Below are 57671 nucleotides of genomic sequence, written 5' to 3'. Positions count from 1 at the left end.
TTTTTCTTTGTTTACAAAAGAATATAACATAATCCAAGAAGAAAAATTATGGGGCAAAGGATGCCCTATCTCCACCAAACAAGGGAGAGCACCCCCCATGGCAACCCACCCGCGCTGGTCTGCCCTACTCTATGAGTTCAGTGGTGGTTTAACCGCTGCGGTTATTGCACTGTCGTTGGCCCTGGCCTTTGGCGTGGTCGCCTTTGCCCCTTTGGGGCCAGCCTATGCTGCTCATGGGGCCTTAACCCATGTTTAACAGGCTATTGTAGAAGATCTTAAAATACAGAACCTTACGATGTGTATTTTTTTCGAGTGGCACGACAAACTGTGCATTCTTTGGAAAATGTGCTCAGATGACCATCTTTTTCACCCCACCTGGGTTTGCATGGATTCCAAGCGCATGGAAGATTTTCTGATGTTCAGGCTCGGGTCTGGTGGCTTTGCGCACCGGCATGGAATGCCCATCGGGTCGTCGCAATGAAGCGTCAATCCGGCACTGGCTGGAGAGGATGTCTCGCAGCGTGCTCCAGCGACCGTGGAGTCTACCGCCCTACACTCAGTGGATTGGTACGGGTCTCCAAGGCTGGACCCGGCGTGCTGGTGGGCCTGCGCGCCATGTTCGACGAAACCCATCACTTGGGTTCTGCCCTAATCGCCGAACAGGCGGCCCAAGTCAGGCTGCTACCTATGGCGCTTCTGCAACGCTGGCAACATCAAGATCCGCAAAGCGATATTGCCTTCCAAGAGGGCATGTTGCGGGGCCGCCATCAACCACTATGATATGTCCGCCAACGCCCTTATTGGCTGGAGCATCACCACCATAAAAGCCGCTAATTCAACGCTTGCCCGTTGCATTACGCAGGGCAACCGCGACCGCCTCGATCACCTTGGGCCAGGGATTCTCAAAAGAGCGCCCCCTAAAAAGCCGCATGCTTGGATACCAGGGCGAATCCTCACGCTGCTGCATCCAACGAAAATCGGTTTTGCAAGGGAGCATCATCCAAACCGGTACCCCTAACCCGCCAGCCAAGTGGGCCACCGCTGTGTCCACGGTAATCACTAAATCCAGATTCTTGATCAAGGCTGCTGTGGCATGAAAATCCGTGAGTTGCGCTTCAAAGTGATGCATCTTTTGCCATAGGGGATGCTGCTCATCCCCAGCCATAGGATCTTTTTGCAGGGAGATAAAATGAATCCCTTCTATTTCACCCCATGCAGTCAGCGCCTCAAAGGGTACCCGCCTATGCATTGCCTTCATATGCAGCGGATTACCGGTCCACACCAGACCGACTTTAAGGCCCTTCATTTTTTTTAACTGGCCCTGCCAACCCTTAACCGCTGAACGTGTCGCGTTAAGATAGGGCAGACGCCCCGGAATGTTCGGCAATGTGATGCCCAAACGGTGTGGCAGACTCATGATCGGCAACCAGTAGTCATAGCCAGACTGTGGCGGCTCACCAAGCTGCCACACCCGTTCCAGAGTGGGTATCTGTTCAAACAGAGTCATCAAGCTCGGGTGAGTTACCATCTGCACACGGCAACCATAGCGCTTTTTCAGCGGCTCGATCAAACGGGCCATCTGCAACTGGTCACCAAAGCCCTGCTCACCGACCAGCAATAAGGTTTTACCCTGTAGGGGCTCACCCTGCCACAGCGGTTGCGTGGGGGGAGAGGCTTCCATGTAGTGATGGGTATGCGTGGCAGCAGCAGCCGCAAAACGGGACTCATACAATGCCCACCCCTCGGTAAACGCCCCTTGTAGTAGCAGCGCACAGCCCAAGCTGTAACGCACCAGGGCATCATCAGGCCATTGCTCCTGAGCCTGCCGCAGTAGCGTCACCGATTCATCCAGAAAATCTTCATCCATATTGCTCAGTAAGTGCGTCGCCAGATTGAGCAGGGCCCGGCTCTCGCCATGCGTCAACGCTACGGCTTGGCGCAGATGGTGAGCGGCCTGTTGGGCATGGGCTTTATCCTGAGCCAAAATGGTGCCCAACGTGTGATGCACTTCAGGCAGATTGGGGTTTAGCTCCAACAATCGCCCATAGCCGGTGGCGGCCTTGGCCAAATCGCCACTTTTCAACCAAGCTCTTGCCTGAAGCAGAAGGGTTTTCATATGGTTTGGCCGGTAACATTGCGCCTCGGTCAACAGAACCGCCGCCTCAACAAAGTGTTCCTGGGCAAATTCATGCTGGGCCTGCTGCAACAAACTTTCAGCCAAAGCCCCCCCCATGGCAGGATCACGCTCGACCACCCGGCGATAGTCCGCCGCAGCCAACCCATAGGTCTTGAGCTGCCCATAACAGAAGGCCCGATTACCCCAATGGGTGGGGGTGCGCCCCCCATCAAGCCGAATGGCCTGCGTAAAATGTTCGATCGCTTTAGACCACTCACCACGCGCCACATAGAGCCGACCCAAGGCATCGTGCACAGCCAACCGCTCAGGCTCAATCTGTAGAGCGCGATCCAAAAAAAACAGCGCTCCCCACCAAAGCTGCTGCTGGAGATAACCTTGCCCTAAACGCAGGCAGACCTGCCCATCATTGGGATTATGGGCCAGCTGAGCATACAACATGCGCTCTTGCTGTAACCATGAAGTGGGGTTTTCAACATGTGGTTCCATGGAGATCTCTCAGTTTATCCTACCTGTTCAAAAAGGGTATTTGCCCCCAACGACGACCCAACCACACTGCCCCCTACCCCCCCTTATTAACCTAGCCCGGATATTTCATGAAATATCCGGGCTAGGCGCAACGCACCAACAACATGGCGTGGTTATCGGTTAAGTTGAGCGCGGCGGGTATGGGTATCAGCACCTCGTGGCCAGAGCCCGGCGCAACCTCCATGGCGGTACCATCACGTTTTTGCATGCCGCCCAAGATAAAGCGATGGTTGCCCGCCGGGGTCATCAACTCAATCTCTTCCCCCACCCGAAAGCGGTTTTTGACATCGACCCGCAAGCGGCCTGCATCTTGCCCCACGATTTCACCTATAAACTGCTGGCTGTTCTGGGTGCTGCCGGTCTCATAGTTTTGCAGTTCGGCTGGAGCGTGGCGGTCATAAAATCCCTCGGTATAGCCTCGGTTGGCCAGATCATCCAGAGCCAACAACCAATTGGGATCAAAGGCTTCCCCCCGCGCGGCGGCGTCCAGCGCCATACGATAGACCTGCACCGTGCGCGCAACATAAAAAAACGATTTGGTGCGACCCTCAATTTTGAGAGAGTCCATGCCCATATGGGCCAGCGCCTCCACATGGCGGATAGCACGCAAATCTTTGGAGTTGAACACATAGGTACCATGCTCATCCTCTTCCATCACCATCCACTCATCTGGGCGGTACTGCTCCTCTATTAAGTAGAGTGGAGCCGGTGCTTGGATGGGAATAATATGCCCCTCCACGGTCTGTTGGGCGGGCTTAGCCGTATAGGACCAGCGACAGGCATTGGTACAGGCACCTTGGTTGGGATCTCGGTGGCTCATATAGCCAGACAGCAAACAGCGCCCGGAGTAGGCCACACAGAGCGCCCCATGAATAAAAGCCTCCAACTCCACATCCGGGCAGCGTTGGCGAATAACCGCCATTTCCTCAATGGAGAGTTCGCGGGAGAGGATAATGCGGGCAATACCCACCGCTGACCAAAATTTTACCGCTTCAGAATTCACCACATTGGCCTGCACCGACAGGTGCAGCACCTGATTGGGCCACCGCTGCCTAACCATATGGATAATGCCGGGATCAGAGACAATTAAAGCATCCGGTTGCATCGCCAGCACAGGTTCCATATCTTTAAAAAAGGTATCTATTTTGCTGTCGCGGGCGACAATATTACACGCGACATAGAGTTTTTTTTGCGCCGCGCGGGTAATATGTAGCGCCTCCTGCAAACCAGCCACATCAAATTCATTCTCCCGCACCCGCAGGCTATAACGCGGCAACCCCACATAAACCGCATCAGCCCCATAGGCCAGCGCATAATGTAAACTCTTCATGGTGCCCGCAGGGGCTAACAGCTCAGGTATGGACATGGAGAAACTCAATGGCATGCAGAGGGAAAAAAAGGCGATGATCGGGGCAAGATAAAACGTGTACCGAACAGCACAAGCAAGCATTCGCTTATGACCAAAAAACTAAGCCCTTGTATAACCGTTCAAATCAACGGTAGACCAATGGCTGCCTCTCTCAGAGTAGGGTTTGTGGCTGTGCCTTTTTGGCAAAGGCGTCCAGCATAAACATCTCAAATTTATCCCCACTCAAAGGACGGCCATAAAAATAGCCCTGGATCTCATCACAAGACTCCTGGGCCAGAAATTCCAACTGTTCCAGGTGCTCCACCCCTTCGGCAATGACCTCTAGGTTAAGACTGTGGGCCAAATTAATAAAGGCGCGAATAATGGCTGCATCCTCAGGATCCCTGGTGCAATTGCGAACGAACGATTGATCAATTTTCAAGGTATCAATCGGAAATTTTTTCAAATAACTCAACGAGGAAAAACCTGTACCAAAATCATCAATGGCCAGCAGTACCCCAAAACGAGAGAGGATGGTTAATTTTTCCAGAGTCTCTTCGACATCGCCCATGGCGATGGATTCGGTAAGTTCCAACTCCAAGCAGTGAGGCGGCAGTCCAGATTCCCCCACGGTACGCATGACCATTTCGGTAAAATCTGGCAATCTAAATTGAATACCCGACAGGTTAACCGAAATACGCAAAGGCACCCCCGTCTGATCCATCCATACTTTACTTTGGCGACACGCCTCTTTAAGCGCCCACTGCCCCATGGGGATAACCAAGCCAGTCTCTTCCGCAAGGGGAATAAATTCACCGGGAGAGACCATGCCTTGCTCGGGATGCTGCCAGCGGATCAAGGCTTCCATTCCAATCAATTTACCAGTAGCAAGCTCCATTTGAGGCTGATAAAAAAGCAAAAACTCTTGTCGGTCCACCGCATTGCGTAGACCGCTTTCCAAGAGGATACGCGCCAAAGAAGCCGTGTTGAGTTCAGAACGGTAGAATTGAAAATTATTCCGCCCACTCTGTTTGGCGTGGTACATGGCTGACTCAGCATTACGCATGAGCACGCTGGGCTTTTCGCCATCCAAGGGATAGACCGTCATGCCAATACTGGCACCAACCGCAAACTCCACTTCGCTTATGGTAATGGGCTGTGCGACACGGGTTAGCACCTCTTGAGCTAACAGGGCGGCATCCCGGTTTTGGGTCATGTTAGGCAGCACAATGCCGAATTCATCCCCCCCCAAACGGGCCAACGTCGCCTTAGCCGGACATATCGCGCGCAGACGAGTTGCCACCTCACACAGCAAGCTATCCCCAACCTCATGTCCCATAGAGTCGTTAATAACCTTAAAACGGTCCAAATCCACAATGAGCACAGCGACAATACTGCCACTATCTGCCGACTCTACCAGGGTTTGGTTAAGTCGGTCATGAAAGAGCAGTCGATTGGGCAGTTCGGTGAGTGCGTCGTGACCTGACAGGTAGAGCAGATTTTCTTCTGACTCCTTAATGCGGGTTAAATCGGTGAACACCCCCACATAGCTTTCGGTTTGGCCATCCCCGGTACGAATGGCACTGATATTGACCCACTGCGGATATATTTCCCCATTTTTTCGGCGGTTCCACACTTCCCCCTGCCACTTACCGGCGGTAAGCAGGGTTTGCCACATTTTACCGTAAAAGCGCCGGTCATGCCGGCCTGACTGCAAAATGCTTATATTTTGTCCCAGCACACTGCCGCGATCATATCCCGTAATGGCTTCAAAGGAGGGGTTTACATTGGTAATGCACGCTGTGCTATCGGTGACCACAATGCCTTCTGTGGTATTTTCAAACACCTTGGCCGTCAACATTAACTGGCGCTCAGCCACCATCATTTTATAGAGAAACTGCACACGGTTTTGCAGGCTCACCCAATGTATTGGCTTGGGCACATAGTCCGATGCGCCCACCTCGTAAGCATGGTTAATGGATTCATCATCTTCAAGGCTGGTGATGATCAGTACCTGGATGTGGGCTGTAACTGGGTTTTCTTTAATGCGTTTGCAAGCCTCAAAACCATCTAAGACGGGCATTTTAGCATCCATCAAAATGACATCAGGCTGACACTTGGGGATAAGATCAATCGCCTCTTGGCCATGCATCGCGGTCACATAGGACCAGCCAATTTTTTTCATAAAGTGGCAGAGCAACGTTTGAATCGCCGTATCGTCGTCCACCACCATCACCAGGGGTGTTCGCCCATTCTGCTCTAGCGTATGTTTATCCACCACAGGTGTCACCATAGTATGTTCCAAGCCCGATATAAAACCACACACGCCACACACGTAAACCCTCGCTGTAGTCGCCGTACCACACAAAGGCACGCACGCAATGCAAGGCTTTGTTGAGCGCAGACGATCGCGTTTTTATTGCATAAACCGTTTGCCCCAGCGCTATTTTAGCCGCATCTGCCGCTTAATTTTTAATAGTATCATTGTTACAAAAAAATAGGGCTTTCGCTATGAAAAAGCGAAAAAAAAGCTCTCCTTTAGGGAGAGCTTTTTTCAATGCTGCGGTTATGGTTTTATGGGCTCCAGGGCAACCAGCTTTCTGGAGCCTCAGCTTTTTTAGGTAACAGCCGGAAAAATTTAATCCCCAGCAGATAGATCATACCGGCCACCCCAACCCCCCCCAATCCCAGCAACAGTTCTGGCATGGCAGGAACATAACTACCCACGGCACCATCTTGAAAAGTGCTGCTTACAGAGTAGCCAGGAAAAGGGTTAAACGGATAGGTCTGACCCGCGAGCAGAGTATGCGCCACATAAGAGACTTCACCCACAATGGCAGCCACCGAGGCGACCATGATACCGTTAATATCCTTACCCCATGTTTTGTGAGAAAGAATAAACAGTGGGGTCAATAGACCGATCAGCACAATGCCACCCCAGTACAACCAAGCCCAAGGACCTGTCAGCAACCAAGTCTCGACTTCATAAAACGAGGGACTATAACCCTTGGTGAATTTTTCTACCGCCATGAGATAAAAGACCATGAGGGTGAAAAAAAGCAGCATATTACGCAAACCGTAGATCAACTTATCATCCAGTTGACGTTGGGTTTTGCGGTAGGTATAAACCAGCAACAGTGCACAAATCGCGGTACCAGAGGTCAGCGAAACCGCAATAAAGGTCGGCGCGGTGATGGCGGAATGAAACACCTCGCGAGCATGGATGACGCCAAAGATCGAACCTGTCCCTGTGGTCAAGATCACCCGCCCAGCAAAGGCGGCACTACCAGAGAGCTTAACATACTTTTCATTGCTCATCATCGCCCACAGGTAGAAAAAGCAGAGCAGCACAAAACCGGAGTAAAGAAACACGTTCCAGGTAAACATGGACTTAAAGTTCATGTGCACCATGGTCAGCAACATACGGTCTGGCCGTCCCAGATCCAACACCAGCACCATTAGGCCTCCAACCAACAAGGCGATCGCCAAGAAGGCAGAAAAACGACGGAACTGTTTATAATGGTTATGCGCAAACACGGTGGCCATAGAGGCCAAGTTTAGCGCCCCAGATGCCATAACCAACAGAGAGATGGCAAAGATGTGCGGCAGGCCCCAAACCACCTGATTGTTCATACCGGTCACACCGTGACCGTTAATTTCAATGTAGAAGAAGGTTAAAATCCCAACCCCTGCCAAGCCCATTAAGCTGAGCAACAGGGTGTAATATTCACGGGATTTGCCCTGAATGGAGGTAAACTTACTAATCATCTGAGCTTACTCCCTTAAAGGTTCGTGTAATGAACGTGGGGTTTGAGACCCAGATCATCACGAATGGTTTTGCTGGTTACTTGAGCCAGCTTTTGGGCAATTTCCGATTTAGGGTCATTGATATCACCAAATAACATGGCCCCACTCTTCTTGCCGCACGCCTCAACACAAGCAGGGATCTCACCTTTGTCAATACGGTGTACGCAGAAGCTGCACTTTTCCACCACACCCTTGGCGCGAATGGGCACCTCACGATTAAGCTGATCTTTAGGGGTGGTATTTTCGTGATAAACCAAGGAACGCGCTTTATAAGGACACGCGATCATACAGTAGCGACAACCAATGCAGCGGTGCTTATCCACCAACACCAAGCCATCTTTACGAATAAATGAAGCGTTGGTAGGGCAGACATCCACACAGGGGGGGTTTTCGCAATGGTTACACAAAACCGGCAGACTCTGCTGAGGCTTTTTACCTGTTTTATCCGTGATGGTAATTTTGCGAATGTATTGGATTTGGCGCGACTGATCCTCAATTTGAGGAATGTTATTCTCTGTCGCACAGGCCGTCGTGCAGTCGGTGCAATCCTCGCTGCACTTGCTCAGGTCAATGAGCATAGCCCAACGGGCGCCGGCATTGGCACCCTTTTGCATGGGGGCTGCGATAAGACGCATTCCGGGAGCCACCATAGCCCCGACGGCCATGGCGCCGCCTAGGCCGAGAACCGTTCTTCTATCCATCGTCATGGTTCCGTTCCTATTGGTCCGTCTGGCGATGTGTTTAGAACCACACCGCAGATTATAGACTGAGAGCCCGCTTTAAACTTGTCTGTTGTTGGAAAATGGTACTCAACCCGTTTTTTTGCACATCATCACGCTGCAAATGTACAGTGAAAGTCCAGTTCCATCGTCTTCAAGCTGCCAAACAGGCGCTAACAAGCCCCGACTACATCAGGGAAAGATATGACACGTAAAACAGTCAGGTTTGACCCCAACATAGTTGTGACACTGGTCACAAAACTGTTCATGACTGGTGTGACAGTTGGCACAACTAAGAATACTCTCTGGGGGGTTACGCATCCCTTCACGGACCGTTTCCACCCGCTTATGCTTCATCAACTTCATATGGTTACGCGCCATATCGGCGGTGTCCCGGATACAGGCTTCACCCACTGCTTTTTGCAGCTTGATGGGGCCATGCATGCGGTAGCCCTGTTCGGCGGAAGCAGGGGCGCTGACAGCCACCACTCCCATGGCTAGGGCCAGTGCTATGATGAACGATCGGAACCAAACCACGTTCTGTCTCCTTATGCAGGGGTGGGTCCATGCGCAGACACCAATGAGAGGCCATCCCTTTTGATCCAAACGGCATTAAAAACCGCTCCACCCACAACACCTAAAATCTCAGGTATCTAAGACATGGAACGGTCTTTAAAACGGTTCCCACACGCCGCAGGATAAGTGCGGCGTGTGGGATGATCCCATTACAGCCAAGAGTGAGTCTTGTTCTGGTCCACCAGATCGACAAAACCGGCATAGTCGATCACTTCAATACCCTCAATCACACTCTTGACCGCGCGGGCTTTAATATCCGCGCTTAGAGCATAGACTTTAAACTTTTTACAAGCCGCTTCCACCTCTGCACTTTTCGCCGTGCCAGTGGCCGCCGCAAAAGCGGCATCTTCCATCAACAAGATGCAATCGCCCGCTGACGCAAAGCGCAAACAACTATCCAGACCACCATTTTGAAAGGGTGATTTATTTACCATATGCAGCATGTTCGATCTCCTCGCCGAATTAGTAGGGGAGAATATTGTGTTGCTCAGCCATCATGCGAGCGATCTCTTCAGAATCCACCACTTTGGGGCGAATGGGCTCTTCCGTATCTTCGTCCTCGCCGATAATGAGCAGGTCGTCTTCGGTCATGCCGCGATCTTCCATGGACTTGCGGTCCACAAAGACCTTTTCAATCTCATAGTCGACCATGACGCCATAGGTGGCTTCAAAACCTTTGATGCCCAACTCTTTGGTATCTTGCCCAGCACGCAGTGCAAACACGCCGTCATCCATAAAGACGACTGAGATGTCCGCATCGTATGCAGCCATGATCAATTTGACTTCTAGCCCCTCATAGACATAGATCGTACCGTGTGGGGCATTACGCACGGTAAACATGATTTTCTTGATATCGTCAGACATTGTCGCCTCCCTGATCAGTCACCGAACACAACCATTTTGTCGGCCTCGATAGCCATCATGGTCAGCTGACCAAGACCCGAGATGCGCACGTTATCCACCAACACCGAATCCACGATGCCGCGACGCTTGGCCGCAGCGATGCAAACGACGATGTCGATACCCTTGGAGCCCAGTTGTGACCAACGATTGGCGATGTGTCGGTCATCTTGTGGGGGTTCCATCAACTTGGTGACGTTGTAGACACCATCGTGATAGAAAAAGATACCCCGGCACTCATGACCTTTCTCCAGCGCAGCCGTCACAAAATTGTATGCGCTGTCGGACGCCTCGTGATTGTACGGGCCCTCGTAGACTAATACCGCAAATTTCATATTATTCCGTCCTCCATCTACGTTAACGAGGAATATGGACGCCTACCATTGTTAACAAGCAGCCCACTGTTAAAAATGGCACCCCACATAAAAAATGGCGCATTCGACTGCTTGCGCCACCTCCAAGGGAGGGGATTTTCTCCAGAAAGACCCGTAATAGAACGTCCGAATATTAGCATATCACGGGATGATGATATTCGGTAGGGTAAAAAAGTTCCCCATTCATGTACGAGGTCGTTGCATGGAGTTGCCACGCTTTTTTTCCTCTTAACCCAAGCTACTAAACCCAGCAAAACAGGATTATTTGCCGACAAGCAGCCCAGAACTTGCGCGACATTGTGAACCAATGTTTCGAAAAAGTCCATGCATTCTGCTGATAGGGCGCATCACATCGAACACATACGGGCAACGCCTACCCTTTACCCCGGATATTTCATGAATCCCTTCGATGATCGCGTAGAGATTTGGAATTTAAAAGATTTTTTAGCGCGCACGAGATATTTATTGATATCTTCAAACGTTAAAAATCCATTAAAATTCAAAGACCAAGCGAGAGCGTCTGGGATTCATGAAAAATCCGGGTTAGCGCGTTGTATGGGGCCATTTTTGTTAGGGTTGCGAAAAGCTACCGCGCTCTCTCCAAAAACGGGCCAAAAATGGCGCCCATTCTGGCGCACCTTCTACGTGAATGTGTGCGTAAGAGGCAAAGATATTATGGTAAAGAATGCCATCATGCCAACCATCCACCCCACTTCCCCGCGTAACCTGATAGGCAAAGCGCACACCCTCACCCAATTTAGAGACCTTGGAATAGTGAAATTCGTGGCAGCAGATCTCTTGATCCACCGGTGGCCACGGCAGCGCCCCCGTACCATGAATTTTCATATAGCCGTAACCTTGGGGTTTAGGGTGCATGGTGATCTCAATGGGCAGCGCTCCGGCCAGTTCTACCCGCTTACCGGCCCAGATAAGACGCTGGCTCAGCACCATCAAACCTCCGCACTCCGCATAGATCGGCATACCCAGTTCACTACGGGTTCGAATGGTCTCCAAGGTAGCGCGATTTTGCTGAAGGTGCTCCATAAACATTTCAGGAAACCCACCTCCAATGTAGAGGCCATCCACCTGGGGCAAAGGCTGCTCGTCTAATAAGCTGAAGGGCACTAACTCCACCCCATTTTGCCGCAGCGCCTCCAAATTATCCGGGTAATAGAAGGAGAAAGCTTGATCGGCTGCATAACCCACCCGTACAGGACGCCCCCCCACCAAGGGGGCTTTACTGGCCAGTGCAGGAGGATTGTCCGGCAACGCCAACGGGGTTGCGGTTGCCGCCAACGCAACCAGACGATCCAGATCCAGATGGCTCTCCATCATGCGGCCCATGGTCTCAACGGTATGGGGAGCCCCCTGTTTTTCATTGGCGGGGACCAAACCCAGATGGCGCTCATCAATCATGATCTCCGCCGAACGGGGAATCGCCCCCAGAATAGGAATGGGACAGAACCGTTCAATGGCCTCTCTCAGACGCTTTTCCTGTCGCGGGGTGGCCACATTGTTAAGAATGATACCAACAATGGTCTCCCCACCCGGAAAATGCAGATGCCCACACACCAGCGGGGCCACACTGCGGGCCAGATGTTTACAATCCACCACCAGCAAGACTGGCGCACCCAACGCTTTAGCCAACGCTGCACTGCTGTCAGACCCCTCCAGATCCTGTCCGTCAAACAGGCCGAGGTTGCCCTCGATAATCGCCACATCGGCACCTTGGGCATGGGCCACAAAGCTGGTCAACACCTTTGGCCGACCCATGATAAAATCGTCCAGATTACGACACTCGCGACCTGCGGCCAGGCTATGCCAGCGGGGATCAATATAATCAGGACCTTTTTTGAACGGCTGCACCACCAAACCACGGGCGCTCAATGCTGCGGTTAAACCAACAGCAATAAAAGTCTTGCCAGAGCTTTTACGGGTAGCGGAGATAAACAGACGGGGGATGCGATAGGGCATGGCAGCCTCGGCGTTAGGGAGACGCGGAGGGTAGCCCCACCATAGAGCTACCCTCCACACTTATGGAGCATATTAAGCAGATGCTTCAGCAGACTCCTGAGCAACAACCCGTGCCACCAATTTTTCCGCAATCTCCATGTAGCGCTTGGCATGCTCAGACTCAGGCTGCTCCAGTACGATTGGCAGGCCATTGTCCCCACACTCGCGGATAGCCGGTACCAAAGGCACCTCACCCAACAACGGCACGCCGCTCTTATCGGCCACCGACTGCGCCCCTCCTGTGGAGAAGATATCGGTGCGCTCACCACAATGACCACAGCGGAAATAGCTCATATTTTCCACAACCCCCAAAATGGGCACGTGGGCAATATTGAAGAGAGAGATACCCCGACGCACATCTTGCAAAGCGACATCCTGCGGGGTGGTTACAATCACCGACCCTGTCACCTCGACCTGCTGAGCCATAGAGAGCTGAATATCCCCCGTACCTGGGGGAAGATCAATAATCAGATAGTCCAGCATTTCGTCATAGCCAGTCCAGCGCACTTCGTGAAAAAACTGTTGCAACACCTGAAACAATACCGGGCCACGCCACACCAGCGGTTGCTCATCTTCCACCATAAAACCGATCGACATAATGGGCATTTTATGGGCCATGACCGGCTTAATACGCCCCATGACATCCGGTTCAGGACGCTCATTAACCCCCAGCATGGTCGGTATACTCGGTCCATAGATATCGGCATCCAACAGGCCGACCTTGTAACCCAACCGTTGCAGCGCAAAAGCCAAGTTGACCGACAGTGTAGATTTACCCACGCCGCCCTTGGCACTGTAGACAGCGATGACGTGCTTAACCCGGTCCACCTGCTGCTTTTTGGGCAGGGGATAGGTTTGAGCATCCATATTTTCAGCAGTCTTACTATTCTGTTCCATATCATATCCTCACGTGGGGGCCTCCAGCCTAGTTATCCAGGCTGGGGATTTTACCCAGGGAAAAACCGCAATGCTTGCCATGCTTCGGCAAGCTGCGGAAAAATTGGTTCCACAAACGGCACGATTAAAGGCGATTATCTTTGTCGGTGCAAGCAGATAATCCCTACAGCTTCCTACGGTTGGCTCATTTTAATCAATCTACCCCCCCATTCATAACATCCATGCGACCCGATACCAAGATGGCTTTTCCCTTTGCTCCAACAGGCCGCTAGCGGTATATATGATTGCTAAAATCTCACGGTGGGCCCCACGATCCCACCTTCTTAACCGATGTTAAATTGTGATATTCCATAACGATAATAAAAATCGATCACCCTGTCAGGGTGAATCTATGGCCCCACCGTTAAAGGAGCCGCAAGCCCATGGCCCAAGCTGAGACAGCCATTCTTTTGGTGCAACTTGGCACCCCCGATCAACCGACTGAAGAGGCCGTGCGCCGCTATCTGCGTCAATTTTTAAGTGACCGCCGCGTGGTGGACATGAATCGTCTGCTCTGGTGGCCTTTATTGCACGGTATTATTTTGCGCTCACGCCCCAGTAAAAGCGCCAAGCTTTACAAAAAAATCTGGCGGGATGATAAAACCTCCCCCCTACTCCACTACACTCGCGCATTGCAACAGGAGATGGCCCGCCGCTTTCAGGGACGCCACAGCAGCGGCGTGCGTGTGGATTTTGCCATGCGCTATGGTAATCCAGGGTTGCGTTGTAAAGTCGGCTCACTGGTGCGCGAAGGGGTACGCAGACTGTTAATCGTGCCACTCTTTCCCCAATATGCCGGTGCCACGGTCGCCTCGGTGATGGATGAGGTGATGCGCCCCATGCACATCCACCGCCTTATGCCCACCCTGCGGGTGATGACCCCCTATTATGCTCAGGATGCCTATATTGACGCCTTGGTTGCCAGCCTAGAGGGTGTTGACCTGAGTGAGCCGGATCATCGCCTATTGCTCTCTTACCATGGCCTACCCAAACGCCATGTGGATGAGGGCGACCCCTATGAAAACCACTGTCAGACCACCACCCTGCTGCTTACAGAAGAGTTGGATCTGCGCCACGATCAGTGGATGATGAGCTATCAATCCCGCTTTGGTAGCGAGCCTTGGTTGGAACCCAACACCGATATGCTCTTTAAAACTTTACCCAGTCAGGGTATTAAAAAGCTGACAGTGATGTGCCCAGGATTTGCCGCCGACTGTTTAGAGACCTTGGAAGAGATCTCTGAAACAGGCCGACAAACCTTTCTCAAGGCAGGGGGCAGCCATTTTAACTATATTCCTTGCCTCAATGACGAGCCCTACTGGGTAGACGCATTGGAAAAGATGATTGAAGATGAAATGCACGGCTGGCTGCACGGGCCTATGTCTGCATAACCTGTTCTGCTCAACCGAGCCACAAAAAAAGCCCGGCCTCTTACGGAGGCCGGGCTTTTTTTGTGCAGATCTTAAGCCTTATTAGCCATCATTGGTAATTTGGGCAATAATCTCTTTTAAGGTCTCGTCACAGCTATCATTGGCCACCTGACAGGTGCCTGCATTACGGTGACCACCACCAGCATACTTCAGCGCCAGCTCGCCCACGTGGGTGTTAGAAGTACGGTTGATAATGGATTTACCAATGGCAAACACGGTGTTTTGACGCTGGTATCCCCAGAGTACGTGAATAGAGATGTTGGTCTCTGGGTAGAGCGCGTAGATCATAAAGCGGTTACCCGCAAAGATGGTCTCTTCATCCCGCAGATCCAACACCACCAAGTTATCATAGACGGTCGAGCAACGGCGGATTTGATCTTTAAACTTTTCTTCATGCTCAAAGTAGAGATCAACCCGCTCTTTGACATCCTCAACTTGCAGGATCTCTTCGATGGTATGATCGCGGCAATAATCGATCAGGTGCATCATCAACTGGTAGTTAGAGATGCGGAACGAGCGGAAGCGCCCCAAACCGGTACGGGCATCCATGAGAAAGTTGAGCAGATCCCAACCACGAGGATGCAGCACTTCATCCTCGGTGAACATGGCAGCGTCACCTTTGTCCACCGCGGTCATCAGCTCATGGGAGATGCGCGGCATTCTTTCGGTTCCGCCGAAATATTTATAGACAACCCGTGCAGCCGAGGGCGCATGGGGGTCGATAATATGATTGTCTGGCGCGGCATCACCCCGACGGATCAACTCGGACGCGTGGTGATCAAAGGCTAAATGAACCCCTTCCACATAGGGAAGGTTGGTGGTGATATCCCGGCCAGTGATTTCAATTTTACCATCCTGCATATCTTTGGGGTGGACAAATTTGATCTCGTCGATCATGTCCAACTCTTTCAAGATGACCGCACAAACCAGACCATCAAAATCGCTCCGGGTAACCAGACGGAACATTTGCGTATCAGACACCGGAACCTCCTCCGTAACCAAATCCAGGAAAAACGTGGATCTTGCCTGTTATTTTTCCACAAAACAATGGGAGAATTGAGGAAAAGAAAACGTTTAACTCGAAAGATACCCAATCATAACAGGTTTGGAAACCGTTTTCACACAAATGGGTGAACTTTCGCCCGAGTCGGTCTATTTTAACCTTGTTAAATGACCGCTTTATGACCGTTACATAACTTTATGCACACGTAATACGCCAGCAGCGATGAATCGGCGGCTCCCTGTGGAAATCGGGATCCAAGGTTTGCTGGGTAATTTCCTCCATATGCAGGTTTTGCGCCGACAACAGATCCTGTTCCAACTTAAATTTTTTCCGGTTGGTGGAAAAATAGAGCACGCCATCTGGATTAAGCAAGCGGGCCACGCCACCGATCAACGTAACTTGATCCCGTTGAATATCAAAGCTCTCCAGCATACTTTTAGAGTTTGAAAAGGTTGGTGGGTCTAAAAAAATCAGGTCAAAGGTCTGGTCGGTTGTGGCGATCCACTGCATACAGTTGGCTTTGATAAAACGGTGTTGGTGTTCTCCCTTAAATCCATTGAGCTCCATGTTACGCTGAGCCCACTCCAGATAGGTGTTGGAAAGATCCACACTGGTGGTGGTCAGTGCCCCGCCTGCGGCCGCATGCACAGTGGCTGTACCTGTATAGCAAAACAGGTTTAAAAAGCGCCGATTGGCGGCCTCTTGCTGGATGCGCCGACGCATGGGGGCATGATCGGGGAACAATCCGGTATCCAGATAGTCGGTAAGGTTGACCTCAAAATTGAGCCCCTGTTCGGCCACCAGTACCTTTTGACCACGATTGGCCATTTTATCATACTGGTTATAGCCCTTCTGCCGTTTGCGCTGTTTGACCACCACCCGCTCGGGGGGGACCCCCAACACCTCTGGCAGCACGGAGCAGGCATCCTGGAGACGTCGGTGAGCATCGGCATCGGGGATCGAACTGGGGGCTTGATACTCCTGCACCACCACCCACTCTTCATAGCGATCCACCGCCAGTGCATATTCGGGCATATCGGCATCATAGAGGCGGTAGCAGCGCACGTTTTCACGGGTCACCCATTTTTTCAAGCGCTTCTGATTTTTTTTCAGTCGGTTGGCAAACATTTGGGCATTTTCGGGGGAGACCACCCCCTGCTGTAACCCCGGTTTAGGCGCTGGCGCCCCCTTAGCAGCCTGGGGTTTAGGCTCGGTGCCATGCAGGATGTAGGCGCAGGGGATCGGACCATTGTTCAGGTCCATGCGTTGCCCCTGCTGGGGCAAACCCATCGCACTCTGCCACAGCACATCCCCCATCAACACCCCCGAACGCCATCCCAGCAGCGGACCATTAAGCAGCATACCCAGTTTGGCAAACAGCCCTTTAAGCTCCACCACCTCACCCAATCGCTCCCCATAGGGGGGGTTGGTCACCAGCACACCGGGCCTATCAGGCCAATCAGCCCCCTTTTGCCAAGCCGCGACATCACGCTGGTGCAGGCGTATGTGCCCCTCTAGCTCGGCCTCTTCAATATTTGCTTGGGCGATGTGCACCATATTCGCATCGCTGTCACCCGCCTCGATGATGGGCATTTTGGCTTGGTTTTGGCGCTCAATGGACTCATCCGCTAGGCGTTGCCAGAGCTCTGCAATACCTGACGCCCCCCGCCAGCGGCGAAAACCAAAATAGCGCCGCAGCGAGCCCGGCGCGATATCCCCAGCCATCATAGCGGCTTCAATCGGCAGGGTTCCCGAGCCACACATGGGGTCCACAAAGGGAGCCCCCAGACGCGCCTGCTCTTCCCAGCCGGCAAAATAGAGCAGTGCAGCGGCCAAATTTTCTTTGAGCGGGGCATCGCCGGTTCTCAGTCGATAGCCCCGCCGATGCAACCCCTCGCCCGAGAGATCAATGCCCACTCGCCCCTCATTGCCCCGAATGCCCAGGTTAATACGCAGGTCGGGGCGCTCTCTTGCCACACTGGGGCGGCTACCTTTTTTATCCCGAATACGGTCCACCACGGCATCTTTAAGCTTTTGCCCGCCAAAATTGGTGTGGCGAATGGTATCGTTGGTACCAATACAATCCACCGACAGTGTCCCCTCTGCGTCGAGATGATCCTCCCAGGGGATCTCCAATACCGAGGCATAGAGCGCTTCGGGGGTCGAGACATCAATTTTTTTCAGGGACAAAATGATGCGTGTCGCCACACGGGACCACAGACAGGCGCGCAGTCCGATCTCTAGATCTCCCTCAAACCCCACCCCTGCGGAGGCTGGACGCACACTTTTGGCACCCATCCGTTTTAATTCCGCAGCCAGTGCAGGCTCCAATCCGCGTGCCGTCGTGGCAAAATAGCGATACATGACAACCCCGAAAAAAAACGCGCAGTAGCTCCTGCGCGTTGCATCCATTCATCTAAAAGGGCGGCTCATCGAACCACCATAACCGAGCCTTTGCTGTGTTGCAGCACACTGACCGCCACCCCACCCACAAAAAACCGTTTAAGCGCCCCCGTGGCGGTGGCTGACATCACCACCAACGAGTAACCTTCACTTTGTGCCACAATTTCATAAGCGGGATCCCCCACTCGGGTAATCACCTCTCTGGGCTCAATACCAAGCTCGGTAAGCGCCTCAATCGCCAGATTTAATCCAGCTTGCGCTTCACTCCGTCCTGCTTCATCTGGACAAACCGACAACAGGGAGACGGGGCAGTTACAGCGGCTGGCCAGCACGGCGTCATTGCGCACCATATCCAGGGAGCGCGGTGAGCCATTGGTGCATATCAGGTGACCATGCCCCTCTTCCAGACCACGGGCCAAAATCACCGAGCACTTGGCATGAATGGCCACCTTCATCGCCACAGGGGTTGGCCCCAGTACTTTTTCCATGGTACCACGGGGTCCACTAGCACCCAGGATAATCAGGTTATATTGCCCCTCTTCCTGCTCATCCAAGATGCCCCCTTCAATACTATAAGCCACTTTCAAGCGCAGATGAATGACCTTGCCACTCTCATGGCGAAAGCTGAGGGTGTTTTCACCGGCGGGGTCACCATGGGATTCACGGGTGGTTTGACTGGTTTCCCAGTCGCTGGACATCTCACCCATCTCCATCAAAATTTCATAACCCTTTTTCAGCCAGCGCATACCGGGCAGGTCCAGCCCCCAATCCAACATGTTATCCCGCGCCACACGCACCTGCAATCCACCACTATTCAGCCCTTGGTCGATGGGGCGCACATAGAGCAGGGTAATATCACTATCCACCCCATGTCCCAATTTGGCGGCATAGCGCAATCCACGGTAGGCATCGTCCGACCCATCAATGCAGACCAAAATACGGAAACGATCGGCACCGCTCCGCTCAATCACATTTAAACTGTGCGTCATGCTCTTCTCCTTGCGGCTCAAACGCCAATTAGCGGCCAATAGAGCGAGGCAAACAGCAGCATCAAGAGTGTGGACATAACCGCCATTCGCCAACCAACATTAAGAAAATCGGATGTTTTCAGGTAGCCTGACGCATAGACGATGGTACAAGCGGGGGTACCCACCACCGTCAAATAGGCAAAGGCCGACGAGATGGCGGTAATAAAGCCAATCACCACGGGGCTCTCTTGGGCAGCCGCTGCCATATTCAGCACAATAGGCCCCAGCACCGCCACCGCCGCACCATTGGACATGGTATTGGTCACGCCGGTGGTCAGGGCCGACACCGCCAACCACAGCCCCATGCCTTTGTCCGCCCCGAAGGGGGTTAACATCTCCAAAAAGCTGGTCGCGACCCACTCCGCGGCGCCACTATCTTTCATCTGCACACCCAAGGAGATGGCCGCTGCATAGAGCAGTACCACGCCCCAGTTTACACCATTATTTAGATCTTCCCACTTAACCAAGCCCCCCACCAAAAAGGCCGAGGCACCCAGTACGGCGATGGTGCCCATACCCACCCCTTCAGAGAGCCCCACCCAACCGTAAAGGATAAGAAAAAAGAGCGCAATCGAGACAAAGTGGCGCTGTTTTAAAGGCCCCTCGGCTTCGACCTGAGCTTTCAACTTTTCCACCGCAGGGGTGAGATCGTCAAACTCTGGACGGAAGGTAAAGAGCAGGATCATGGTGACAAAGGGTAGTTGCAACAAAAACATGGGGTAGGCATAGAGCATCCATTTAACATAGTCGATAACGATGCCATAGAAATCACTCCAATAGCCGATCATAATCGCGTTTCGCGCCCCACCCGACGGCGTACCCACACCCGCCACGGAACAGCCGTAGGCGATGGAGAAGAGCAACACAGCGGCCAAGTTGCGCACCTTGGCTGGGTCGTCCGAGGTCAACGTGATCAGGGCAATCCCCACCGGCAGCATCATCGCCGCCACCGTGTGCTCGCCCACAAACGAGGCCAACAAACCCGACATAACCGAGATACCAAAGGCGATTCGCGAGGTTTTTGTGCCTGTAAAGCGTATGATAAACAGGGCGATACGTTTATCCAGCTTCTGTTTTACCACCGCCACGGCCAGCATTAACGAGCCCATGATAAAGAGCACCGAATCGCTCATCAGGGTGCGGGCCACGTCAGAAGAGTTGTGCTTCAACAGCAGCACCTGCCCCACCACAATGAGCAATGCCACCGTAGGCAACGGCACCGGTTCGGTGACAAACAGCGTGGTTGCCACCACGGTCATCGTCAAAACGATGCGCCCCTGTTCCGTCAGACCCTCGGGCAGAGGCATCACCCAGATCATTAACGCGCCAACCAACATGGCAATAAAAAACCATTTTTTTCACGTAGATAGGTCACAGCACCACACCTTATTCGGGTTGAGAGAAACCCATTGGCCCCAATGTTCCCGGCCAGAGTGGAAAAGAGCGATGTTCACCTCGCTCTCGACGCTGCATGTTAACGCATGCCCAGCGCCTGCAAATAGAGGTGCAACAGCGCCTCTTGTTCATCCAGTTCGTGGCTATCCATTTTTCGAATTTTGATCACTTGGCGCATAACTTTGGGATCATATCCCAGACTTTTTGCCTCTTGATAGATATCCCGTACCGCTTCAGCAATGCCCTTTTTTTCTTCTTCCAACCGCTCAATTCGTTCAATAAGCTGTTGAAAGTGCCCCGCTTCGATAGGCAGGTTATCCAAAGATTCCTGTTTCGACGTCTCGTTCAAAACGACCTCCAATAATAGCACCGCCAGAGGCGGTGATGATCTTTTGCGTGGTGATTTTTCTCTATCGACACGCCCTAGACTATATCTGATCCCATTCCGCAAAGCCAGATCGGCAATCACCACCCCCATAAACTAAGCAGCTTACCCCAAAACATTCGGCGAAGCCGTAGCCCTAGTCGATCTGCCCGATTTTGGCCTAGCTTGATGAGACATCCTCTCAAGGGTTGCCAGATTTCCCTATTTGGGTTTGAATGCGCCTACGGCTTTTCGCTCCCGTGAAGCTCTAACAAGGTGATAAAACCCATGCTGCCTGCCCGCCCTTTTATGGTTATTGGTGCACTATTAGCCCTGACAGCGGCGCTGTTTGGGGCCTATGCCCACCACGCCCTGCGCCCAGAGTTGCTTACGATTGACCGCTGGGAGGGGGTGGCCCTTGCGCTACAATACCAGTGGTACCATGCTCTGGCACTTATCGCCCTGGATCTTTGGCATCCAGCAAGCAGCGGGGTGAAGCGGCGGCCATTCATTGGTTGGCTGATGGTGTTGGGGGTTGTGCTGTTTTGCGGAGTCATCTATCTGCGGGCGCTAAATCCCGCCTTTGAGCTGCTCGCTAAGCTAACCCCTTTGGGTGGTTTAAGCCTCATGCTCGCTTGGGCGTGGTGGGCATGGACGGCATGGCGGCGCTAAACCATAGATCCCGCCAACCATGCGCAATAGCCTTAAAAAAGGGGGGCTACCCTTAGAGTGGCCCCCCTTTATCTGCTAAGCTCAAACGCTGCGAAGCTTAACCCATCAACAACTTATTTAGACGTTTGACAAACTGACTGGGATCTTTCAGTTGCCCCCCCTCCGCGAGCAGCGCTTGATCGTGCAACACATGGGTCAACTCGCCAAACTTCTCTTCGTCAGCCTCATCGGCTAGACGCTTGAGCAGGGCATGGCTGGGGTTGATCTCCAAAATACGCTTAGCGGTGGGCACCTCTTGACCGGCCTCCTTGAGCAAGCGCTCCAGGGTGGCGCTCATATCGTGCGCATCCCCCACCAGACAGGCGGGGGATTCAGTCAAACGGTGACTTAATCGCACCTCTTTAACCTGACCTTCCAGTACTTTAGCCATCCGCTCGGTGATCGGCTTAAGCGCCTCTTCCTGCGCTTTTTCAGCCTCTTCATCTTTGGCTTCTTCTTCACCACCTGCAAATTTGGAGAGATCCAACTCACCCTTGGTGATGGCCTGTAAAGGCTTGCCGTCAAACTCGGTCAAATGAGTAACGGTCCACTCATCAACCCGGTCTGAAAGCAGCAGCACCTCAATGCCTTTTTTACGGAAGATCTCCAAGTGGGGGCTAGATGAGCAGGCTTCAAAGCTCTCGCCGGTTACATAATAGATCGCCTCCTGCCCCTCTTTCATGCGCTCCACATAGTCCGCTAGGGCGATTTTTGGCACCCGCTCACCGTCATGGGTGGTGCTAAAGCGGCACAGTTTGGCGATGCGCTCTTTGTTGGCAAAATCTTCGATCATGCCCTCTTTGAGCACCATGCCAAACTCTTTCCAGAAGGTGGCATATTTTTCAGGATCATTTTTGAGCATCTCTTCGAGCATACCCAAAACTTTATGGACCAAGCCCTTTTTAATCGCCTCGACCTGACGGTTCTGCTGCAATATTTCGCGCGAGACATTCAGGGGTAGATCGGCGGAATCAATCACACCCCGCACAAAGCGCAGGTAGCGGGGCAGCAGCTCTTCACTGGTATCCATGATGAAGACACGCCGCACAAACAGCTTCAGCCCACCGCGACGATCCCGATCCCACAGATCAAAGGGAGCACGACCCGGGATGTAGAGCAACAGGGTATACTCCATACGCCCTTCCATACGCGCATGTACCCACTCCATGGGGTCTTCAAAATCGTGACCCACATGTTTGTAGAACTCTTTATACTCATCTTCCGTGATGTCATTTTTCGAGAGCGTCCACAGCGCACTGGCTTTATTGACCGTCTCCCACTCTGGGGTTTTAGGGGGCTCGGGCTCTTCGCCCTCTTTTGCAGGTGGGGCGGGTGGCAGCTCTTCGAGCATTTTCACCGGCCACGTCACATGGTCAGAAAATTTACGCACAATCGAGCGCAGACGCCACGCATCCAGAAACTCTTTTTCATCCTCGCGCATATGCAGGGTAATACGGGTACCACGCTCGGCTTTTTCCATATTTTCCAAGGTGTAGCTGCCATCACCCGCCGAGATCCAACGCACCCCTTGCTCAGCGCCAGCCCCAGCTTTACGGGTCTCCAAAGTTACTTTGTCTGCCACAATAAAGCTGGAGTAAAAACCGACCCCAAATTGACCAATCAGGTGGGCATCACGCTGCTGATCACCGGTGAGTGATTTAAAAAACTCCTTGGTACCCGATTTGGCGATGGTACCAATGTTGGAGATCACCTCATCACGGCTCATACCGATACCATTATCCATGATGGAGAAGGTGCCAGCCTCTTTATCAAATTCCAATTTGATGGTTAGCTCGCTATCTCCTTCAAACAGGCTATCATCAGAGAGCCCGGCGAAACGCAGCTTATCGTTGGCATCGGAGGCATTGGAGATCAATTCCCGTAGAAAGATCTCTTTATTGCTGTACAGGGCGTGGATCATTAGATCCAGCAACTGACTCACTTCGGTTTGAAACTCGCGGACTTCCGTCTCGGTAGCGGCACTCATGGGCTAAAATCTCCCTGTTTATTTCCCACGGCCACGGGGCCTAGGGCTGTTATGCATCACGTTCAAGGCCCTATATGGGGAGCCAAAAGCCACTTTGCAACCATCACAGCCAAAAAAAGTTTATTCTGAGCAACCACTGCGGGGTTCAGACAGAGCAATAGGGACAGTGAGCATGTTTATTGCAGCACCCTGAAACACGATCTTTAATAGCACACCGTACGGGCTAGCCTCGCGCAGCCCCACCGCAGACGTTTAGCAAGGAGAGACAATGGGTATCTTCCGCACCCTCCCCCTACACCTGTTTATGATGGCGATCTATTTTGGCGTGGTCCATTTTGGCTATGGGGGTCATGCCGATGAGGCCATGGTGGCACTGGTCAAATCGTTTCAACTGCTCTCAGGAGCCAGCATCTCTTTGACCAATGGCGACATTTTTATCATGGTCGCTATCGTGATGCTGTTTATTGAGATGGTAAAATCCACCAGCAGCAGCATGAGCTCCGTAATCGACCATATGGTCTCTATGCTCTCCTTTGTGGCCCATCTTGGTCTCTTTTTAATGATCCCTATGGCGGGGCACCCGGTCTTTCTTATCCTGACCCTGATTGCTTTTGTGGATGTGGTTGGGGGATTTACCATCACCATCGTTTCTGCCCGCCGCGATGTTGCCATGGGTTAAGCTGGCTATTGAGACCAGAGGGGCGGGCATGATGCGCCCCTCTGGTCTTAACACCCCCCCTGATCTAAGACCCTACGCCCTATTTATTATCATTTTCTTATAAAGCATGCCAAACAAAGAATAAAATCTGCCATACTCCCTCATAAATGCCGCCAGTCGCTTAAATCAAGGTTTATATATTCTTTTAATTGATTATAATGGTTTGCAATCTGGTTGTCATCAACCCTACCAGACCGACTCTCTCGTTCTCTATGAAAGGGGCATAACCATGGCCATGAAGACCCTCTCCTATGCTCAGGCACGTCCACTTATGAAGGCTGGGGATGTCATCGCCTTTTCCGGTAAAGGCCATTTTTCTGAGGTGATCAAGCTTGCCACCCGTTCAGGGGTTTCCCACGTTGGGGTAGTTTTACAAACCCAGGTGATGGAGATCGAGAGCGGCAAATTTTTTAACCAGATTATTGAATCCGCCACAATCCGTGGTTTTAGCGGGGTAAGCATTTCGCTTTTATCGGAGCGTTTGGATGAGTATGAAGGGGATATTTGGTGGTTACCAATTCAAGCAAAATTAACGGAAAACCCGGAAAATCATAAAGCTTTTTATAATTTTCTGTTCCAGCAAGCCAAACTTAAAAAGCCGTATGATTTTCCTCAAGCGGTTCAATCTGCGGTGGATGCCATGGACGAGCTACCCTTTGGCCTGCATGGTCCTGGCTATAATCGTGAGGATTTTAGTCGATTTTTCTGCTCAGAACTGGTGGCTGCCGCGCTGGAGAGGGCCAAAATCGTTGGCACCATCAACGCTTCGGAGGTGACGCCCATTGATTTGTGCCGCTGGAATATCTATGAGCAGGATTACTATCTGCTCAAGCAGGGCAATCCTGACAAACCAGCCCAATCCATTACCCGCTTTAACAGCATGGACCCTGCTTTATGGAATCTGTAAGGCCGCCTTCTCTTCGATTGCGGCGAATGACTCAAGCTTATGGCAAACAGGGCACGAAAGGTTGCCCATAACCTGCGGGCCGAGGCGAAGCGGCCAGTGTATTTTTTTGGTATGCTCAGGCTTTAAAAAAAATCATCCGCCAAATAGCCCGTTTTTATGGTTATTTGGTGGATGATTCATAAAAAAAATGGCAAAAGTGGGCTAGAGCCTAAACAGGATAAATTGTTGTAAGCTTGGTTGGTAAGCGTATTTATGGACCCACCCTCATTCGGATTTAACGCCCCCCTGATTACCTTCGACATAAGTGCGCATCTTACTTGGATAAGCACCTTCACGCTCGAAAAGCATACTAAATAATATTAGGGTACTTAAACCCGAAGTATGAATAATAGTCTTTTTAAGGCGCAAACTTGCCAATAAATTCTGTTTTTTGGTGGAAGGCATGGTGCAATTCTGTTGCGTTGTAAGGCTTGTTGGTGCGATAAGCTCGGTCGTTCGTTTAACAAACCTATCTGTACCAACAAGCCTTCTCAACTTGCGCCGTTTGTTTGCTCCCGTCACACAAAGAAACAGCGTGATCTCTGCTTGTCCATGGGTTTATGGGCACCTGACAGCGCTTCAGGTGCCCATAGCCGTACCACAGCAGAAGGCTCGCTACAGCATGCCCAATCTGTGCATATTCTCCACAATGGCTTGCCGGGGACTTTCCAGTTCATGGTGTCGTGGTGCTGGCGTTTCGTTGCCCACTTCCACCAATTGGTTATCCCGCAAAAAAGCACGGTGGCTAGAGCGGCTGCTAATCACCCCACCATTAACCACGTTGCGGTAGGGGGTTAGGTCACTCATGATATAGGGTCCCTTGCGTTCAGGCAGGGGCGCATGTAGATCGACCTCCACCAGCCGCCCCTCGCGCCAGACAAATCGACGTCGTGCCATTGTGATCTCCTTGTTGATTAAACCCACTCAAATACGGTGCACCGTTACCCTCTGCTGCTGGGCCCACATCTCATCTAAGGTGGGAAGCTGCAACAGACCATCGGCCTTGACCGCCGCCTTGGGACGCAGGTAGGGGCGCGACATCAGGGCATAACGCCACTCGTCCGCAGCATGGTCTTCCGCGCTGGTATCCAGATCTTCCGGTCGACTCTCATCATGTTGTAATGAGGGGATGGTCCGAATGGAGTCGATACAGGTATCAAAGCAGTAGAGCATGGGCACGCCATCCTCACCCACCATACGTTGCCGCATTTGGTCCCATCCCCCTACCCGACTCCGGTTATCCGCCGGTTTAAAGCGCACCCCTTCACGGGCCATGCGCTCCCCAATGGATGGCCCGCCATCCTTGGCAAAGATCGCTGGATCAGCCACCGAATAGTGAATGGTCTCATCCTTGGCCTCTTTCGCCAAAATTCCACGCGCCACCGACTCTGCATCCATTTTCAACCCCACATTGGGGTTACCATTGGAGCCATACCACTCCCTATACCGCACCAAGGCATTTTTAGGGAGACCCTCTAACTCGCCATCGGAAACCGCCCACCAGCCCACGCTAAAGGGACGTGCCGAGCCCCAGTCAAAAGCGCGAAATCGTGTCCAGTGGCTGGGCAAGGCTCTTGGTTTAATCACCATTTTGCTGGACCAACGGTCAAAAAAGGCCCCCATGATAATGTTCCAATCACCTTCCAGCCAGGCACGCACCAGCTCTTTACTACCCACATCTTTAAGCCGCTCCACATAGTCCGGATCGTTCTCCGTCAAGATGGCGTTATCCCGCACGCTGGAGGGAATAAAGATGCGTGGATGACGGCTCAGTTCATCCTGCAACAATTGATAGCCCGCAGGGGCTGGATCAATAAAACGTCGTTTGACCCATTGATGCCCCGCCCCCCCGGGGTTGCCGCTAGCCCGTATCCGTTTATGTTTTATCCCATGTGCCGAACGCAAACAGGCCATCAACATTTTATAGGCCACATCATCGGGCCAATTGGTCAGTTCGTCCCAGCCAATCCAGGTATACTGATGCCCTTGATAGCGGGCGGCATCTGCCGCCCGCTCCAGATAGCGCAATTTGAGCACCGAGCCACCCTGAAACCGCCAAGTCCGATCCGAAGCTTTGTAGACCGCCCCGAGGGGAGCAAATAATTGCTGTGCACGGTTTTGCACCTCTTCCAGTTCACCATAGGTTCTTCGAAACAGAATGCCTCTCCAGGCACCGCCCAGGTAGGTTTCTTGGAGAAAATCCCCCAACAAAAAGTCGGTTTTCCCGCCCCCTCTGGCCCCCCCAAAAAATAGCTCTGGCACAGCCCTACTGGCTATGGCGGTGAGTTGAGGCCCTTTCTGGGGCTTCCATTGCAGATCTTTCTTCATTTAGGTGCGCTTTAAGTTCATCCAATGTTGGGGTGATCATACACTGTTGATCGGTGGCCAACTCAGCCTTGTCGGCCCCGCCTTCTTTGGCATCCATGCCCCACGCTTTACGTTCATTTTCCTGACAAATTTTAAACGCCTCCGCGCTCAGTTTCAGCAGCTTGATCTGCTCTAGATCCCCTGCATTAAGCGCTTTGTGGATCCGTTTTTTATGCTCCAGCCACGTTTCGCGATGATCCTGAATGACCCCACTCAGATCGCACCCAAGCCCTTTTTCGCCTAACATGGCCTCATCCTGCGCCGGCGCTGTCAGCAATGGGTGTTCTGTATTGGGCGCGAGGGCCTGCAAAGGGTCTTCAGGCATCTTTTCGGTGATAACATCAGCGCCAGCTTCAGTTTTTATGCGGGTTTTCATCCAAGCTTCTCGACGCATGCGCCCATAGATCGCCGAAGAGGAACCCCCATATTGCTTTACCAATTCGCGTACCGTGGCCCCCTGTTCATAGGCCATACGCATGGAGAGCCAATCCACGTTTTGCTCTGCCATCACAACATCCTCATCCTTGAACGATGTGGTCCATCAAAATTTTTTCCAGACGATCCATGCGCTCTTTTAGGTCTTGTTTGAGTTCGCCCAACTCTTTGCCAACCGACTGCATACCACCAAAGATCTGCCGGTGTTCCACCTCTAGGGTGGCGAATTTCAGCGAACCGTTTTTGAGCGCCTCATCCGTCTCTTCATGGCTGGCTTCCACCATGCGGTGACATTCCTCTCGGTGTTTGCTGCAATCCGATTGCCGCACAAACAGAGAGGAGAGCGTCCAACTCACCAGCGCCTGAACCGCCCCAAGCACCACAATCATATAGCTAAGGGTCTCCCAGGTTAGGGTGAATGTCATTTATTACCCTCCTTAGCCCGACCCACCACCAACGCCAGGGACTCAATAATTCGGTAAGCCCCCCGTAACACCCCTTCATCCTTTGGGGTTGGAGTGGTGGCGGTGACAATGCTTGCCAAAGTCACTAGGGTTGGTCCGTAGTTAAAAATACCTTCGATGATCTGTTCCATGATTAAGCTCCCGTGCTATGGATCTCTATTCCCACCCAACAAAGGGTCGCCAGCCTACGACCCTAACCACCAGCATTGCGTGTCAGCCCACACTTGCTGGCCTAAAAACGAAATAACATGCTTCTTTACAGAACCTTATCGACATGAACGAGCATAAACCCCAACCCTGTGGCCAAAATCATCGTGGTTAGGGCAATATAAAGGTCTAGACGAAAGCGCATATTAATACCCCCACATCACCTGTTGCGGCTTGGATGCATCGGCATCCACATGTAAAAAACCGCGTTTGACATCCACCCCAATACGCTTAAAACCCGCTTGCAACAGACCGCGAATCATGTGAAATCGGGAACCACTCTCTATGGCCTTTAAATCCACCGCCAAACCTAGGGTATGGCTACTGCCGGGTTTACCCCCGACCGCTCTATTGTGGTGGGCACAGCGAAACCCGCTGTTTATATGAAACGCCACACCAGCCCATTCACGCGCCTGATCCAACTGCGTTAAAAACGGGCTTTGCATATCTGCCCGCCCACAACACGGACACCTAAACTCATGAAGCTCAAAATATTTCATAGACAACTCCTTAGCCGCCAAAACAAAACAGCTCTGCTTCGTATGAAGCAGAGCTGTTTAGAGAAACGCGTAACATACTGCCGTGGATGGGGTATGTTTTAATTGAGGAGCTTGTTCGCGTCGTTACAAACACACTGTGCGCTCGGCAAAAAGAAATACCCTCACCAATACTTCGCCCTTAACCCAAACCACGCTTTGCCCCTTGCCCCTCAGCGTACGTCAGAGCTCTACCCGCACACACACAACGCAACAATCCTTTGGAACAACGGAAGACAAACCTGTTAACCAAGCCGGCTGTGCTCAACCAACCGCGTTCCTAGCCGACATTCTACAAAACATAAAGCAGTTTCTGAACGTTCACAAGCTTATTTTTGCCTTTATAGCATATTTATGCTTTTATTAACGACGCACAGACCTCCTCCCTCTGCCCGGCCTCATCCTGAAGATAGGCGTAGAACCACCCTTCAAACAGACCTTCTGCCCGGGACCGTAGGGTCTGCACCTTGCCATAAGAGAACACTCGTTCACGCGCAATAATCCGCATACCTTTTTTCCCAAGGTAAAATTCCTGTAAAAGGGTCACTTCATGCGGAAATATTTTTGCCATTTTAGAGATTACACAATCCACCAGCAGTGACTGTTGCTCGCTATTTTCATACTTTAAGCTTCGTCCCACGTGACCAGCCGCTCGACGCATGAGCAACTGCGTACTCGTTATGGGGTTTTGCGAGCTCATACCGCTACGCGACCATCGCGCCCACTCTTGCAACAGCTCCGTGGCTGAGGGTTGTTGCTCAAGGGTATTTTGCAACGCAACACTCATCTTCATCTCCTTCAAATCCATTTATTTTCTTTGTTTTATATGTGCTTAACCGAGATCAAGGCAACATCCCCATGGTTACCGCCCTATAGGTGGTGCCGTGGCCCGTTTAGATCAACTTGGCCCCTTTCAAGGGTCTTACGCTAACCGCATGTACACACACCAATCCATTTACAGAGGCTCATTTATGCCATTTCGTGCCAAGCCCAACCGAAGCAGCCCTCGTTTAGAAACTCATGGGCCGCATAGTACTCATTTTGATCACGCCAACCCTGAAGAATGCAAAATTTTGCATAGGCTTTAGCCCCCCGTACAATGAGGTTTTGATCAACCTCCTGCACAACCTGTTGCCAGATTCGATAGACCATAAATTGATTAAGATGCTGTCGCCCTTGTTTGGGGTAGGCGGCCCAAAATTGTCGGAATGCGTGGGGCAATACCTGCGGCTGCTCTTCATTGAACGGCTGTTTTTTACTGGGTAAAAGCTGGGCATACTCATCCTGATGAAACAGTTGCTTCATCATATTTTGCGCGGTTTGGTGCTGAACCGTTTTTTGACGGGACTCGGTCGTGTTATCAAGGCTCCATTGAAACGTTTCTACCAGTTGCACACTTTCAATAAAGGCGACCACCAGCTCCATCGCTTCTAACATTGCGCACCCTTCACCATGGGAGAGCACAGCCCCACCCGCCACAGTGACACGTTGCAATTTTTCCATCACCATCCGTGCCCTGACCATGGCGAAGCGGCCTTCATCACCCAAACGGTTCTGCTCAATCGGCTCTAATTTGTCCCACCACGGCACCCACTTGGCCATGCCCTGTCGCGGAGCGCCTGCTTCAAGCTGCTGCACTTCTCTTAAGGCATATTCCAGCATGCTCTCTTCCCGATCATAATCATTTGCTGGCAACCCAAACCATGTTTCCCCTTCAATCCCTACCTCCCCTTCAATCCCTACCTCCCCTTCAATCCCTACCTCCCCTTCAATCCCTACCTCCCCTTCAATCCCTACCTCCCCTTCAATCCCTACCTCCCCTTCAATCCCTACCTCCCCTTCAATCCCTACCTCCCCTTCAATCCCTACCTCCCCTTCAATCCCTACCTCCCCTTCAATCCCTACCTCCCCTTCAATCCCTACCTCCCCTTCAATCCCTACCTCCCCTTCAATCCCTACCTCCCCTTCAATCCCTACCTCCCCTTCAATCCCTACCTCCCCTTCAAACCTCTCCCGCTCTGGCTTTTTTATTTTCCACCCATCCTCAGAACCATTGGCTACCCCCCCTGCCTCCGCATTCCCATGTAAGGATGGAAACCCACCCGCTCCATGCGTATCTTGCTGAACCCCCTCACAGGGTATCCATAACCCTTTATCCTTCATCCTTATCCCTCACGGTTTGTTGGTTGGTTCACGGCTTGCTTAATTGCGCTTAGCAACCCGTCCGTAAATGATTGCATCATGCTTGCATCATTTTGCTGACGATACTGGACTGCTCTTGGCTTTGCAAGCATTTTTTTGCCTCATTAATGCGGTGCAATATATTGCTTTATGCTTCCCTGTATTTCCATTTACCCACCCTTTCAAACCAAAACGGTGACAATGCTGTATAAACACACTCTTGATAAACAGCCTGGATTTGCCTACAAAATACGATTGTTAAGAACTTTTTCGTTGTGCGTTTGCCAAACGCTTCCGATATGAGTGATGTGTCCTGTTTTTTAAGTAGCTTGAGCGTCGTTTTTCGTTCAAAATTGGGCGAAAAATGCGTATAGTTGAGTTGGCGTGGGTTAACATTAGGCGTGGGCGGCGTGGCATGAATGCAACAGACAACTCTTTTGAAGAGCTTGAATCCCAAGATGAAATCGACGAGAACGCCGACAAACTCCGTCGCTTTGGCATCACCCGTGGGCAGCTCTATTTTTCTACCGGCTTTCTGTTCTTCATATTGCTTTTGACTCTTTTAGATTTTACAGGTGTGGTCTCTTTTCAAGAGGCCTTCAATCTTGAGGATCGCGTGCAACCCTCTATCGAGAAAGAACGTAAGGTTGCGGAACGTAAAGAGGGGGAGCGGGCCGAAGTCAAGATGATTAAGGGCGCAAAAAAAGCCACTGAATCACATCGTGCGGCCAAGGCCCCCGTTGGTAAACAGCAGGTTACACCACAGCAAGCAGGCCCTGAGTCAGATCAGCCCATTGTTCAGGGCATCCGACTGGAGCGTGTGCGCGTTGGTTTGTCCGAGAGCCATTACCCTCCCGCGCCAAAGGATGAGCGGCGGGCGCTATCCTCACTTTCCAACAGTGGCGAGCACACCCTAACGTCAGCACGTGTTGTTATGGAATTTTTTGATCATAAAGAGCAGTTGATTGAACAGCGCACGGTGAACCCTTTGGTGATTGCCGGGGGGGTGCTGGGGGATGTAGAAAAACCGCTTGCCCCAGGTGAGCATCGACCCTTTGCTGCGACTGTAAGCAATCTGTCATCCACTTGGTCTGGCAAAGTTCGGGCACGTATTGAGGGTATGCAGTTTAAAGGGTGGGATACCGCCCAGCTGGTGCCGTAGGCCCGTTCGATACCTCTTCCGGCCCACTAAGAGGGGTGGGGTGGCTATTGGCCGGGCGCGTGCCTGAGCATCGACCTACTAAGCCGAGCGCCGATGAATGCTGTTACACGTCGCGAACGATTTACAAATGAGTTGCACGCTTTGTAAGGAGAGCCCATTGATGCAACCAGTGCTGTGTTGGTTGCGTTGGTATTTGGGTGAGTTTTTTAAAAGAGCCATTTTACGCACCCTTTTTTGTGGGTTTTGCTGATTTTATTTGATTTTTTTTTCGACTCATGCAAAGGATGATGCGCTGAAGGTAGACGACAATTTTTTATTGCATAGCTTAACGCTCCCGACCGAGCGTAAGGGCGTGGCTTAACCGCTACGCCTTTTTTTTGTCCACCCATCTGCTTTGGCGGAAATCGCATCGTTTGAGCAGAGATCTTGTTCAGGTGACCCATAGGCATGTCCTTTTCAAAAGAGCAACGTCAAGCCGTTTACGACACCATTTTCGCAAGACGTGATGTCCGTGGTGAATTTTTACCCGATCCCATACCCGACGCTGTACTCAGCCGTTTACTCTTGGCCGCGCACCACGCCCCATCGGTTGGTTTTATGCAGCCGTGGAATTTTCTGATTATCCGGCAACCAACGGTCAAACAGCAGGTGCATCAAGCCTTTCAAAAAGCGAATGACGAGGCGGCGCAACAATTTAGTGGGGAACAGGCCGATCGCTACCGCCGCTTAAAATTAGAAGGTATTTTAGAAGCGCCCATAAACCTTTGCATGACGTGTGATCGAGATCGCTGTGGTCCTGTTGTGCTGGGACGCACCCACATGCCAGAGATGGATCTCTACAGTACAGTATGTGCGGTGCAAAATTTATGGTTGGCGGCCCGCGCCGAAGGGGTTGGCGTTGGCTGGGTAAGTATTTTAGATCCTGCGGCGCTAAAGTCTATTTTACGCATAACCACGGCCAACATTGTGCCGGTGGCCTATCTTTGCATGGGCTATGTCTCACATTTTCATGGGGAGCCTGAACTGGCAAGCAAAGGTTGGCGTCAACGCTTAGACCCCGCTTCATTAATCTACTATGATCAATGGGGGCAGCAGGAGAGCCCCCATAAACTTGATGAAGCGTTAGGCGCTCAGCGTCGTTTATTATTACTCTAAGCAAACGTCGCTCTCCCACCCCCCCTATCCACAGAGACAGAGCCCTGAACACAGCTCAAGCCCTTGCTAGATGGGCCATCCCAGCACTACGACGCTCGGAAGAGAAGGGAAAACCGAGCACTCCCCCCTATTGAGCGGGGCTTAGCTTACCTTGTACGATGCTGTAAACCCTGCCCCTTTGCAGGAGGAAGCGGTCATGCCCTATCTGACCATTCAACGCGCCCATACATCCCCTATAAACCGAGCTAACCGGTTTAATTTATGCCCGCTGAAAGCAAACCAAATCGCATGTTAACCATCTAACTTTGCAATAGAATATCTCGAAGTTTTTGCTCCACGCTTTGCAAACCTTGGTTCTTGCGAAGCTGCCCAAGCATGGCTTTAAAGTGGGTCACATAGCTTTGGCTGCCTACCTGCACTTCTACCGCAGAGATACCTGGCAACTGCACCAAGGCACGTTGATAATGCTTTTGATCTAATATTTTATGGGCCAGTTCGCTATTTGGTGCACGATCAGGGTTAAGCACCGTCACGATAACGGACTTTCCCTGCATCTGCACCGTTATGGGTAGGGCGGCAAGAATACGAGGATCGGTGTGCAGAAAAATGGACTGCAAGGTTGCGCTGCCACCGCTGTTACTGCGCCTACTTTGGTAACGACGCATAAAAGCACTGGCGTTTTGCGCCTCTTTTAAGGGGCGGAATAGCACTTGGCTGCCATCTCCGTGCTCGTGTCGGATCGCATCAGCCAGCAGGTGCCGCTGTTGGGCATAAGCGTCGTTCACTCCCCGTGGCTGATTCTGGGCAAGCCCCAGCACTGCACCCCAGCGGTCGCGGCTCAGCACAGCGACTTCAACCTGGCGCCCTTTAATTTTCTGGATTTCAAAGGGAAAAAACGCCAAATCAGCGTGCATCAATAGCTTTTTTTGCAGTTGCTGTGGCAGGCTATCTGCCTGCGCTTGCGCCATAAAACAGAGGGAAAACAGTAAAAATAGCCATAAAGTGCGCAGCATGATTGCATCCTTGCATTCCGTAGAGATCACCCAAAGAGCTCTTAGAGTGCTGTGCAGGAAGTGCGCCTATTTTAATTTGGTTCGGTAGAGGGCGGAGATGTCTTCCCCCCCAAACCCCTCTTCGATCAACGTCTCATAGCCCGCTGTCGTGGCTTCAAGAAAAGTATCCTCAAGGCCTGCCTCGGTTGTGAGGGCGCGGCAAATTCTAAGATCTTTTAAATGGTGGGCTACTTTAAAACCTGCGGTAAATTGGTTCTCCACCATAGATAATCCTCTATGGTCCAAGAACCAGTTGCCCGCAGCCCCACCAGCGATCGCACCTATCAATTTGGTGAGGGGTAAATCGAGCGATTGCCCCAACGCCAGGGCTTGTGTCACCGCTTGGTTGATGCCTGCCACCATCACTTGGTTGACCGCTTTGGCCTTTTGCCCACTGCCCACAGGCCCCATATGGGTGACATGGGCGGTGATGGGCTTGAGCAGGGGCATTATGCGCTCCAGCACGCGAGCATCCCCACCGATCATCATGGAAAGGGTACCCTTTTGCGCCCCTTCCACCCCACCGGTGACGGGAGCATCCAAAAACGCCACCTGCTTGTTCGCTAGGCGCTCTGCACAGCAGACCGCCGTTTGCGGGTCAACGGTGGAACAATCCATCACCACTTTACCGGGGGCGAGACCGGCCAACAGCTTATCCACCACCTCAAACAGATCTTTATCCTCCGAAACGCATGTCAGGATCACCTCACAACGGGCCGCCAAAGTTGCGGGGTCACTTGCCACCACCACACCAGATTGGGCTTCAAAGGCATGGGCACGGCTGATGGTACGGTTCCAGACAGCTTCCAACAGGTTGGCCCGGTGCAGATTCATGGCCATGCCCCACCCCATCGCACCCAACCCAATGACGCCTATTTTCATGCGTTTGACTCCAAATCAAAAACAGCCTCTCAATAATCCCCATGGAAGGGGGTAAAATGGTCTTGCAAGGTGCCCATACCATCGGGCAAAGCCTCCCGCACGGCGCGAAACACCCACGCTTGATCATTGCGGTAGAAGAGCCCCAACAACCATCCAAACTCCCCTTCTCCACCGGGATGAAATTCGCGGTGCGCGAGTTCCACAGACGACGCACCCGCAACGACCAAGCCATAGTGGGCGCGTCGCAGCATACCCAAATGGATGGCGGGAATATCCTCTTGGGGAATGGTGGCTGAAATGACGATTTGTACAATATCTTCGGGCACGGTGGCCAAATTAATTTTTAACCGCTCTTCGGCGCTGCGGTTTTCAAGGGCTTGTTGGTCGCCCATGTGAGTAATGGAACCACAGGGGGATTGCGTATTATTGTAAAATACCATCTGCTCATCCAGCAGCATGCGTTCATCAACCCCCAGCATAACCGCCGAGAGGTCCATATCCACCATACGAGCAGTCGCCCTATCATCACGTTCCCACTGGTACCATATCTCCAGTTTAGTAACAGGCTGACCCTCATGAAAGAGAAAGAAGTCTTCATCCAAATGCAACTGTTTTGACATGGCTTATCGCCTCATTAGTTGACTCTCCCACGCACGCTAGAACCCTATGCCTGTGGGTTTAGTTTAGCAAATATTACAAATTGATGTAAGCAGGAATCCCTGTTCACCCTTGGTCCATTTTATCCTGCTCAGGCTATTCTTGATATGGTTTATTTTAACGCCCACATCAAGCGGGTGATAGGCTCTCTTTTAGCGACAGCCTGTTTACCTAGCAGCCGCCTATAACAGCAAAGAGCCACCCCCTATGAGGGGTGGCTCTTTTTATCATCTATCTGTAAATATTACAGAATTACAGCTTATCAGCGTTGGCGGCAAGATACTTAGCCACCCCTTCGGTGGAGCCTTGCATACCAGCATCGCCAGATTTCCAGCCAGCGGGACACACTTCGCCATGGGCTTCAGTGAATTGCAGGGCGTCGATCATGCGCAACATTTCATCAATATTACGACCTAAGGGCAGATCGTTCACCACTTGGTGACGCACTTTACCCTCTTTGTCGATCAAGAAAGAGCCGCGCAATGCAATGGCGTCGTTAAAGAGCACGTCATAATCACGGGCGATTTGCTTGTTCAGGTCCGCAATCAGGGGATATTTAACCTGACCGATGCCGCCGTTATTGATTTCGGTATTTTTCCAAGCCAAGTGGCTAAAATGGGAGTCGATGGAGCAACCCAACACCTGTACATTACGCTTTTCAAACTCACCCAAGCGGTGGTCGAAGGCGATCAGCTCGGAAGGGCAAACAAAGGTAAAGTCCAGGGGATAGAAGAACAACACCACATACTGACCTTTATAGTCCGACATGGAGATTTCTTGAAACGAATTGTCGGCCATCACGGCAGTCGCATTAAAATCGGGGGCCTGCTTGGTAACCAGAACACTCATTGGAACACTCCCTATACTTATTTTTGGCGAAAAAAAACGGCAAACCCAGGTGGGTTACGTCAACTAAATTGGGTCACGGCATTGCCGTGATGTCAGACAAGATACAAACATGATTGTTGGCGGGTCAACAATAAATCACACCTTTCCAGATAATTTTTTACATAGCTTGAAACTATACAACCAATAGCTTGCAGCTATAGGTTATTCGTGTTTTATTTCAAACTCTTGCACCACAGTATCGCCGGATAAAATGAACCAGATAGAGGCATCCTTTACCCAGCCATCACCAAGTTCTGCTTACCTTAAGCACACTCTGCTGCAAGGGCCAATCTGCGCCACAATAAAATATGGCCGATGGAGCTGTACACAACCCATCCACGACAGCCAACCCGCAAAATTCAGGTGATTCTACCCGAACCAAGTTGCTGCCCCCTTACCCGATGGATGCTCTCCTAACCGACGGTCTGCTCTTTCGTCTGTAGAAACCGCACTTTGGGAAAGTTTTCCTGGGCGGTATTCAAGTGCCATGCATTACGTGCCAAAAAGACTGGCGCGCCTTCATGATCTTCTGCCATATCCACTTGGTGACGGTCAACAAACTGTTTAAGCAAACGGTGGTCATCGGCCTCCACCCAGCGTGCGGTGTGCAATTGGGTCGATTCATAGTGAACGGGTATGGCATATTCTGTGCGGATACGATCCCCCAGCACTTCAAATTGCAACGCCCCCAGCACACCGATAATCCAATCCCCACCCAAGTTGGCTTTAAACACCCGCGCGGCCCCCTCTTCGCCCAGTTGTACCAAGGTACGGCCAAGATGTTTGGCTTTCATCGGATCGTCCGGCCTGACTTTACGCAGCATCTCTGGGGCAAAACTGGGGATGCCCGTATAGTGTAGAGATTCCCCTTCTGACAAGGTATCTCCAATGCGCAGGTTGCCATGGTTGGGAATTCCCAAAATATCCCCGGCAAAGGCTTCTTCGGCGCGTTCCCTATCCTGGGCTAAAAACAGCACAGGGTTGTGCAGGTTTAGGATTTTTTGAGAGCGCACATGTTTGACTTTCATCCCCCGCTCGAATTTACCCGAACAGATGCGGAAAAAGGCGATTCTATCCCGATGTTTAGGGTCCATATTAGCCTGGATTTTAAAGACAAAGCCGCTAAATTTCTCTTCATCTGGCTCCACTTGCCGCTCTTGAGCTTTTTGGGCGCGCGGGGGCGGGGCATGTTTAGCAATCCCTTCCAGCAACTCTTGCACACCAAAATTATTGATGGCACTCCCAAAATAGACTGGGGTTAAGGTCCCTTCTCGATAGGCTTTCAGATCAAAAGGCGGGCAGAGTTCACGGGCCATGGCCACATCTTCACGCAATTTTTCAGCGAGATCCGCGGGCAGCAGTTCATCAATTTTGGGGTCATCTAAGCCGTGGCACTGCACAGAACTGGTAACTTTATCGCGGCTTTTTTCCATGAACAGCAATTGGTCGTTAAACAGGTCGTAGCAACCGAGAAAACTTCGCCCCATGCCAATTGGCCAACTGGCTGGTGTGACCTCCAGGGCCAGACTTTGCTCCACCTCATCCAGCAGCGCAAAGGGATCTTGTCCCTCACGGTCCAATTTATTGATAAAGGTGGTAATGGGAATATCCCGCAGACGGCACACTTCAAACAATTTACGGGTTTGGGTCTCGATCCCTTTTGCGGCATCCAGCACCATCACCGCCGAATCCACCGCCGTGAGGGTACGGTAGGTATCTTCACTAAAATCGGCGTGGCCTGGGGTATCCAGCAGGTTAAAGGTATGTTGGCCATACTCAAAGGTCATCACCGAGGCTGTGACCGAGATACCCCGCTCTTTTTCCACGGCCATCCAGTCGGATGTTGCCCGGCGCTGTTCCCCACGGGCTTTCACCGCACCGGCCAGTTGGATCGCACCGCCAAACAGCAGCAATTTTTCCGTCAGCGTGGTTTTTCCCGCGTCAGGGTGTGAAATAATGGCGAAGGTGCGCCGTTTGTTGATGATTTCTGCCAGCGCTCCTGGGGCATGGGACACGTTACAACTCCTTCAGGCAATGGATCGATTGGCGCTAAGCATAGTCATTGTACGCTCCAAGCACAATCATCCACCCGGCGTTGCGTAAAAAACCTGCACACACCCGTGTTCATACATACAATGGCCTGCTCTTTGCATAAATTTTAGCGGCAGGTTTTTTCAAATATTTTACTCAAAATAGGCAGCGAGGGTCCGCCACACGGCGTACTTTAACAGGGGAAAACAACCATGGGAAAACGTCTCTTAACTTTTAGTGAATGGCTTACGACCCAAAGCCGACACGTGGAAGTCGGCATTCGGTTTTTAGCGGAAAAAGTAACCCGTCACATTGAATCGGGGCTCAGCTACACACTACCTTCTGGACGAGAGGGCAGCAAAGCGTGGTATCGTTATGCTGATCCTGAAAATCCTGACCGGGTACGCTTTATCGTCGATATGGCCGTTAATGAGTACAAGCTTTACTGCAAGCAGTGGGCATCCCATCCAGGCTAATAGAGCGGATAGAGGCGCAGGCACAGCCTACGCCTCTATCCCCGCTTGCCGTGCGCAGAGCTAAGAAGAGATCGCCTGCTGAGCCTCTTTTTGCGCCTGATAGTGGTCCAGGTCAGCTTGCAGCGCCTCCCGACTAAACCACCACTCTTGCCCCACCATGGCCTCAATCATCTCCATGATAAAGGGGATAAAATGATCAGGCTGGTCCAATTTATGTTCGGCCACCCAATTTTGAAACCCTTCATCATTGTCGATTCCGGCTCCTTCTTTGGCGGCCAATTCAAACATTTGCTGCACCTGACTCACCGCCAGCGCATGTTCTGGATCATCCAAACCACGATGTTGACACATGAGGTTGGCTAACGAAGCCAATGGCCCAGCCAATAGGTGCCGCTCACCCAGCATGGTTTGCAGAGCTGACAGTGAGGTTGTGACATCCAATATAGGAATTTCCGCTTTAAGGGCCACCCAGATACGCTGTCCCATGGCCGCATGGACCTTAGGGTTACTTTCACGGGTGGAGAGATAGACCAGGGTATCAAACACCCGCTCCCACTGACCCGCGCGGGAGAGTTGGGTTACGGCATTCACATTAATGGCCCAATCTTCTTCTGGGCTGCGCCCATCCTCTTCGGCCTCTTCCACCAATCCTTTTTCTTGGGCAAAGGTTTTGCCACGCGCCACTTCGATATTAAAGATGCCCCGCTTGGCACCCGCCTGTTGATCGCTCATAAACCGCTCCTTCGCCGGCAAAAGACGACAAGCCCTGCCGAGATTTATCCGCTTCACTCTTGGTACCCGATTCAACGAACCGAACCAAACCATTTTTTTAACTTCTATCGCTGCCCCTTGCCCCTAGGTTATGGTAGGCTGTTTGCAGGAGAATGGCAAAACAGGATCCTACATAATAGAGATGGAAAGAGACATTGAGAGACTTATTAACCACCATATTTAAACTCCAAGCCAAGCGAGCTTTTCAAACCCCAGCTCAGGTTCATTTTTCCATGGTTGGCCCCATGTTAAAAACCTTAGGCTGGGCTATAGAAAACCCTATGGAGGTCGAGAGCATTCAACCTCAGAGTGACGGAGCAGGCAACCTGTTCCCTGGTTTTTTATTAAAAATTGAAAATAAGCTGGCCTGTTCTATTGAAGTCCACCCTATCGGCTCGGTGGATAAAAACGTGCGCCCCTCGCTCTCTGCCGAAGCCCCTTTCCATCTTTTGACCGATGGCCGTGTGTGGCGCTGCTTCTATCAATCCGAGCCAGGGGACGAACCGGTACCGTTTAAAGCCTTTGAACTTAGACCAGAAACCATGGCCGATGCCATGAACCTCTTATTGGGGGTTTATCAGCGGGATGCCCAGGCCACCGGGGCGGCGGCGCAAAAAATCAATAAAAACCGTCAAAGCCAGACCAACAAAAAGCTTGATGCTCTGCGCAGTTTAATTTCTAAAGCTGAGCAGATCTGTGCCAAGCCGCCCCACCCCAAGATGGATCAAGCCATGATCCACTTGATTAAAAAGGCGGGCTGGACGGGCATCTCCCGGGCCGACCTGGACCAGGTGCTTGAGGAGTATAGCCCACCGCCCCCGCCTGAGCCCAGCTTTGACGACGACCCCATTTTTGGCATGCCCAGTGACGACCATGACAGTGCATCTACCCCCTTACCGGCACAGCCAGCCAGACCCAGGTCGCAAACAGAAAACTGGATTGAGCCTGTTACGGGTATGGAGTTTATCTGGGTGCAGGGCGGCACTTTTATCATGGGCAGTCCAGATAGTGAACCGGGGCGGCAAAAAGATGAGGGGCCCACCCATCAGGTTACCCTGGATGGCTACTGGCTCAGCAAATTTCCGTTGACCCTACCTCAGTGGCAGATGGTCATGGAGGGCGGTCCGCGCATGGGTGGCACCCCCCCTTCACCAGGGGATAAAGAGAAACCGCCTCAGCTACCGGCTGATACTATTTTATATGAAGAGTTACAGGCTTTTATGGATAAACTAGTCATGCTAGGCGGGGGTTCATCTCGCCTGCGTATTCCGACGGAAGCCGAGTGGGAATATGCCTGTCGCGCCGGCTCCCAATGGCGCTACTTTTTTGACCCAAAGAGTAAAAGCCAGCAGTTGGAAGATTATGCCTGGATGGTCACCAACTCAGGCAACGAGGTACAACCGGTGGGGGCCAAACAGCCCAATCCATGGGGGTTTCACGATATGTTAGGCTTGGTGTGGGAGTGGGTTTCTGACAACTACGCCCTCTATAGCTCGGTCGCGGCCACCAACCCCATTGGCCCCACCAGCAGCTCAAGAGAGGCGGTCCATGTGCGCCGAGGCGGTAGTTTTCGCAGCAATGCCAAAGCGTGTCGCTGCGCCCGCCGCAATCCTGCCAAGGTAGATTCCCTTGAACTGCAAAACAGCGGCGGTGTGGGCGTTCGTTTTGCCCGCTTTATCCCGCAAGAGGGCGAACAGTAACCCCATTATCCTCGGTAATACTCAAAAAAAAGGGGGCAACGCCTAAGCTTGCCCCCTTTTTTTATCATCAACCAGCCCCATCACCTTATCCGGCAGGTTTAAGCCCGCTTACCGGGCTTGTGGAGCATCACCCGGGTTAAGGGGGATTCGGCCAAATCTTCATTATCCGCCAAAGCGCGTTTTTGCTGGTGGTAGCGGCTCACCATGACGGGGGAGCGCCAACCGCCAGCCTGCATGACCTCTTTAAGACGAAAGCCCTCTTTCATCATATCGCCAGCGGCGCCCACCCGGCAGGAGAGACCGGAGATTCCTTCAGGGTCCAGCCCTGCTTGGCGCGCCAAGCGTTTAAAAGCGCGCACCAAGCCCCGATCACTCAGGCGATCTCCGATGACACCTGCCCGGTCTATGGAACGGAACATAGGACCTGTAGAGGTGTTAGAAGCCCGCATCCATGCTTCGACAGCCCGCACCGTATCGGGCGCAATACAGCGGGTGGTAGGCAGGGCCAAATCATCCTCACTGTGGCAGGTAACGGTGGCAAAGCCGTCCCGTCCAAAGTGAAAATTTGCCACATCCAAGGCCACCATTTCGGTACGCCGCAGCATGGTGTCATAAGCCACCATAAGCAGCGCCACATCGCGCAGATCCCGTGTTGAACCCAGCGTGGCCTGCACCATACGTTGCACCATCTCACGGGTAATGGGACGGGTCCCTTTGCTGGGGCGTTCACACTGGTCAGCGGCCTTGCGCAGACTCTCCCTCACCTCGGGCGAATGGGCGGGGTTACACATTTCCACGGCGCTGTGCAGGGTTGAGATGCTCGAAACATAGCGGCGCACAGTGGCCAGGGCTTTATCCTGGATCATCGCTTCAATGTAGCCTGTCACGGTCTCTGGGCTAGCTGGCAGAGCCTTAACCCCTTGCTGCTGGCACCATTGGACAAAGCGTTTCGCATCGCTACTCCGCGCTTTATGGGTTCGATCTGCGGGACAGGCGGCCACGCCATCCTGGCGCAAAAGTTGGTCAATTTTGTTTAAATCATTAGCAATCAGGCAGTGCCCGTCACCAAACGGATTCTCCATCTTATGCATCGCTTGTATCCTCATTTTAGCTTAACGGCAGCGTTGGGAGATACGGTAGCGGTGCGACATTACTCATGTATGGGCGTTTGGTTACAAACAGGTAACGAGAAGGAAGACACTTCGTATTAATTGGACATGTCCAGTAAATGTGACACAACCGCCACCTACCGGACACGTTTTCATCAAATGAGGCGCCCTACCACCAGCCCCAGATAGGCCGCCAGCACGCAGAGCAACACACTACTAAGCATATTCAGTAGGGCCAGGGACCAGCTACCACTTTGCATAAGATTAAGTGTTTCTAAGGAGAAAGTGGAGAAGGTGGTAAAGGCACCCAATCCCCCCACCAGCACCAGGGGTTTGAGTGCTTCAGGCACCATCAAGCGTTGGGTAAACAGGTAGAACAGCAGACCCATTATAAACGAGCCCAGCAGATTGACACTCAAGGTCCCCCAAGGAAAAGCCCGCCCCAGCCAAGCATAGACCGCATTGGAGAGCACATACCGGGCCACCGCCCCTATCGCCCCCCCCAGGGCCACCCATGCTATTTGCATGCCTTGCCCTCCTCTTTAGCCTGCTCCCGCAGTTTATCCCAATAGGCCATACGTTTGGCAATATCCCGCTCAAAGCCACGCTCGACGGGATAATAAAAGCGCTCCCCTTGCAGGGCATCGGGCAGGTATTGTTGGGCCACGAAGCCCTCTTCATAGTCATGGGCGTATTGGTAGCCTACCCCATAACCCAGGGCCTGCATGGTCGCGGTTGGCGCATTAAGGATATGCTTAGGCGGGGCCATCGCGCCACTTTCGATGGCGCGTTTACGGGCGGCTTTAAAGGCGGTGTAGACACTATTACTTTTAGGCGCGGTGGCCAGATAGACCACGCACTGGGCCAGGGCCAACTCCCCCTCTGGCGCACCCAAAAAATGGTAGGCATCGCGGGCATCCATGGCCAAGCTCAAGGCGCGGGGGTCGGCGTTACCCACATCTTCGGTGGCAAAACGCACCAAGCGGCGAGCAATATAGAGCCCCTCTTCGCCCCCTTCCAACATACGCGCCAGCCAATAGAGGGCGGCATCCACATCGGAGCCACGCAGGGATTTATGCAGGGCTGAGATCAGGTTGTAGTGACCATCCCCAGCCTTATCATAGAGCGCGGCCCGGCGTTGCAGGGAATTTTTTAAGCGCTCCAGGGTGAGTTGTGAACCTCGCGCCACGCCACTTTTGGCGGCCAACTCCACAAAGGTTTCCAGCAGATTAAGGGCATACCGTCCATCTCCGGCGGCCAGTTGGGCCATATGCTGGAGCGCCTCGGGCTCTACGGCCAGTTTATAGCGCTCCAACCCCCGCTCTTGATCCACCAGCGCCCGCTGCAACAGCGTGACGAGCGCCGCTTCATGCAAAGGTTTGAGCTCCACCACCCGACAACGCGAGAGCAGCGCCCCATTGAGTTCAAAGGAGGGGTTTTCGGTGGTCGCCCCAATCAGAATAATATCGCCGCTCTCCACATAGGGCAGAAAGGCGTCCTGCTGGGCCTTATTAAAGCGGTGGATTTCATCGACAAAGAGGATGGTGCCCTGCCCCAGCACCCGCGCCTCACGGGCCCGGTCCACCACTAAGCGCACCTCTTTTACCCCCGCCAGCACCGCAGAGAGGGATTCAAAACGCAGCGTTACCTGGGTTGCGATCATGCGGGCGATGGTGGTTTTACCACAGCCCGGCGGCCCCCATAGGATCATGGAGGGAATATGCCCCGAGCACAGGGCCTCATGCAAAATACGCCCTTCATCGGCCAGCTCTTCCTGTCCCACCAGTTCGGCCAAGTCACGGGGACGCATACGCTCCGCTAGGGGAGCCCGCAGAGGCTCATCTTGCAGGGTTTTAGCCACCGTCAAGCGAGCTCCTCATCGGGGGGCAGATCATCGACCTCCAGCAGATCCCCATAGAGGTCATAGCCCAACACCTGGGTGATGGCTACTGGCACAAAGATGCCCATCTCCAGCTCTTCGTTGCACTGGATCAACACCTGACCATCCACTTCGGGGGCTTGCGCCCAAAAACGCCCCACGAAGCAGGCGTGTTCTTCATCGTAAGACTCCACCAAGACCGCCACAATCTCCCCGACCCAGCGCTGCAATCGGGCGCTGGTAATGGGCTGTTGCAGGGCCATGAGTTGGTCACGCCGCGCCTCGGCCACTCGGGCATCCACCTTATCCGGTAGATCATAGGCAGCGGTGCCCTGCTCATCGGAGTAGGTAAACACCCCCACCCAGTCCAATTGGCTCTCTTGAATAAAGTCCAGCAGGGTTTGAAACTCCGCCTCGCTCTCACCGGGAAAACCCACGATAAAGGTTGAGCGTAGAATGGCGTCTGGCACGCTGGCACGCACATCTTTAACCAGTTGCCGCACCGTCTCCAACCGCTCGCTGCGCTGCATACGTTTAAGCACCTGCGAATCGGCATGCTGCAAGGGAATATCAAAATAGGGCAGCAGCCGATCCTCACGGGCGATCAGCTGCAACAGCTCCTTTTTGACCAGCGTGGGGTAGAGATAGAGCATACGAATCCAGGGTGCTTCGCAACTGGCAAGGATGCGCTGCAACAGCTCGGTTAAGCTGCTACGCTGGGGCAGATCTCGCCCATACCAGGTGGTATCCTGGGAAACCAAGATCAGCTCATGGCATCCCTCATCGGTGAGTAAAGCCACTTCGGCGGCAATATCATCCAGGGTGCGACTACGAAACGGCCCGCGCAGCTTGGGTATAATGCAGAAGGTACAGCTATTGTTACACCCTTCCGCAATTTTCACGTAGGCGCTGCTCTCGCCGGTGGTGATTAAGCGCGGCACGTCATGGCTGGCGGCGGCATCGGGTTCGGTCACGTGGTCGACGGTCTGGGGCGCTTTGGCCTCCAGTAGCGGGATAAGGGTATCGTAGTGACCGGCCCCCAGCAGCAGATCAATCTGGGGGTGATCTTCCAACAGCTTGGCCCCATACCGCTGGGAGAGACAGCCGGTCACAATCAGTTTTTTATGGGGGTAGAGCTGTTTGATGTGGGCCATTTCATCAATGCTCTCGCGGGACTCCCGTTCGGCATCGGCAATAAAGCCGCAGGTATTGACCACCAGCAGATCGGCCTCCAACGGATCGGCGACCAGCAGGTAACCCTCACGCACAAAGCGGCCCAGCATCTGTTCCGAATCCACCGTATTTTTGGAACAGCCCAAGGAGATCACCCCCACGGTGCCTTTGGCATTGGCCAACTGTTCAGGACTATAACGGGGCTCGGCAGGTTCTGCGTCGGCGTCCAAATCCACATCCAGATCCAGATCCCCAAGATCCAGTTCCAGTTCCATCCCTGGCAGGGCGGGATTTTCACCACTCATGGGCTACACTCTCTCTTGGCAACGGGGCGATTAATCGCGAAAGTTATTAAACTGCAAAGGCTGTTCAAAACTTTGACTTTTCAATAGGGCGATGGCCTCTTGCAGATCGTCCCGTTTTTTACCGGTGACGCGTACTTGGTCACCTTGGATAGCCGCCTGCACCTTAAGTTTGGCATTTTTGATGGTCTTGACAATCTTTTTGGCAAACTCGCTCTCGATCCCCTGTTTGACGGTAACATTTTGACGCACCATGGCACCGGAGGCGGGTTCGACGGTACCAAAATCGAGAAAATGGGGGTCCACACTGCGCCGCACCATTTTGCCTTTAAGCACCTCGGTGACTTGTTCCAACTTATAGGCGTCATCCGCCAGGATGGTAATCACGGCATCTTCGCGGGTCAGGGTGCTTTTAGAGCCTTTAAAATCATAACGGGTGGTAATCTCTTTTACCGTCTGGTTAACCGCATTATCCACCTCTTGCAGGTCTACTTCTGAAACGATGTCAAAGGAGGGCATGGAAACCTCGTCATTGTGGTTAAAAATGGGTGATGGTGGCCTGCTCTCCACGGGCCGTTGGGGGCGATGATAGCACAACAGGCCGGTCTCATGGCAGTGGTGCATTACCCTTCGATTAAATCAGCCCCTTTGGGGATTTGGAACTCAAAACGGCTTTCGTCCACCCTTTGGTTCATGCGCATACCTACAAACTGAAAATAGGAGCGGTTGCCAAGGGTATCGGTAACTTGAAAAAACTGAATCTCTTGGCCGCTTTTATCCAGGGTGATGGCCACCTCTTTAAAGTGAGCCGCTTCGGCCTTGGGGCTTAGAAAGACCGTATCGAGGTCCAATTTTTCATTGTGTACGACTTTGGTAAAAAAGCTTTCAGCAATACGGCTTTTAGAAACCAAAAAGGCTGCTGGAGCCCGGTCTAGCCGGTCGGCACTGATGCGTGTAACCTGCTGCAATTCAGGTTCGTGCAGCCAGACCGTTTTACCGTCACAGACGATATGTTGCACTTCTGGGCTTTCATAATCCCAGCGGAATTTACCGGGGCGCAGGGCCAAAAAACGGCCACGACTCTCTTCGATCTCTGTGCTATCATTACTGCGTACCCGCTGGATAAAAGTGGCCTCCATGGTGGTAATACCATCCACAAAGGCTTGCAGACGCACCACCGCAGCATGGGGGGTTGCCTCAGCTTTTGGCACATCTTGTGGCTCGGCAGCCCAGCCGAGCGGCACCCACCACATGACCAGCAGAACCCACAGGGGCCTTATCCACGGTCTGGACATAAGCTTTACTCCCAAAGACGACAGATCTATGAACCGGTGATTTTCCCACGCCACCGAACCGTGGGCAAGCCTCTTCATACCATCATTTTTCAGGAAGGTGGCACGCCCTTTGCCTCTAAACCTATACGAAGTCATGTTGGCTAGGAAAGGTTTGCGTCATTTTTCTGGAGCAAAGCTTTAGAAAGCCGTGGGACGGCTGGTGGCTTAAAGGGGGTTTGCTACGCTGTGCGCAGGTCAATTTTAAGGGCTAAAATTGGCATCAAGCCTTACAGTATCAGCACATTTATAGGGTGATTTCACGCTCTAGGGTGTCTAAGACCCTATTCTATAGGCTAACCCACAGCCGGATGTGGGTACTCTGCCACGTGGCAAAAATTCAAGGGTTGGCAACCGTCAATCTTTTTGCGCAGAAAATTTGGGGGGATGGGGGATATGGAGATGCTTCCTACGCGGCTCAGCAAGCCCGAGGCACGCACCGAGTCAATCAGCATGGTTTACAACCATAAGCTGCTGGAACTCCCCATGGGGGACCTCTACCGACGTTTACAACAACAGAGCCAGTTAAGCGATGCCCTGCATGAGCTCTTGCAGTGGTTAAACAACTGGATGCCCGTACAGTTGGTGGCCTATTGGAACCCTCGTTTAGGCCCCTTTTTACTGGCTTTAAAACAGCCCACCACGCTGGACCCTGCGCAGATTCAAGGGGTGGAGCAGCTTTTTCATAGCCCCAACCCGCGTCTTAACCATTGGCGACAGGCGGGACTAAACTACCATTTATGGAGTAATGCCCCCCTACCCAGCCTATGCCGTCTGCTGCTGGTTGAGCCCCACGGGGCCATGAGTGTGGAGGATTCCAACCGGCTCCTTAAGACCCTTGGCGAAGCGCTTTCCACCAGCATAAAACAGCATCAAGCGGTCTAGACCGCCTACCCGCTTAGAGCAATACGGTCATCCGCTCAGGCGACCTCTCTACACGCCGTCATCGGCTTGCATCCAATCTTGCAACGCCTCTCTGGCGGCCTGCAAGTCATCTTCGTTCAAACGCCCAGCCGCGCGATTTTCCCGCATACTTGCCAAAAATTTAGACTGGTTTCCAGGCGTTGCCCGCATATGTTTCAATACCCCATAGACCACAGCCCCCCGTTTACTAACGGTTAGCGAGCCAGCATGGCGTGACCAAGGGCTATCTTTGATCACAGCGTGCTGACCATCATCATGCAGGGTAAACTGAGCCTCAACCATGGGGCGGGTTTGACCATCTCGGCCATAGGTTGCCACCTGACTTTGCCGAGGAGAGAGCAAAGCGGGCACCCCCTCCCCCCGCAGCCAACGCAGCATGCGCATGGCGGTACGGCTTAGGGTGACGCGTACCGCATCGCTCAACCAGGGTGAGATTTCCCCAAAGTTCCATCCCCGCGAGGGATGGGCACGGGCGACCGCCTCGGTACGCCCCTGATCCAAGGGGGCATAGCGCACATCTCCACCGGTACCCACGGTCTTGGCGCGGATAAAATCCATGACAACCTATACCTCAGAGACCGCAAAACGCCCCACCGTTCCTTGTGCAGGCCCCCTTATGGCATCTGTATGCGCGTTGCTCTTGGGTCCCTTTAATCTTTACAAAAGATAAGGTGGCACCCGGTCCGCAGCCCAGCCACGGACCGGTGCACGAGAGCATCATGCTCTCCCCTTGCAGTCTGTTAAAAGCCGGGATTGTTCGGCTGCTCCCAACCGAACAATCCGCGTCAAAGCATTATGGGGTAACCTACCCATGGCAGCTTCCAACACACTGTTTGGCCTTCTAACGGCTCAATGGCCTTGGGCCTTGGTTAGCATAACAAAGCATTTACGATGCCAACCATGATATATTCAATATTATAACGTAGTTACCAACACACCTTCACCAACTCAGCACAGAATAATCCGCACTCATTGGAAAAAAATCCCCCCTCGTACGGCAAACTTTGCCTCGTTTAACGAGTATGTTTTCAACCGCCCTACGAACGCTCGGCGGTCCATCACACACCGTTTTACATAGAGAGGCTTGATCCCTTAGCAGCGGTTCGTCATTATGGAGGGATAAGGTTATATAATGTGGGGTTCTTGACCGTTAACCGGATCGCCGCATTGTTAAAGAGAGGATTGCGCTCATCATGACCCGCCCCACCCCCTTTACCGAACTTGGTCACGGCATCACCTGCATTGATGCCGATTTTCATCGTCCTGGCATGGCCGCCTGTTACCTTATGGTAGAGGGCAGCCGGGCTGCCTTTATCGAGACGGGCACCCGCTATTCGGTAGCGGCCATGGTGCAGGCCCTGGAACACAACCGCATCCTGCCCACTGAGGTTGAGTATGTCATCATTACCCATGTGCATCTGGATCATGCGGGTGGTGCGGGGCAGTTGATGCAGTTAATGCCCAACGCCAAATTGGTGGTCCATCCACGGGGTGCGCGGCACATGATTGATCCGAGCAAACTGACGGAGAGCGCCAAACAGGTCTATGGGGAGGCCGCCTTTTTACGCACCTATGGGTCCATAGAACCCATCGCGGCAGAGCGGGTTATCGAAACCCAAGATGAGGATATTTTATCTTTGAATGGGCGGCCCTTGCAGTTTTTCGACACCCAAGGCCACGCCAAGCATCACTTTTGTGTGTGGGACGCCCACAGCCGAGGTATTTTTACCGGGGATACCTTTGGCATCTCCTACCGCGAGTTGGATTATCAAGGCAAGCACTTCCTGTTTCCCACCACCACCCCCACCCAGTTTGATCCCGAGCAGGCGCACAAAACGGTGGATCGTTTGGCGGGGCTCCATCCACAGCAGCTCTACCTTACCCACTTTGGCATGATCCCGTTTGAGAGGCGTCTGGTGGAGGATATGCATCGGCAGTTGCAGCACATTGAGCTGTTTACCCGTGCCGCGCCCGAAGATAAGACGCAACGCGCCCACTATTTACGTCAAGCCTGTATTGAGATGTATCGAAGTGAGTTGATGAACATCGGCCACCCATCTACCCAAGCGGCACAGTTGGTCGAGCAGTGGCTTATGATGGATATGGAGATCAACGCCCAGGGGTTGGAGGTGTGGTTGGAGATAGTTGCTCAACAACGCGCCAAAGGGGTGGTGGCCTAAGACGACCGCTCACAAACAAGCCTATCTTGTCCTGATTTTAGGCTGCCCGCCTCGGGGGTGGCTCTACCCGTGCTACGTTTTAATGCGGCTATTTTGCGTGTTAAGGTGCGCAGACTTACGCCCAGCGCTTGAGCGAGGTATTCCTGGTTACCCGTGTGTCTCTCAAGCAGGAACGAAAGATAGCGCTGTTCCAGTGCCTTTAATGAAAGGATCTTATCTTCCGGTGGTACAAAGTGGGGATGGATCGTCGGCGCGGCATCGGTGGCGGTGGTTTCGTGGCAGAGCGCGGGAAAATGATGGGTGGATAGCTGATTTTCAGAGCTTAGAATACGTGCCCTTTCCAGCAGGTTAAGCAACTCGCGAATGTTACCGGGAAAGGCGTAATTTTTCAGCAACTGCTCGGCACCTTGGCTGAGCCGTAGTTTACGTTCTGGGGCGACACGCATCAAAATGGAGTGGGCCAACAACCCAATATCCTGCCGTCTTTCTCTCAAAGCTGGCAGCTTAATGGGGAACGTGCTGATACGGTAGTAGAGATCCCGTCTGAACAGGCCCTGTGCCATCCTTTCGTCCAGGTTTCGGTTGGTCGCGCAGACGAGCCGAAAATCGGCTTTTTTCACCTCTGTCTCCCCAACCTTACGAAAGGTATGGGACTCTAACAAACGCAACAGTTTAACCTGTTGCAGCAGCGGCACATCACCAATTTCATCGAGAAACAGTGTGCCGCCTCTGGCGGCTTCGACCAGCCCTTGTTTATCGCTCAAAGCCCCGGTAAAAGCCCCCTTGCGGTGTCCAAACAACTCACTTTCAAACAGTGTTTCTGTCAACCCGCTGCACTCGACCGGCACAAAGGGACCATTGGCCCGGTTGCTGGCATCGTGTACAGCCCGTGCGATCAGCTCTTTACCTGTCCCGGACTCTCCCGTCAGCAGGACCGGCACACTCTCTGGTGCGACCTGATGCACCTTTTCCAACAAATTGATAAAGGCGTGGCTGGTTCCCACCAAACCATGGGCTTTGGGTTCGGCACTCGCGATAAAGGTGCGCCGCAACACTTCTTTGTAATAAAGCGCACTTTCGGCCCCGTCAAAAATCGGCTCAATTTCTACACGCACATACTCTTTACCATGAGCTAGGTGGTGTACATGCAACATCGTTGAGCGCACCCCCGATTGGATGCTCAATTTTAAGGGGCAACACTCGCCGACCTCGTCACAAGGGCGGTTAAATCCATGGGAAACGTCATAGCAAGCGCGTCCCGCCACCTCATGACCTTGATGAAATGCCGTGCGATAAGCGAGGTTGGTGGCAAGAATATGGTAGTTGGCATCCAACAGCGTGGCGGGATCCGTTTGGTAAAAAAGCGACTCCAGATGCTCTGGACGTGGCGTTACGCTCATAAACTCACCTCCATAGAGGACATTTTTGACATGTCATTCATAACACATATAGACATATATGTCTATATCGCAGAAACGCAAACCTCCTAATAAAAGAACATATCTATATGAAATATATTGAATTTACTAAAAATACCCGCAAACGTCAAAATAGGCATGCATTATGAGATGTAGAAGAGCAACAGCCGACCAAGTCGAACACGCACGGATGGAATGAGCGATGAACAGGGAAAGCGTTGCGATGGTTACGTTGGACAACTACCCAAAGATACACAACTGGCTGGCCGAACGGTTTAGCGGCTACCGGATCAATGTCGAAGCTTGGGTTGTAGCCGGTTTTCATCAATTACCAACATCGCCAACACCAGCAGCCGTTCTGCTACTGGAGCGGTGGATTGATACGTTTCTTCCAGAGCGTTTACGGGTGCAGCTTGTCCTGGATCTCGATCACGGAGCACGGGCGTCAAGCATGGGTTGCAGCTTGGTTCATGGTGCGTTTTCCGAGGAGCATTTGAGAACCTAAATCGCGGGATATACCCCTCGATCAAGGGAGATCTTTATCCCCTCGCCCGGTCTCAAGCAACCTTACAAGGAGGGGTACCATGTTACAGATACTCGGCATATTCATACTTTTCTTCGCCTTATGGTTGGCGGTTAAAAATGTTAAGGACAGCCTCGATTTTTTAAGGCGTCACCACTACTTTTTCTGACACTCCGTCAGCTAATGGAGGCGAAACCATGAACACCATACTGCCAAATGTGACCGTGCCCGCAGGCTGTGCCAACCCAAACCCGGCTGCCGCCCCTTTCCTAACCAAGGGCGGGCATGCTACGCCGGGAGCAACCGGCAACCTCACCAAGTCGGGCTCAGGGGCCATGGCGGGTGGGGCAGGTAAAAGCCCATTGGCGGCCAAAGCTGGTGCAGCAGGGTGCATGCAAAGCGGGGCGGGGAAGGTCACCGCTCAAATGGGTAAAGGAGCCATGGCTGCCAAGGCAGCCGGTAAAGGAGCCATGGCTGCCAAGGCAGCCGGTAAAGGAGCCATGGCCGCTCGGGCGGCGAGCAAAGGGGCGTTAACCGCTGGTGGTGGACAAGCCCTTATGCTTCCGGCTGCGGCTAGCGGCCTTTCTTTGGGACCTGCGCTACTGGTGCTCGGAATTGCGGGTGTATTGGGTTATGGGGTCTACCGTCTTGCCAAGAGGCAGACCCGTTGATGCTGGGCCAAAGCGGCAGGATGTCCCGACCGCTTGCCAAAAAAGCCAAATGCGGCTTAGCACAGCCACAGGTATCACCTTTGTCACGGCAATCCTTTTAGAGGGGACGGACATGAATTTTCCAGCCATTAATGCCGCCGCATCAGCAGGAGCGGCCAACAGCGCCACCGGCTCATCCTTGCTCAAGGTAGCCGTACAGTCTCACTTGATCAAAGGGCTCGGGATGGGGGCTGGCATGGGTTTAGGGGTCGGCATATGGGTTTTGGGTATTGCTGGGGCAGGTTATCTACTTTACCGCAGTTATCAACGTCAGTTTGATCGTTTACCTTAAAGCATAGGAGCTCAACCATGGCTATTTCCGCAGCAGCAAGCGCCTTACCTACTACAGGAGGGGTTGGCGCAGCCAAACTGAGCATCGCCACGGTGGCTAAGGCTCAGTTTATCAAAGAGGCCGGTCTGGGGCTTGGCATGGGCTTAGGCTTGGGCGCGTGGCTTGCGTTGGGCTTGTCCGTGGCGGCATGGATCGCTTGGCGTAAAATGGTTCAATCCCAAGCATAAACCTTCACGCCCAAGATTATCTGAACCATTGTAAGGCACGGGTGGAGAAGAGTCTCTTCCTCAACTCCACCCCCATCGCGGCGTAGGCGATTACCGATGATTTACAGCGCCAGATAGACCATCACGCCAGCGGCGGCCAGCCATAGATTGGTGATATTGCTCACCACAATATTGAGAATCGCCGAGGTCCCCCGGTTACGGCGCAGCAGGGCCATGGTGGATTTAAACTCCGGCCAACTGGTCAGGGTAGAGAGCACCACAAAGCCGATCACCCCTTTGGGTACATTGGAGGCAGTCGAAGCAAAGTTGACCACCGGGTCCAAGAAGTAGCCCCCCGCCAACAAAATCACTAAGGCGGGGAAAAACCATGTTTTGGCAATCACAATATCGTCGGCCTTGCCCTCTTCTTCTGCTGGACGCATAAAAAAGAGCGCCAACCCAACCAGCGAGGCAGCGATCATCCAATAGAGATAACCGCTCGGAGGAATCAGATAAAAACCCCCAGCCAAAGCGGCGGTAAGAAAAATAGCAAGCCAGGTATAGAGGGGCTTTACCGTAAAAATCAGGGCAAATCGGCCAACGACAATGCCCGCCAGCAGCAGCAGCACGGGGTTCATATAGTTGGAGCCCAAGGGGGTCGATGCGGCAAACAGCACATCTCCGGCCACCAAGCCCACCACCACCACCAGCGCTTCGGGGCCATTGGTTAAAAAGCCGGTTAGGGTGCCAATGCCTTTAACATCCTTCAGGGTTTCGATCATCACTTCGATGGCCGTACCCACTAAAAACATGGTCAGCACCACGCCGCCAGCGCCAATAAAAGCGGTGGGCACATCCCCCCCATAGATCAACGCAGCCCCGCAAAAAAAGAGTGCGGTCACCGCCCAAGAGATCATATCCACAGGACTGATCGAGTCGATCACAAACTGCTTCATAAACTTCCCCTATAAGGAAAAACCTAACCGTGGGGGAGTATACTCTCTCCTTTAGGCAAAGGCATCAAAATCCCAAAGCCTTTGCGGTTTTCCCCATAATATTGTGAACCCCCCTCTGGGCTGCCCCTTATTAACGCAGCAGCCGACCACCATCCACATGCAGCACCTGTCCGGTCACAAACGGGGTGGCCAACAGATAGTTAAGGGCGGTAATCACCCCCAGCGGTCCTGCCTCTGCGGCCAAGGGGGTGTTCGACAGCAGCACTTGGTAAGCCCGATCATCCTCCCCTTGGGGAAACACCGCACCTGGGGCGATGGTATTGACCCGAATTTCGGGGGCCAACTCCCGCGCCAAAGAGCGACCCGCCATATGCAGCGCCGCTTTACTGCTGCTATAACCACTATAACCCAGCAAGGGCCGTTCCCCCCAAATATCCCCAATTTGAATAATATGTCCCCCCCCCGCAGGGCCACTGCGCATCCAGGGGGCTGCCTTAAGGGATAACCATAAGGGTCCCATGACATTAACTTTAAAAAGATTCTCCAGGCTCTGCCAGCTTGGGTTTTCTTCATGGTCGGGCTCAAAACGTGCGGCATTATGCACCACCACATCCAACTGCCCAAAGTGGCGCACCACCTGCCCCACCAGCGTTTCAATGGCTTCGGGATTACGCAAATCACACGTAAAACTTTGTATTTTAGCCTCTTGCATGGGGTAACGCTGGATCATCGCCGTCGCGTCTGACTCAAAACAGACCAGCGCGACGCGGTAATTTTGTTCCATCAGCGCCTGCACAATGGCCTGCCCCAGTTGACTGCTGCCACCGGTGACCAGCGCCACCCGCTCCGCACCCTCGGTTTGCGGGGCATTGGGGGCCAGCACAAAGCCATGGCTCTCCACCGGCTGCGGGGTGCTGGCTGCGGCCAAAGCGGCTTCACGGTAGGCGGCACGCCGCTGTTCCCGCTCGAAGGGTTCTAGTTGTGGCAGCTCTTTTTTATAGGCCCGGTGGGGAAAATAGCGCTCCAGAAAGGGATTCCAAAATGGCTCTGGCGGGGGGTTACCCTCTTTCATTTCAGCCCACCGATAGATGGGCCACAAAATCACTAAAAACACAATAAAAGGCGACGCTAAAAAGAGTGCCAAGGCCCCTTTAACCCCATCGGCAAGCCGCGCAACGGCATGTTTTTCTTCAGGCTCTTGCCACCCATTCTGTTCAGACACCGGAGACTCCATTCATCCTCTAGGGTGCAGTTGGTCGTGCAATTTTTTTAGACGAGCATTGGCGACGTGGGTATAGATTTCGGTGGTTGAAATATCGGCATGCCCCAACATCATCTGTACCGCCCGCAGGTCAGCCCCATGGTTGAGCAGGTGCGTGGCAAAGGCGTGCCGGATACCATGTGGGGAGAGCGGTTTCATAATATTTGCCTCATAGGCATAGCGTTTGACAATGTGCCAAAAATTATGCCGCGTCATTGCGGCCCCGCGATTGCTCAAAAACAGGTCATTACAGCGCCCCCCTTTAAGCAACACTTGGCGGGCGCTGTGCCGGTAGCGGATCACCATTTCGGTGGCGGCCTCCCCCATGGGTACAATGCGCTCTTTATTGCCTTTACCGATCACCCGCACAAAACCATTCTCTTCGTCCAAACCGTCCAGGGTCAGCGTAACCAGTTCCGAAACCCGTAGACCGGTAGCATACATCAGCTCCAGCATGGCGGCATCCCGCATACCCAATTCGGTGCTGGTATCCGGCGCATAGAGCAGTGCTTCGGTCTCCGCTTCGCTTAGGGTGTTGGGCAGTTTTCGTTGGGGTTTAGGTCGATAGACACCACCGGTGGGGTCTTCGCTACGAATACCTTTATCCACCAGATGCCGAAATAGCCGCCGCATAGCGGAGAGTTTGCGGGCTACCGTTGAGGGGGTCAGGCTTTTTTGTGCCAGCTCACCAATATACTCCAAAACATCCTGGCGTTGGATCTCGGGCAGGGTCAGGTTGCGACTGGCGCAAAAGCTGCGCAGAGCATCCAAGTCGCGCCGATAGGCTATCAGGGTGTTGGCCGCAAGACCATGCTCAATGAGCAGCTCATCGAGAAATCGTTCCATCAAGCGATAATCAGACATCATCCCTCCCCTTAACAGCTTCACGGTGCTGTTTGGGTAGGATAACGCGTTCGATGGCAGGCACGGACACTTTACGGATAAAGCTTTTTACTTTCAAAGGGGTCATGGCATACACCAATTTTTCGGCTTCGCAAAAGATCACCCCACCCAAGGGGGCAAACCACCGCTGCCCGGCCTTTTCCCAACGGCTGGCACCCCTAATGAGGCGCGGGCTGGAAAAAGGGGGCATAAATAGGGCAAAACTGGTCTGGCGAGTAAC

59 protein-coding genes and 1 pseudogene (1 of these 60 only partly in view) are annotated in these 57671 nt (G+C 52.7%); 16 read left to right on the top strand and 44 right to left on the bottom strand.

The features are described from left to right. Positions 1–97: 97 nt before the first annotated feature. Positions 98–256, top strand: coding sequence for a hypothetical protein (locus MMC1_RS21900; RefSeq protein WP_160162686.1), 159 nt, complete (start codon positions 98–100; stop codon positions 254–256). 93 nt (positions 257–349) lie between these two features. On the opposite strand, the pseudogene MMC1_RS22585 reads toward MMC1_RS21900, so the two are convergent. Then, positions 350–541: pseudogene (locus MMC1_RS22585) on the bottom strand (IS1634 family transposase); the annotation flags it as partial. Between MMC1_RS22585 and MMC1_RS21630 the strand changes: the two are divergent. Beyond that, complete coding sequence (locus MMC1_RS21630; RefSeq protein WP_011713370.1) at positions 478–780, top strand: cyclic nucleotide-binding domain-containing protein; 303 nt, start codon at positions 478–480, stop codon at positions 778–780. The pseudogene MMC1_RS22585 and the gene MMC1_RS21630 overlap by 64 nt on opposite strands. Before the next feature lie 55 nt (positions 781–835). Here MMC1_RS21630 and MMC1_RS19920 read toward each other — a convergent pair whose 3' ends face one another. The 11 genes from MMC1_RS19920 to MMC1_RS08680 all read right to left on the bottom strand — a co-directional run bounded on the left by MMC1_RS19920 (position 836) and on the right by MMC1_RS08680 (position 13296). After that, complete coding sequence (locus MMC1_RS19920) at positions 836–2623, bottom strand: tetratricopeptide repeat protein (protein ID WP_011713369.1); 1788 nt, start codon at positions 2621–2623, stop codon at positions 836–838. 121 nt (positions 2624–2744) lie between these two features. Further along, positions 2745–4028, bottom strand: coding sequence for a prephenate-dependent tRNA uridine(34) hydroxylase TrhP (trhP, locus tag MMC1_RS08725; protein ID WP_041641067.1), 1284 nt, complete (start codon positions 4026–4028; stop codon positions 2745–2747). Between the two features lie 154 nt (positions 4029–4182). After that, complete coding sequence (locus tag MMC1_RS08720) at positions 4183–6303, bottom strand: two-component system response regulator (RefSeq protein WP_049757646.1); 2121 nt, start codon at positions 6301–6303, stop codon at positions 4183–4185. A 281-nt stretch (positions 6304–6584) separates the two neighbouring features. Continuing rightward, positions 6585–7778, bottom strand: coding sequence for an NrfD/PsrC family molybdoenzyme membrane anchor subunit (gene nrfD / locus MMC1_RS08715; protein ID WP_011713366.1), 1194 nt, complete (start codon positions 7776–7778; stop codon positions 6585–6587). Between the two features lie 14 nt (positions 7779–7792). Further along, positions 7793–8524, bottom strand: coding sequence for a sulfate reduction electron transfer complex DsrMKJOP subunit DsrO (dsrO, locus tag MMC1_RS08710; protein ID WP_011713365.1), 732 nt, complete (start codon positions 8522–8524; stop codon positions 7793–7795). A gap of 204 nt (positions 8525–8728) precedes the next feature. Further along, positions 8729–9073 (bottom strand): hypothetical protein, encoded by a 345-nt coding sequence (locus MMC1_RS08705; protein WP_011713364.1) that lies wholly within the window; start codon positions 9071–9073, stop codon positions 8729–8731. A gap of 188 nt (positions 9074–9261) precedes the next feature. Next, positions 9262–9555 (bottom strand): sulfurtransferase complex subunit TusB, encoded by a 294-nt coding sequence (gene tusB, locus MMC1_RS08700; protein WP_011713363.1) that lies wholly within the window; start codon positions 9553–9555, stop codon positions 9262–9264. Between the two features lie 19 nt (positions 9556–9574). Continuing rightward, positions 9575–9976: a DsrE family protein gene (locus MMC1_RS08695; RefSeq protein ID WP_011713362.1), complete on the bottom strand. Its 402-nt coding sequence runs from the start codon at positions 9974–9976 to the stop codon at positions 9575–9577. 14 nt (positions 9977–9990) lie between these two features. Next, complete coding sequence (gene tusD / locus MMC1_RS08690; protein ID WP_011713361.1) at positions 9991–10347, bottom strand: sulfurtransferase complex subunit TusD; 357 nt, start codon at positions 10345–10347, stop codon at positions 9991–9993. A 609-nt stretch (positions 10348–10956) separates the two neighbouring features. Then, the gene (locus tag MMC1_RS08685; RefSeq protein WP_011713360.1) at positions 10957–12360 is read right to left on the bottom strand and encodes a cobyrinic acid a,c-diamide synthase CobB; all 1404 of its coding nucleotides are present in this window, start codon (positions 12358–12360) and stop codon (positions 10957–10959) included. A 72-nt stretch (positions 12361–12432) separates the two neighbouring features. Next, the gene (locus tag MMC1_RS08680) at positions 12433–13296 is read right to left on the bottom strand and encodes an Mrp/NBP35 family ATP-binding protein (RefSeq protein ID WP_011713359.1); all 864 of its coding nucleotides are present in this window, start codon (positions 13294–13296) and stop codon (positions 12433–12435) included. Between the two features lie 422 nt (positions 13297–13718). Here MMC1_RS08680 and hemH point away from each other — a divergent pair, with 422 nt between their 5' ends. Then, a complete protein-coding gene (hemH, locus tag MMC1_RS08675; RefSeq protein ID WP_011713358.1) occupies positions 13719–14726 on the top strand; it encodes a ferrochelatase in 1008 nt (335 codons plus the stop codon). Positions 14727–14807: 81 nt separating this feature from the next. On the opposite strand, the gene MMC1_RS08670 is transcribed toward hemH, so the two are convergent. The 5 genes from MMC1_RS08670 to MMC1_RS08650 all read right to left on the bottom strand — a co-directional run bounded on the left by MMC1_RS08670 (position 14808) and on the right by MMC1_RS08650 (position 20943). Beyond that, complete coding sequence (locus tag MMC1_RS08670; protein ID WP_011713357.1) at positions 14808–15746, bottom strand: exopolyphosphatase; 939 nt, start codon at positions 15744–15746, stop codon at positions 14808–14810. Positions 15747–15963: 217 nt separating this feature from the next. Beyond that, the gene (rlmKL, locus tag MMC1_RS08665; RefSeq protein WP_011713356.1) at positions 15964–18132 is read right to left on the bottom strand and encodes a bifunctional 23S rRNA (guanine(2069)-N(7))-methyltransferase RlmK/23S rRNA (guanine(2445)-N(2))-methyltransferase RlmL; all 2169 of its coding nucleotides are present in this window, start codon (positions 18130–18132) and stop codon (positions 15964–15966) included. Positions 18133–18197: 65 nt separating this feature from the next. Then, positions 18198–19160 carry a universal stress protein gene (locus MMC1_RS08660; RefSeq protein ID WP_011713355.1) on the bottom strand — a complete coding sequence of 321 codons (963 nt, stop codon included), beginning with the start codon at positions 19158–19160 and terminating at the stop codon, positions 18198–18200. A 17-nt stretch (positions 19161–19177) separates the two neighbouring features. Then, entirely contained in the window at positions 19178–20542 is a 1365-nt protein-coding gene (locus tag MMC1_RS08655; protein ID WP_265101300.1) for an SLC13 family permease, read from the bottom strand. Between the two features lie 131 nt (positions 20543–20673). Then, positions 20674–20943, bottom strand: coding sequence for a DUF2312 domain-containing protein (locus MMC1_RS08650; protein ID WP_049757825.1), 270 nt, complete (start codon positions 20941–20943; stop codon positions 20674–20676). A 303-nt stretch (positions 20944–21246) separates the two neighbouring features. On the opposite strand from MMC1_RS08650, the gene MMC1_RS08645 reads away from it, so the two are divergent. After that, positions 21247–21630: a DUF423 domain-containing protein gene (locus MMC1_RS08645; RefSeq protein WP_011713352.1), complete on the top strand. Its 384-nt coding sequence runs from the start codon at positions 21247–21249 to the stop codon at positions 21628–21630. A 97-nt stretch (positions 21631–21727) separates the two neighbouring features. Here the strand turns inward: MMC1_RS08645 and htpG are convergent, their stop codons facing one another. Beyond that, complete coding sequence (htpG, locus tag MMC1_RS08640) at positions 21728–23656, bottom strand: molecular chaperone HtpG (RefSeq protein ID WP_011713351.1); 1929 nt, start codon at positions 23654–23656, stop codon at positions 21728–21730. A 268-nt stretch (positions 23657–23924) separates the two neighbouring features. Here htpG and MMC1_RS08635 point away from each other — a divergent pair, with 268 nt between their 5' ends. Then, positions 23925–24335: a hypothetical protein gene (locus tag MMC1_RS08635; RefSeq protein ID WP_011713350.1), complete on the top strand. Its 411-nt coding sequence runs from the start codon at positions 23925–23927 to the stop codon at positions 24333–24335. A 268-nt stretch (positions 24336–24603) separates the two neighbouring features. Beyond that, positions 24604–25281 (top strand): hypothetical protein, encoded by a 678-nt coding sequence (locus MMC1_RS08630; protein WP_011713349.1) that lies wholly within the window; start codon positions 24604–24606, stop codon positions 25279–25281. A 654-nt stretch (positions 25282–25935) separates the two neighbouring features. Here MMC1_RS08630 and MMC1_RS08625 read toward each other — a convergent pair. From MMC1_RS08625 to MMC1_RS08595, 8 genes are all read right to left on the bottom strand, one after another. Then, the gene (locus MMC1_RS08625) at positions 25936–26217 is read right to left on the bottom strand and encodes a hypothetical protein (protein ID WP_011713348.1); all 282 of its coding nucleotides are present in this window, start codon (positions 26215–26217) and stop codon (positions 25936–25938) included. Between the two features lie 27 nt (positions 26218–26244). Further along, positions 26245–27648 (bottom strand): terminase large subunit domain-containing protein, encoded by a 1404-nt coding sequence (locus MMC1_RS08620; protein ID WP_081436247.1) that lies wholly within the window; start codon positions 27646–27648, stop codon positions 26245–26247. Next, positions 27587–28195: a hypothetical protein gene (locus MMC1_RS08615; RefSeq protein WP_011713346.1), complete on the bottom strand. Its 609-nt coding sequence runs from the start codon at positions 28193–28195 to the stop codon at positions 27587–27589. Before MMC1_RS08615 ends, MMC1_RS08620 begins: the two co-directional genes overlap by 62 nt. Positions 28196–28205: 10 nt before the next feature. Continuing rightward, complete coding sequence (locus MMC1_RS08610) at positions 28206–28547, bottom strand: hypothetical protein (protein WP_011713345.1); 342 nt, start codon at positions 28545–28547, stop codon at positions 28206–28208. Continuing rightward, on the bottom strand, positions 28544–28717 hold the full coding sequence (locus MMC1_RS21895; RefSeq protein ID WP_160162685.1) for a hypothetical protein: 174 nt from the start codon (positions 28715–28717) through the stop codon (positions 28544–28546). The genes MMC1_RS08610 and MMC1_RS21895 overlap by 4 nt, the downstream gene beginning before the upstream one ends. 222 nt (positions 28718–28939) lie before the next feature. Further along, positions 28940–29239: a D-Ala-D-Ala carboxypeptidase family metallohydrolase gene (locus MMC1_RS08605; protein WP_160162684.1), complete on the bottom strand. Its 300-nt coding sequence runs from the start codon at positions 29237–29239 to the stop codon at positions 28940–28942. Between the two features lie 442 nt (positions 29240–29681). Then, a complete protein-coding gene (locus tag MMC1_RS08600; protein ID WP_143711391.1) occupies positions 29682–30137 on the bottom strand; it encodes an antiterminator Q family protein in 456 nt (151 codons plus the stop codon). A gap of 161 nt (positions 30138–30298) precedes the next feature. Beyond that, a complete protein-coding gene (locus MMC1_RS08595; RefSeq protein ID WP_041641064.1) occupies positions 30299–31492 on the bottom strand; it encodes a hypothetical protein in 1194 nt (397 codons plus the stop codon). A 433-nt stretch (positions 31493–31925) separates the two neighbouring features. Here MMC1_RS08595 and MMC1_RS08590 point away from each other — a divergent pair, with 433 nt between their 5' ends. Then, on the top strand, positions 31926–32672 hold the full coding sequence (locus MMC1_RS08590; protein ID WP_143711390.1) for a hypothetical protein: 747 nt from the start codon (positions 31926–31928) through the stop codon (positions 32670–32672). A 447-nt stretch (positions 32673–33119) separates the two neighbouring features. Further along, positions 33120–33827: a 5,6-dimethylbenzimidazole synthase gene (gene bluB / locus MMC1_RS08585; protein ID WP_011713340.1), complete on the top strand. Its 708-nt coding sequence runs from the start codon at positions 33120–33122 to the stop codon at positions 33825–33827. Between the two features lie 299 nt (positions 33828–34126). Here bluB and MMC1_RS08580 read toward each other — a convergent pair whose 3' ends face one another. The 5 genes from MMC1_RS08580 to MMC1_RS08560 form a co-directional block, all read right to left on the bottom strand. Next, positions 34127–34840 carry a hypothetical protein gene (locus tag MMC1_RS08580; protein WP_011713339.1) on the bottom strand — a complete coding sequence of 238 codons (714 nt, stop codon included), beginning with the start codon at positions 34838–34840 and terminating at the stop codon, positions 34127–34129. 66 nt (positions 34841–34906) lie between these two features. Beyond that, positions 34907–35761, bottom strand: coding sequence for an NAD(P)-dependent oxidoreductase (locus tag MMC1_RS08575; RefSeq protein ID WP_011713338.1), 855 nt, complete (start codon positions 35759–35761; stop codon positions 34907–34909). Positions 35762–35790: 29 nt separating this feature from the next. Continuing rightward, positions 35791–36381 (bottom strand): TerD family protein, encoded by a 591-nt coding sequence (locus MMC1_RS08570; RefSeq protein ID WP_011713337.1) that lies wholly within the window; start codon positions 36379–36381, stop codon positions 35791–35793. Between the two features lie 289 nt (positions 36382–36670). Next, a complete protein-coding gene (locus tag MMC1_RS08565) occupies positions 36671–37267 on the bottom strand; it encodes a peroxiredoxin (protein ID WP_011713336.1) in 597 nt (198 codons plus the stop codon). A gap of 452 nt (positions 37268–37719) precedes the next feature. Further along, positions 37720–39321, bottom strand: a complete 1602-nt coding sequence (locus tag MMC1_RS08560) for a peptide chain release factor 3 (protein ID WP_011713335.1) — start codon at positions 39319–39321, stop codon at positions 37720–37722. Between the two features lie 228 nt (positions 39322–39549). Here MMC1_RS08560 and MMC1_RS21625 point away from each other — a divergent pair, with 228 nt between their 5' ends. After that, a complete protein-coding gene (locus MMC1_RS21625; protein WP_011713334.1) occupies positions 39550–39813 on the top strand; it encodes a hypothetical protein in 264 nt (87 codons plus the stop codon). A gap of 60 nt (positions 39814–39873) precedes the next feature. Here the strand turns inward: MMC1_RS21625 and MMC1_RS08555 are convergent, their stop codons facing one another. After that, complete coding sequence (locus MMC1_RS08555; protein WP_011713333.1) at positions 39874–40545, bottom strand: hypothetical protein; 672 nt, start codon at positions 40543–40545, stop codon at positions 39874–39876. A gap of 284 nt (positions 40546–40829) precedes the next feature. Between MMC1_RS08555 and MMC1_RS19915 the strand changes: the two genes are divergently transcribed. Continuing rightward, complete coding sequence (locus MMC1_RS19915; RefSeq protein ID WP_160162683.1) at positions 40830–42284, top strand: formylglycine-generating enzyme family protein; 1455 nt, start codon at positions 40830–40832, stop codon at positions 42282–42284. A 98-nt stretch (positions 42285–42382) separates the two neighbouring features. Here the strand turns inward: MMC1_RS19915 and MMC1_RS08545 are convergent, their stop codons facing one another. From MMC1_RS08545 to lolA, 6 genes are all read right to left on the bottom strand, one after another. Next, positions 42383–43375, bottom strand: coding sequence for a tyrosine-type recombinase/integrase (locus MMC1_RS08545; RefSeq protein ID WP_011713331.1), 993 nt, complete (start codon positions 43373–43375; stop codon positions 42383–42385). A gap of 173 nt (positions 43376–43548) precedes the next feature. Then, positions 43549–43920, bottom strand: a complete 372-nt coding sequence (crcB, locus tag MMC1_RS08540; protein ID WP_011713330.1) for a fluoride efflux transporter CrcB — start codon at positions 43918–43920, stop codon at positions 43549–43551. Next, on the bottom strand, positions 43911–45254 hold the full coding sequence (locus tag MMC1_RS08535) for a replication-associated recombination protein A (RefSeq protein ID WP_011713329.1): 1344 nt from the start codon (positions 45252–45254) through the stop codon (positions 43911–43913). The genes crcB and MMC1_RS08535 overlap by 10 nt, the downstream gene beginning before the upstream one ends. A gap of 2 nt (positions 45255–45256) precedes the next feature. After that, positions 45257–46750 carry a 30S ribosomal protein S12 methylthiotransferase RimO gene (rimO, locus tag MMC1_RS08530; protein ID WP_049757644.1) on the bottom strand — a complete coding sequence of 498 codons (1494 nt, stop codon included), beginning with the start codon at positions 46748–46750 and terminating at the stop codon, positions 45257–45259. Positions 46751–46780: 30 nt separating this feature from the next. Further along, the gene (locus MMC1_RS08525; RefSeq protein WP_011713327.1) at positions 46781–47266 is read right to left on the bottom strand and encodes a YajQ family cyclic di-GMP-binding protein; all 486 of its coding nucleotides are present in this window, start codon (positions 47264–47266) and stop codon (positions 46781–46783) included. A gap of 104 nt (positions 47267–47370) precedes the next feature. Next, positions 47371–48042 (bottom strand): outer membrane lipoprotein periplasmic chaperone LolA, encoded by a 672-nt coding sequence (lolA, locus tag MMC1_RS08520; protein WP_011713326.1) that lies wholly within the window; start codon positions 48040–48042, stop codon positions 47371–47373. Between the two features lie 432 nt (positions 48043–48474). Between lolA and MMC1_RS08515 the strand changes: the two genes are divergently transcribed. Continuing rightward, positions 48475–48963 carry a hypothetical protein gene (locus MMC1_RS08515; protein WP_011713325.1) on the top strand — a complete coding sequence of 163 codons (489 nt, stop codon included), beginning with the start codon at positions 48475–48477 and terminating at the stop codon, positions 48961–48963. Positions 48964–49011: 48 nt separating this feature from the next. On the opposite strand, the gene MMC1_RS08510 is transcribed toward MMC1_RS08515, so the two are convergent. Beyond that, on the bottom strand, positions 49012–49560 hold the full coding sequence (locus MMC1_RS08510) for a hypothetical protein (RefSeq protein ID WP_011713324.1): 549 nt from the start codon (positions 49558–49560) through the stop codon (positions 49012–49014). Positions 49561–50195: 635 nt separating this feature from the next. Here MMC1_RS08510 and MMC1_RS08505 point away from each other — a divergent pair. Further along, positions 50196–51182 (top strand): MBL fold metallo-hydrolase, encoded by a 987-nt coding sequence (locus MMC1_RS08505; RefSeq protein WP_011713323.1) that lies wholly within the window; start codon positions 50196–50198, stop codon positions 51180–51182. Here MMC1_RS08505 and MMC1_RS08500 read toward each other — a convergent pair. Further along, positions 51179–52582 carry a sigma-54 interaction domain-containing protein gene (locus MMC1_RS08500; protein ID WP_011713322.1) on the bottom strand — a complete coding sequence of 468 codons (1404 nt, stop codon included), beginning with the start codon at positions 52580–52582 and terminating at the stop codon, positions 51179–51181. The genes MMC1_RS08505 and MMC1_RS08500 overlap by 4 nt on opposite strands. A 220-nt stretch (positions 52583–52802) precedes the next feature. Between MMC1_RS08500 and MMC1_RS08495 the strand changes: the two genes are divergently transcribed. The 4 genes from MMC1_RS08495 (at position 52803) to MMC1_RS08480 (ending at position 54352) form a co-directional block, all read left to right on the top strand. Further along, a complete protein-coding gene (locus tag MMC1_RS08495; RefSeq protein WP_011713321.1) occupies positions 52803–53105 on the top strand; it encodes a hypothetical protein in 303 nt (100 codons plus the stop codon). A 215-nt stretch (positions 53106–53320) separates the two neighbouring features. Then, a complete protein-coding gene (locus MMC1_RS21890) occupies positions 53321–53794 on the top strand; it encodes a hypothetical protein (RefSeq protein ID WP_011713320.1) in 474 nt (157 codons plus the stop codon). 112 nt (positions 53795–53906) lie between these two features. Beyond that, entirely contained in the window at positions 53907–54125 is a 219-nt protein-coding gene (locus MMC1_RS08485; protein ID WP_041641056.1) for a hypothetical protein, read from the top strand. 17 nt (positions 54126–54142) lie between these two features. Beyond that, complete coding sequence (locus MMC1_RS08480; RefSeq protein WP_041641053.1) at positions 54143–54352, top strand: hypothetical protein; 210 nt, start codon at positions 54143–54145, stop codon at positions 54350–54352. Between the two features lie 101 nt (positions 54353–54453). Here MMC1_RS08480 and MMC1_RS08475 read toward each other — a convergent pair whose 3' ends face one another. The 4 genes from MMC1_RS08475 to MMC1_RS08460 all read right to left on the bottom strand — a co-directional run. After that, a complete protein-coding gene (locus MMC1_RS08475; RefSeq protein WP_011713318.1) occupies positions 54454–55287 on the bottom strand; it encodes a hypothetical protein in 834 nt (277 codons plus the stop codon). Positions 55288–55417: 130 nt separating this feature from the next. Beyond that, on the bottom strand, positions 55418–56509 hold the full coding sequence (locus tag MMC1_RS19910; protein ID WP_160162682.1) for an SDR family NAD(P)-dependent oxidoreductase: 1092 nt from the start codon (positions 56507–56509) through the stop codon (positions 55418–55420). Positions 56510–56521: 12 nt separating this feature from the next. Next, positions 56522–57412, bottom strand: coding sequence for a site-specific tyrosine recombinase XerD (xerD, locus tag MMC1_RS08465; RefSeq protein WP_011713316.1), 891 nt, complete (start codon positions 57410–57412; stop codon positions 56522–56524). Beyond that, positions 57405–57671: the 3' end of a methyltransferase domain-containing protein gene (locus tag MMC1_RS08460; RefSeq protein WP_011713315.1), read on the bottom strand. It continues 504 nt past the right edge of the window; the window shows 267 of its 771 coding nt (coding positions 505–771); its start codon lies off the right edge, out of view — the gene reads right to left on this strand; it ends in the stop codon at positions 57405–57407. The genes xerD and MMC1_RS08460 overlap by 8 nt, the downstream gene beginning before the upstream one ends.

The organism is Magnetococcus marinus MC-1 (genome assembly GCF_000014865.1).
Taxonomy (GTDB): Bacteria; Pseudomonadota; Magnetococcia; order Magnetococcales; family Magnetococcaceae; genus Magnetococcus; species Magnetococcus marinus.
The sequence above is the reverse complement of the archived record's forward strand: the minus strand, read 5'-3'. Positions and strand labels throughout refer to the sequence as shown.

Bases quoted from the DNA above. Each gene is read 5' to 3' on its own strand.
- MMC1_RS21900 (WP_160162686.1), top strand. From the start codon at position 98: ATGGCAACCCACCCGCGCTGGTCTGCCCTACTCTATGAGTTCAGTGGT.
- MMC1_RS21630 (WP_011713370.1), top strand. From the start codon at position 478: ATGAAGCGTCAATCCGGCACTGGCTGGAGAGGATGTCTCGCAGCGTGC.
- MMC1_RS19920 (WP_011713369.1), bottom strand. From the start codon at position 2,623: ATGGAACCACATGTTGAAAACCCCACTTCATGGTTACAGCAAGAGCGC.
- trhP (WP_041641067.1), bottom strand. From the start codon at position 4,028: ATGTCCATACCTGAGCTGTTAGCCCCTGCGGGCACCATGAAGAGTTTA.
- MMC1_RS08720 (WP_049757646.1), bottom strand. From the start codon at position 6,303: ATGGTGACACCTGTGGTGGATAAACATACGCTAGAGCAGAATGGGCGA.
- nrfD (WP_011713366.1), bottom strand. From the start codon at position 7,778: ATGATTAGTAAGTTTACCTCCATTCAGGGCAAATCCCGTGAATATTAC.
- dsrO (WP_011713365.1), bottom strand. From the start codon at position 8,524: ATGACGATGGATAGAAGAACGGTTCTCGGCCTAGGCGGCGCCATGGCC.
- tusB (WP_011713363.1), bottom strand. From the start codon at position 9,555: ATGCTGCATATGGTAAATAAATCACCCTTTCAAAATGGTGGTCTGGAT.
- MMC1_RS08695 (WP_011713362.1), bottom strand. From the start codon at position 9,976: ATGTCTGACGATATCAAGAAAATCATGTTTACCGTGCGTAATGCCCCA.
- tusD (WP_011713361.1), bottom strand. From the start codon at position 10,347: ATGAAATTTGCGGTATTAGTCTACGAGGGCCCGTACAATCACGAGGCG.
- MMC1_RS08685 (WP_011713360.1), bottom strand. From the start codon at position 12,360: ATGCCCTATCGCATCCCCCGTCTGTTTATCTCCGCTACCCGTAAAAGC.
- MMC1_RS08680 (WP_011713359.1), bottom strand. From the start codon at position 13,296: ATGGAACAGAATAGTAAGACTGCTGAAAATATGGATGCTCAAACCTAT.
- hemH (WP_011713358.1), top strand. From the start codon at position 13,719: ATGGCCCAAGCTGAGACAGCCATTCTTTTGGTGCAACTTGGCACCCCC.
- rlmKL (WP_011713356.1), bottom strand. From the start codon at position 18,132: ATGTATCGCTATTTTGCCACGACGGCACGCGGATTGGAGCCTGCACTG.
- MMC1_RS08660 (WP_011713355.1), bottom strand. From the start codon at position 19,160: ATGACGCACAGTTTAAATGTGATTGAGCGGAGCGGTGCCGATCGTTTC.
- MMC1_RS08645 (WP_011713352.1), top strand. From the start codon at position 21,247: ATGCTGCCTGCCCGCCCTTTTATGGTTATTGGTGCACTATTAGCCCTG.
- htpG (WP_011713351.1), bottom strand. From the start codon at position 23,656: ATGAGTGCCGCTACCGAGACGGAAGTCCGCGAGTTTCAAACCGAAGTG.
- MMC1_RS08635 (WP_011713350.1), top strand. From the start codon at position 23,925: ATGGGTATCTTCCGCACCCTCCCCCTACACCTGTTTATGATGGCGATC.
- MMC1_RS08630 (WP_011713349.1), top strand. From the start codon at position 24,604: ATGGCCATGAAGACCCTCTCCTATGCTCAGGCACGTCCACTTATGAAG.
- MMC1_RS08625 (WP_011713348.1), bottom strand. From the start codon at position 26,217: ATGGCACGACGTCGATTTGTCTGGCGCGAGGGGCGGCTGGTGGAGGTC.
- MMC1_RS08620 (WP_081436247.1), bottom strand. From the start codon at position 27,648: ATGAAGAAAGATCTGCAATGGAAGCCCCAGAAAGGGCCTCAACTCACC.
- MMC1_RS08615 (WP_011713346.1), bottom strand. From the start codon at position 28,195: ATGGCAGAGCAAAACGTGGATTGGCTCTCCATGCGTATGGCCTATGAA.
- MMC1_RS08610 (WP_011713345.1), bottom strand. From the start codon at position 28,547: ATGACATTCACCCTAACCTGGGAGACCCTTAGCTATATGATTGTGGTG.
- MMC1_RS21895 (WP_160162685.1), bottom strand. From the start codon at position 28,717: ATGGAACAGATCATCGAAGGTATTTTTAACTACGGACCAACCCTAGTG.
- MMC1_RS08605 (WP_160162684.1), bottom strand. From the start codon at position 29,239: ATGCAAAGCCCGTTTTTAACGCAGTTGGATCAGGCGCGTGAATGGGCT.
- MMC1_RS08600 (WP_143711391.1), bottom strand. From the start codon at position 30,137: ATGGATTTGAAGGAGATGAAGATGAGTGTTGCGTTGCAAAATACCCTT.
- MMC1_RS08595 (WP_041641064.1), bottom strand. From the start codon at position 31,492: ATGAAGGATAAAGGGTTATGGATACCCTGTGAGGGGGTTCAGCAAGAT.
- MMC1_RS08590 (WP_143711390.1), top strand. From the start codon at position 31,926: ATGAATGCAACAGACAACTCTTTTGAAGAGCTTGAATCCCAAGATGAA.
- bluB (WP_011713340.1), top strand. From the start codon at position 33,120: ATGTCCTTTTCAAAAGAGCAACGTCAAGCCGTTTACGACACCATTTTC.
- MMC1_RS08580 (WP_011713339.1), bottom strand. From the start codon at position 34,840: ATGCTGCGCACTTTATGGCTATTTTTACTGTTTTCCCTCTGTTTTATG.
- MMC1_RS08575 (WP_011713338.1), bottom strand. From the start codon at position 35,761: ATGAAAATAGGCGTCATTGGGTTGGGTGCGATGGGGTGGGGCATGGCC.
- MMC1_RS08570 (WP_011713337.1), bottom strand. From the start codon at position 36,381: ATGTCAAAACAGTTGCATTTGGATGAAGACTTCTTTCTCTTTCATGAG.
- MMC1_RS08565 (WP_011713336.1), bottom strand. From the start codon at position 37,267: ATGAGTGTTCTGGTTACCAAGCAGGCCCCCGATTTTAATGCGACTGCC.
- MMC1_RS21625 (WP_011713334.1), top strand. From the start codon at position 39,550: ATGGGAAAACGTCTCTTAACTTTTAGTGAATGGCTTACGACCCAAAGC.
- MMC1_RS08555 (WP_011713333.1), bottom strand. From the start codon at position 40,545: ATGAGCGATCAACAGGCGGGTGCCAAGCGGGGCATCTTTAATATCGAA.
- MMC1_RS19915 (WP_160162683.1), top strand. From the start codon at position 40,830: ATGTTAAAAACCTTAGGCTGGGCTATAGAAAACCCTATGGAGGTCGAG.
- MMC1_RS08545 (WP_011713331.1), bottom strand. From the start codon at position 43,375: ATGCATAAGATGGAGAATCCGTTTGGTGACGGGCACTGCCTGATTGCT.
- crcB (WP_011713330.1), bottom strand. From the start codon at position 43,920: ATGCAAATAGCATGGGTGGCCCTGGGGGGGGCGATAGGGGCGGTGGCC.
- rimO (WP_049757644.1), bottom strand. From the start codon at position 46,750: ATGAGTGGTGAAAATCCCGCCCTGCCAGGGATGGAACTGGAACTGGAT.
- MMC1_RS08525 (WP_011713327.1), bottom strand. From the start codon at position 47,266: ATGCCCTCCTTTGACATCGTTTCAGAAGTAGACCTGCAAGAGGTGGAT.
- lolA (WP_011713326.1), bottom strand. From the start codon at position 48,042: ATGTCCAGACCGTGGATAAGGCCCCTGTGGGTTCTGCTGGTCATGTGG.
- MMC1_RS08515 (WP_011713325.1), top strand. From the start codon at position 48,475: ATGGAGATGCTTCCTACGCGGCTCAGCAAGCCCGAGGCACGCACCGAG.
- MMC1_RS08510 (WP_011713324.1), bottom strand. From the start codon at position 49,560: ATGGATTTTATCCGCGCCAAGACCGTGGGTACCGGTGGAGATGTGCGC.
- MMC1_RS08505 (WP_011713323.1), top strand. From the start codon at position 50,196: ATGACCCGCCCCACCCCCTTTACCGAACTTGGTCACGGCATCACCTGC.
- MMC1_RS08500 (WP_011713322.1), bottom strand. From the start codon at position 52,582: ATGAGCGTAACGCCACGTCCAGAGCATCTGGAGTCGCTTTTTTACCAA.
- MMC1_RS08495 (WP_011713321.1), top strand. From the start codon at position 52,803: ATGAACAGGGAAAGCGTTGCGATGGTTACGTTGGACAACTACCCAAAG.
- MMC1_RS21890 (WP_011713320.1), top strand. From the start codon at position 53,321: ATGAACACCATACTGCCAAATGTGACCGTGCCCGCAGGCTGTGCCAAC.
- MMC1_RS08485 (WP_041641056.1), top strand. From the start codon at position 53,907: ATGAATTTTCCAGCCATTAATGCCGCCGCATCAGCAGGAGCGGCCAAC.
- MMC1_RS08480 (WP_041641053.1), top strand. From the start codon at position 54,143: ATGGCTATTTCCGCAGCAGCAAGCGCCTTACCTACTACAGGAGGGGTT.
- MMC1_RS08475 (WP_011713318.1), bottom strand. From the start codon at position 55,287: ATGAAGCAGTTTGTGATCGACTCGATCAGTCCTGTGGATATGATCTCT.
- xerD (WP_011713316.1), bottom strand. From the start codon at position 57,412: ATGTCTGATTATCGCTTGATGGAACGATTTCTCGATGAGCTGCTCATT.